Source organism: Nocardia sp. CWNU-33, from assembly GCF_046764895.1.
In the GTDB taxonomy this organism is placed as follows: Bacteria; Actinomycetota; Actinomycetes; order Mycobacteriales; family Mycobacteriaceae; genus Nocardia.
In genome coordinates, this window is sequence record NZ_JBKOQN010000001.1 from 519,044 (window position 1) to 576,714 (window position 57,671).

The following is a 57,671-nucleotide window of genomic DNA, read 5'->3' on the forward strand; positions in this document are numbered from 1 at the left end:
TGCCGATCAGCGACTCGTATTCACTGCCGAGCTTGGCGCGCAGGCGACGCACGTGCACGTCGACCGTGCGGGTGCCACCGAAGAAGTCGTATCCCCATACCTCCTGCAGCAGCTGGGCCCGGGTGAACACCCGGCCCGCATGCTGCGCAAGGTACTTGAGGAGTTCGAATTCCTTATAGGTGAGATCGAGCGGGCGCCCACGCAGCCGAGCGGTGTAGGTGCCCTCATCGATCACCAACTCACCGAGGGTGATCTTGCCGGTGTTCTCCGGGCTTGCCACACCACCGGTTCGACCGACCAGCAGCCGCAATCGGGCGTCCAGTTCGGCGGGCCCGGTGCCGGGCAGCAGAATGTCGTCGAGGCCCCAATCGGCGTTCACAGCCACCAGGCCACCCTCGGTGAGCACAGCGACGACAGGCACCGACGAACCGGTGCTCCCGAGCAGTCGGCACAGGCCGCGCGCGGCGGCCAGGTCGGTGCGCGCGTCGACAAGTGCCACATCCGCGGTGCCTGCTTCCAGCAGGGACGCCACCTCGGTCGGTGCCGGACGCACGTTGTGCGCCAGCAGCGCGAGCGAAGGCAGTACCGACTCGGGGTTGGGGTCGGAGGTCAACAGGAGCAGCTCCACAAAGCCCTCCTCCCATCTCGTCGCTCCGACGACAACAGCAGTAACCGCCGAAGCCACGTCGCTAATCACAGGTAATCGGTGCAAGATTAGCGCGTGAACCCCGATTACCACGCCATCCGGGTAAGCAACGCATAGGCAATACCCAGAACAAGCTGCCAGTTGGGCGGCCGCCTCGCCTTCGAGCTGCTCGGCGCGACTGGCGACGGACTCCGTCCGGCAGTGCTATTAGGGTTGGGTCCATGCGCAAGCTGATTATCGGGCTGCTGGTTCTCGCGGGACTGGTGGTCGTCATCGATTTCGGCGCCGCCGCTTACTCCGAGTATCGCGTATCGCGCGCTCTGCGTGAGGGCGCCGATCTCATCGCCGACCCCCAGGTGACCATCTACGGGTTCCCCTTCTTCGGCCAGGTGCTCGAGAGTCGATTCCAGAATGTCGACATCCGCGCACGTATCGTGCGCCCGGACATCCCCGGCGAAGTCTCGGCCGAGGCGACGTTGACCGGAGTGCATCTGCCGCTGGGCGATCTCGTCGACAGCAGCGTGCGCCGAGTCCCGGTGGAGCGGGTCGAGGGCAGGATGCGTCTCGAGCCCACCGAGCTGGGCAGGCTGTTCAAAATCCCGGACCTGCAAGTGCATTCGCGACCTGCGGATAAATCCGACGGAACGGGCGGATCGGGCGGATCCGGAATGACGACGGCGGGCGCACTGGTGCTCACCGGCACGCTGCCCGGCACACCGCTCGCCTCGACCGTGCCCGGCGCGCCGCTGGGTGGTGACAAGGTCAGCGTGCAGGCGGATCTGCTGCTCGACGGTGATCAGGTGCGGATCGTCGCGACCGGTTTCTACCGCGGCACCAGCACCGAACTCACCCCGACCGCGGTCGTCCCCGAAGCCGACCGACCGGCGGTGCTGGAGCTGTTCACGCGCACCATCGACACGAAGGAATTACCCTTCGGTCTGCGGCCGACGAAGGTCTCCGCACAAGGCGGCCAGATCGTTGTCGAAGGCAAAGGGGAGAATGTGACGATCGACCTGGATAGATTGCAGCGGCCATGATCGAAATCACAATATTGGTGGTGATGGTGCTTGCCGCACTGGCGGTCGGCACGGCGCTACGGCGCAGGGACGGGAAATTGCGTGCCGCCGACACGCTCACACCGACCGAGGCGGCGCGCACCGAATTGCTCGCCGCCGCCGGAGTGAGCGGTGCGGGGCCCGCAGTGCTGCATTTCTCCGCCGACTGGTGCGGCCCGTGCGTGGCGGTGCGCCGGGTGGTCGCCGGAGTAACCGAAGGTCTGTCGGATGCGCCGAACCCGCCGCTGGACATCGAGATCGATATCGATGCCGAACCCGCGCTGGCCAAAGAGCTGAATGTGCTCTCATTGCCGACCACCTTCGTCTTCGACAGGGAGGGCAGGGAGCGTTTCCGTATCTCCGGCGTCCCGAAGACTGCCGATCTACACACCGCACTCGAGCCGCTGACGGTGTAAAAACAGGGCCTGAAAAGGCTCTATAGCCGATGTGACGAACCCGGGGTCCAATTCCCCCTCGAAACCGGGTAAACTGCCTTTCGTGCAATCCGACCACGAGCTGATGCTCACCCGACGCCGCACAGTTGATCTGTGTCGCCTCGGTGGTTGTTGCTGCCTGTGCCGCTGACCGGTCGGTCCGTTCAGATTTCCTGACGCCGACCTTTGTCCGCCGTGCGAGTGATCTCTTGATCCCCCGGCGAACTGGCAATTTTTCAGCCGTCAGAGTCATTCAGCGCAGGAGTACGCACAATGTCTGCCGAAACCCGTAACACTGCCTCCGGGCAAGCCATTCCCTTCAATTCCGTCGACGTCCGTGGACCGCGCTTCGCCGCGTGGGTCACCACCACCGTCCTCGTCGTCGTGCTGATCGCCGCCGCTCTGTCCACCGCGGCCGCCGCCGTACTCATCGCGATCCAAGCGGTGGTCTTCGCGATCGGCGCCGCCACCGGCCCGCGGCGCAGCCCCTACGGTCGGATCTACGCCGCGCTGGTCGCACCGCGCGTCGGCCCGCCGACCGAAACCGAACCCGTGGCACCGCTGCGGTTCGCCCAATTGCTCGGCCTGGTCTTCAGTGCCGTCAGCCTGCTGGGCTTCCTGGCCGGCTCCACCGTCGTCGGCGCGGTGTTCGCCGGCTTCGCCCTATTCGCGGCGTTCCTGAACGCGGCGTTCGGAATCTGCCTGGGTTGCCAGATTTATCCGCTGGTCGCCCGTTTCCGCCGGACCATCCCCGCCCCGGCTTCGTCCTGACACTGCAAGTCACCACCCCGAAAGGAACAACATGGCCCGCTCCGATGTCCTGGTCTCCGTTGACTGGGCCGAAGAGAACCTCAACGCCCCCGGCGTCGTCTTCGTCGAGGTAGACGAGGACACCTCCGCCTACGACGGCGGCCACATCGAGGGTGCCGTCCGGCTCGATTGGAAGAAAGACCTGCAGGATCAGGTTCGTCGCGACTTCGTGAACCAGGAGCAGTTCTCCGATCTGCTCTCGGCGCGCGGCATCGCGAACGACGACGAGGTTGTGCTCTACGGCGGCAACAACAACTGGTTCGCCGCGTACGCGTACTGGTACTTCAAGCTCTACGGCCACAACAACGTCAAGCTGCTCGACGGTGGCCGCAAGAAGTGGGAGCTCGAAGGCCGTCCGCTCTCGCGCGACGCTGTGAGCCGCCCGGCCACCCAGTACAAGGCTGCCGCGCCCGACCTGACCATCCGTGCCTTCCGTGACGAGGTCATCGCCGCCATCGGCGCCAAGAACCTGGTCGACGTGCGTTCGCCTGACGAGTTCTCCGGCAAGATCCTGGCCCCCGCCCACCTGCCGCAGGAGCAGAGCCAGCGCCCCGGCCACATCCCCAGCGCCATCAACGTGCCGTGGAGCAAGGCCGCGAACGAGGACGGCACCTTCAAGTCCGATGCCGAGCTCACCGAGATCTACCGGGAAGCGGGCCTGGACGGCGAGAAGGACACCATCGCCTACTGCCGCATCGGCGAGCGTTCCTCGCACACCTGGTTCGTGCTGCAGGAGCTGCTCGGCCACCAGAATGTCAAGAACTACGACGGGAGCTGGACCGAATACGGCTCCCTCGTCGGTGCACCTATCGAGTTGGGAGCCTAATCACATGTGCGCAGCACCTACCCAGGGTCAGGCCATTCCGGCCGGAGTCGATGTGGAGAAGGAAACGGTCATCACCGGCCGTGTCCTGAGCACTGACGGCCAGCCCGTCGGCGGCGCGTTCGTACGCCTGCTCGACGGCAACGGTGATTTCACCGCCGAGGTCGTCGCCTCGGGCACCGGTGACTTCCGGTTCTTCGCCGCTCCCGGCGCATGGACCGTGCGGGCACTCTCCTCGGCCGGCAACGGCTCTGCGGAGATCCGCCCCGACGGCGCGGGCATCCACCCGGTCGACGTCGCCGTCGCAAAGTAATAGCTGAGGTCCCATCAGCGACCGTAAGTCGTCGACGGCCCCGGCGTTTCCCAGATTCCATCGGGAAGCTCCGGGGCCGTTGTGCTGGGCGGCGAGCAAGTCGTTAGACTCCAAACGTGGTCCTCTTCTTCGAGATTCTGCTGGTGGCCGTGGCCGTGCTTATCGGCTGGTTCGGCCTGTACGTTTTCTACCGGCTGTTCACCGAGTCATGAGCGAGCTCGCGAGCGAAGGTTCCGATCCGGCCGAGCGAGCGAGTGAACACATGAACGGCGCCGCTCCGGCCGAGCCGTCTCGCCGCAGCGGCGATCAAGCCGTGGCCGATGCGGTCGAACGCGCGAGAGCAACCGGTGCGCGCAACATTCCGGTCCTCCCGGATCTGCCATTGCCGGAAGACACCGCGAACCTGCGACTCGGCCCGGATCTGAGCTCCTCGATGCTTGCGCTGCTGCCGATGGTCGGTGTGTGGCGCGGTGAAGGCGAGGGCAACTCCCCCGAGCGCGGCGACTACCGCTTCGGCCAGCAGATCATCGTCTCCCATGACGGCGGCGACTACCTGGCCTGGGACTCACGCTCCTGGTTCATCGAGTCCGACGGTTCCTACGGCGGCCCAGACCTGCGTGAGAGCGGCTTCTGGCGCGTTGGCATCGATGGTGATGACGAGGTCATCGAACTGCTGCTCACCCACAGCACCGGCATCGTCGAACTCTTCTACGGCACCGCGCTGACCCAGTCCTCCTGGGAACTGGCCACCGACGTCGTGATCCGCAGTCAATCCGGCATCGTCGTCGGTGGCGCCAAGCGGTTGTACGGCATCGTCGAGGGTGGCGACCTGGCCTACGTCGAGGAACGCGTCGTCGCCGACGGCCCCCTCGAACCCCGCCTCTCCGCCCGACTCCAGCGGTACATCGGATAGTCGACCACCACACAGCACGCCACGCCCCGCACCTCCAATCACCATGAGGGCGGGGCGATCTGCTGCCTGGGGCAGGTACCGGGTGAACCACCGCCTGACACAGGCCCTGTGGTCATCGCACGTGCGTCGTCACCGGAGACGGCACAGGCCCCCTGCGGTCATCACATGTGTGTCGTCACCGGAGCAGGAGTCTCATCAGGGTCGGTGTGCAGATACCGATCACAGGCGAGGATCACAGGTCACCAGAAGTTCGTCGGCGACCGTTTCCACCGCCAAGGTGAAACCGCTCACCTCCAGAACCGCGCCGCGTAGTCGTTCGTCGTGCAGGCGCGACTCGGAGACCGCGGCGACCCGGCTTCCGACCAGCTGCGAGTACGGATATTCCGAACCGACATCGAAAGCCGTGTACTTCCCGGACTCCGCCACGTACTCGATGTACTCGGGCTCGGACACACCGGCGAACGGGTCGCGCCACGCCGCCGGAACAACACGCAGCTCCTCACCATCACTGCCGGCATCGAAGAGCAGCACGGTGCCTTCGTCGAACGTCAACTCGATCGGCCCCTCCGAACGGTCGACATCCTCACCGTGCACATAGAACACGCGCCTGACCGCCGTGATGCGCCGACCGATCGCCGCAGCAAGACTCTCCGATGCCAACCCGGATACCCCTTCATAGAACCGACCGATGAACTGTATCGTTCCGGCCGTCCGTCGCGAGGAGCCTGCCCGTGTCGCAGCCGCGACCCGTCCTGCGCCCGAATCTGATCCGCCATCGAGGGACAGCGGTCATGGCTGCCACCCCAGCTTCAGCACCTACGGCTGATTCTCAACCGCGGCGGTCGATTTCGGCCAGGTCGATGTCGATGTCGATGGGAAAGCCGTAGCCGTTGGTAGCCGGATCGAGTTCTCAGGCATCGACGACAGCATCCGCATCTCGACACTCGATCCGCCAGTAATACGCCAGCGGGCCGATCTTCGGCAGAAAGAGAACGGCCCCCGAGCCTTTCCTTGTGGATGCAACTCGCACAAGGCCCGGTCGGACTGGACCGGGAGCTCGGGGGCCGGGTGACTGCGTTGGATTCGCTAGCGCTCGCGCGGGAATCCTGCAGCGGTGGCGCTAGCGCGCAGCCACCTCACGTGTCCTGGAAAAATACATTTCTCGAACCACCTCCTTCCTTGTGTAAGGACGAATTTAGCGAGGTGTCCGCGAGTCGGCAACGGAATTTATCGGTGGGCGGAAACCGCGGGTTCCGATGCCGAGAATATGGTGCTGACCTGGCCTGATGCGGAGACCCGCACGATTGCGTCGGCGCGGTGGTCCGGCGGGAGTTGGTGTGTGACGACTACCACAATTCGATCGGGTTCGATCAGGCCGCTGTCGGCATCGAGCAGATCGCGCAACAGTTGGGCGCCCGCTTCGGCTTCCAGGTGTTCGGTCGGCTCGTCGAGCAACAGGACTCGAGCAGGCGCGATCAGGGCGCGAGCGAGCAGGATGCGCCGGCGTTGGCCACCGGAGACGGCGGCGGCACCGCCGACCAGATCGGTGTGCAGGCCGTCATGGAGGGCATCCAGCCAGTCGCCGAGACCGACCGCACGCAAGGCCTGTTCGGCGTCGGCCTCGGTCAGGTCGCCGCGCGCGACGCGCAGGTTCTCCAGGACCGAGGTGCCGAACAGGTGGGCGTCTTCGGCGAAGAAGGTGACACCGGGGTGCGGGGTATCGAAGAGCCCGGCCCAGAACATGAGCAGCGTCGTCTTGCCCGCACCACTCGGGCCGACAACGGCGATCCTGCGTCCGGCGGGGCGGTCGGGCATGTTGTCCGGCAACAGGTCCGGGGATGATCCGTGCCGTTTTCGGTCCGAGCCATCCGGGCCGGCGGGTCGGCCGTCCACCAAAAATTCTCGCGAAGAGCTGCGCCGCCCTCGGTCCTCGTCGCTCGTGTCAGCGGTGCGTCCTGCCGGCCAACGCGCTGGGAGCTCTTGGGTAGCAGGGTCCCCGCCCTCGGCCGGCAAGAGCCGGTGCAGAGCGGCACGAGCGGTGGTCAGCGCCTGCGCGGCGGCGGGCAGCGTGCCCACCGCCTCGAAGGCCGAGAGTGGCAGCAGCACAAGGACGGTGAGTGCCATCGGCGTCATCGCACCGGAACCGCCGCCGTTCGGCCCGTAGATCGCGATTCCGACCAGCAGCGCGCCGAGCACGCTCGCGCCGATCGAGAGCGGTGTCGCTGCGGCGGCCCACGCGCTGCGTGACGCCGCCGAATCCTCCGCTGCCACTGCACGCTGCCCCGCACTGTTCGCGGCCGCCAGCGCCGCAGCCAGACGGCCGGCAACGCGCAGCTCGGCCGCGTGGTCCAGTACGGTGACCGCCTGCGCGGTGAACTCGGCGCGATCGGCCCGCACGGCCGTCTCTGCTTCGTGTGCGGCCAATGCCGACAACAAAGGCGCGACGATCCCCGAAACGGCCAGCGCCGCAGCCAGAATCACGGCCGCTGCCACCGAAATAGTCGCAAGCAGCCCGATCGCGGCTGCCGACACGAGGATCGCCACCACGATCGGCACGAAGACGCGCACGACCACCGCGCCCAGATCGTCGATATCGCTACCGATTCGAACCAGGAGATCCCCGCGACGCAACTGCGCGGCGCTACTGGAACCCGACGCGGCCACGGCAGCGCCGCGCCCCGACCCACCGAACCTTCCCACCGCCGCAGCCCCACACCCGAGAGCGGTGTCGGGCTGACCAACAGCGCCCCCGGACGCTCCGGAAACCGCGCCATCTTGACCGGCCTCCTCGGGCAGGGCCCGTCGCATCCAGACGTCGGAGCGGGCCAGCGCCAGGTAGACGGTCGACCGCGCCGTGGTCATCGCGCGCAACGCGACATCATGTGTAGCAAGACGTTCCAGGTACCGGCAGAGCCCACGCGAAATCCCCAGCGCCCGCACCGAGACCACCGCAACGCTCAGATCGAGCACCGGCGGCATCTCCCAGGCCCGCGCGATCAACCACGCCGCCAACGCCGCCAACCCGAGTCCACTGCCCAAAGCCGCAGTGCCCCACCCGATCGCCACCGCGATCCGCCACGGCGACAACGCGAGCAACCGCCACATCCGCCGCATATCGCCGACCATGCCCGCTACCACCTTCCCGCCCACTACCTCCGTGGTTGTGCTCATCGCGGCACCACCGTGCGGGGGTCGCGTGCTTCGGCGCGGACCCGGATGATGTGGTCGGCGGCGGCAAGGACGGTGGGGCGGTGGCCGATGACGATGACGGTGGCTCCGGCACGGGCGCGTTGTTTCAGGGCTGCCAGCACGGCGGCCTCGCTGTCGGGGTCGAGGTGGGCGGTCGGTTCGTCGAGGAGCAGTATCGGACGGTCGGCGGCGAGGACTCTGGTGAGGGCCAAGCGTTGGCGTTGCCCCAGGGAGAGCCCGACACCGCCGGCGCCGACGACCGTGTCCCAGCCGCGCGACAGGTCGGCGAGAACTGCGTCGAATCCGGTTGCCAGGCAGGCGGCTTCGAGCTCGTCGACGACTCGTGCTGCGCCCTGTGCCGACTTGTCCGGCACGTGGGCGCCGAGCAGTTCGAGATTTTCGCGCAGGGTTCCCGGCACCAGGACAGGGCGCTGCGGCAACCAGGCCACCCGACCCCACCAGGCGTCCGCATCGAGGTCGCGGACGTCGGTTCCGTCGACCGTCACCGATCCCCGATCCGGCGTGATCAGCCCCAGGATCGCCTGCAGGGTGGTGGATTTCCCGCTCCCATTGGGACCGGCCAGCACGGTGACCGCATCGGGGCGTAGCACCGCCGAAAGGCCGGCCGGTGCGAAACCGTCCCTGGCGCGGACTGCGAGATCACGCACCGCGATGACGCCACCGAAGGCCGCACCCGCCCCGTGGGACGAGCGACGGTGATCGACCTCGTCGGACGCGCCGACCGGACCGGCGGCTGCTGAACCGGGCATCCCCGGCTCAGCAGCCGCCGATTCCGGCTCCAGAACGGCAAAAGCCTTGTCGGCAGCCGCCATTCCGTCCTGGGCGGCGTGGAAACGCTCGCCGACCATCCGCAGCGGCAAGTAGACCTCGGGGGCCAGGATCAGCGCCACCAATCCGGCATACAGGCTCATCTCGCCGTACACGAGCCGCAGGCCGATGGAGACCGCGATCAGCGCGACGCTCAAAGTCGCGAGCAGCTCCAGCACCATCGACGACAGAAACGCGATTCGCAGTGCGCGCATGGTGCGCTGCCGCAACGCATCTCCGAGCTCGCGCACCCGATGTTCAATCGAGCCGGCCCGCTGGACCCGATTGCTCGCGCCGAGACCCGCATCCTGGTCGGGTCGCACTCGCGTCCGACCCGAAGTGGTGCTGGATTCGACCGCACCGCCCTCCCGACCGAGCGCCCGCAACGTCGGCATACCGGCGAACAAGTCCAACAGCTGATCCGAGAGGCGGGTGGTCGCGGCGAGGGTGGCTTCGGCACGGCCCTGGGTGAGCAGGCCGATGAGGATCATGAAGACCGGGATCAGCGGGAGCGTCACCAGGGCGATAGCGCCGGAGATCGGGTCGTGCACGGCGATGACCACCAGCACGATCGGTGGCACCAGGCAGGCGAGCAGCAGGGCGGGCAGGTAGCCGGTGAGGTAGGCGCGCAGGCCGGCGAGGCCGGTGCCGACGACGACCGCGAGTTCGGTTCGGCGGGTTTCGAGTTCGCGTGGCGCCATGCGGGCGCCTGCGGCCAGAACGGCGGTCTCCAGCTCGGTCGCCACCGTGGCGCCGGCTCGGTGCGCCAGACGTGATTGCACCCAGGTGGCCACAACCCGAACGGTGATGGCGCAGGCCAGGACAACAAGTTCGGTCATCCACTTGCCGAGGGTGCGCTGGCCGGGGTCGGTGATGACCCCGGCCAGCACACGAGCCAACGCGACCGCGGTAGCCACGATGGCGATCGTGATCACCAGCGACAGCGCCACGCTCAGCGCCAGATAGCGGCGGGCCGAACGGGCGTGCCGCCACAGGCGCGGATCGACGGGCGGGCGGGCCATGGAATCAGTCCTTGCTCGAATCCTGGGGGACGGCCGTTTCCACCGGCAGTGCCGATTGCAGCGGCAGCCCGATGGGCGGTGGGATCTGTTCGACGGTGATGCGCTTGCGGAACACCCAGTACGTCCAGCCCTGGTAGGCCAGCACAACCGGAGTGACGATCACCGCGGCCCAGCTCATCACCTTCAGTGTGTACGGCGTGGACGACGCGTTGTCGATGGTGAGGTCGAACAGGTCGCTGATGGTGGAGGGCAACACATTCGGGTACAGCGACCCGAACAACAGCACGGTCGCGGCGGCAACGGTGAGCGTGGTGCCGGTGAAACCCCACCCGTCCCGATGGGCGAACGAAGCCGCGCAGGCGATCAGGAGCCCGATCACCGCGAGCACCAACGGAATCCAGGTCCAGCCGGTGCCGTAGGCGAGCTGGGTCCACACGCCGAAGGCACCGACGACGACAGCCGTCGGCACCAGCAGCAGCCGCACCGTCCGCACCGCGTCGTCGCGCACTTCGCCGCCGGTCTTCAACACCAGGAAGACCGCACCGTGCAGCGCGAACAGCAGCCCGGTCGCGAGCCCACCGAGCAGTGCGTACGGTCCGAGCAGTTCCCACACCGAGCCGGTGATCTGCTTCTTCTCGTTCAGCGGTACTCCGCGCACCACATTGGCGAACACCCAGCCCCAGGCCAAAGCCGGTATCCAGGAGCCGATACCGATGCCGATATCGCAGCGGGCCCGCCACTTCGGGTCGTCGATCTTGCTCCGGTACTCGATGGCGCAGATCCGCAGGATCAGCGCGACGAGCACCAGCAGCAGCGCGATGTAGAAGCCGGAGAACAAACTCGCGTACCACTCGGGGAAGGCCGCGAACATCGCGCCGCCCGCCGTCAGCAACCAGACCTCGTTGCCGTCCCACACCGGGCCGATGGTGTTGAGCACCACGCGCCTGCGCGCATCGCTGCCCTTGCCGAGGATCGGCATCAGCATGCCGACCCCGAAGTCGAAGCCCTCCAGCACGAAGTAGCCGGTGAACAGGACGCCGATCAGAATGAACCAGAACTCTTGCAAACTCATCGTCGGCTCCTCAGTAAGCGAAGGAAAGCTGCTCGACGGCAGGCTCTGCGGCGCGATGGCGGCCGACAGGACCATCCGTATCGTCCGGTCCGCCGCCGGGCGGGCCGGCGGTCGGCTGCTCGGGTCCGGCGATCACATAGCGGCGCATGAGGTAGAACCACACCACCGCGAGCGCACCGTAGAGCAGCGTGAAGACCACCAGCGAGGTGATCACCGTGCCTGCGACATGGTCGGAGACGCCCTGCTGCACCATCAGCCGCAGCTGTGGATCGCCGGTCGGGTTCGGCGCGACAACCCAGGGCTGGCGGCCCATTTCGGTGAACACCCAGCCCGCGGCGTTGGCCAGGAACGGTGTCGGGATGGCGAGCAGGCACAGCCACGAGTACCAGCGTTGATCCGCGACGCGACCGCGGCGGGTCAGCCACATGCCGACCAGCCAGAGCCCGATCGCACCGGCGGACAGGCCGATCATGGCGCGGAAGGACCAGTAGGTGACGAACAGGTTGGGCCGGTAGTCGCCGGGCCCGAACTTCTCGTTATAGGCCTTTTGCAGGTCGACGACGCCGTCCAGGGTGACGTCTTCGAACTTGCCCTCGGCCAGGTACGGCAGCACATAGGGCACGTCGAGCACGTGCGTGACGCTGTCGCAGTTGTTGTGCGTGCCGACCGTGAGGATCGAGAAGTCCGGATCGGTTGCGGTGTGGCACAACGACTCCGCCGACGCCATTTTCATCGGCTGCTGTTCGAACATCAGCTTGCCCTGGATGTCACCGGTGAAGAAGATCGCGATGCCGGACACCACGATCACCCACATGCCCGCACGCCCTGCCGAACGCCACATGCCCCGCGCCTCGGCGACTTTCGTCTCGTCGCCGCTGCGCGCATTCCGAACCATCCACCAGCCGGAGATGCCTGCGACGAAGGTGCCCGCGGTGAGGAAGGCGCCCGCGACGACGTGCGGGAAGGCCGCGAGGGTTGTGTTGTTGGTCAGCACCTCCCAGATGCTGGTGAGCTCGGCGCGGCCGCGTTCGGCGTTGTACCTCGCGCCGACCGGGTGCTGCATGAACGAGTTGGCCGCGACGATGAAGTACGCGGAGGCATTCACACCGATGGCGACCAGCCAGATGGTGGCCAGGTGCAGCTTTTTGGGCAGCCTGGTCCAGCCGAAAATCCACAGGCCGAGAAATGTCGACTCCAGGAAGAACGCGACAAGCGCCTCCAGCGCCAGCGGGGCACCGAACACATCGCCGACGAAGCGGGAGTACTCGCTCCAGTTCATGCCGAACTGGAATTCCTGCACGATGCCAGTGGCGACGCCCAGCGCGAAGTTGATCAGGAACAGCTTCCCGAAGAACTTCGTCAGCCGGTACCAGTGCTCCTTGCCGGTTACCACCCATGCGGTCTGCATACCCGCGACGAGCGGGGCGAGGCCGATCGTCAACGGGACGAAAATGAAGTGATAAACGGTCGTGATGCCGAACTGCCAGCGCGAGATGTCCAAGACGCTCATTCGACCTCCAGCTGATCTACGACATGTCGTAGTAAAGGCTACGCCGGAGGCTTGCCCGATCAAGAAGACTTAACGCGCGACACACCGTGCTGTCGGGCTCAGGACGGCCATTTCCCGAGCTCGCCAACAACTCCTACATGTCGTCGTAGGACGAAGATCACGGGAAAGGACCGCGGCGCTCACCAATCCCCGATCGCACCGGCCCTGCCGACACCTCGATCGACCAGCTCGACGATCTCCCCGGCATTGTCCGGCGCCATCATGCGCAGACCGTCCAACGAGTTGACCCGCGCGGCCAGCGTGATGCTCGACAGCATCCAGATGCTGTCGCAGGTGAGCAGATCGGCGGTGAACAGCGACTTGTATTCACATTTCCAGCCCGCCTTCTCCGCCTCGGCGAACAGCGCCCGCTGGGTGACGCCGGGCAGGATGCCGTTCTTGGCAGGCGGCGTGATCAGCTGCTTGTCGCGGGCGATCACCACGGTCGAACGCGGACCCTCCAGCACCCGGTTCTCGGTGCTCGTGAAGATCACGTCGTCGGAGCCCATCCGGTGTGCGAACCGCAGCGCCGCCATGTTGGAGGCGTACGACAGCGTCTTCGCGCCGAGCAGCTGCCACGGCGCGGCCTGCGCCAGATCCACCGAGATACCGCGTGACAGCGTCACCACCGACACACCATCGGTCCTGGCCTGCTGCACCCGCTCCGGCACCGGGAGCACCAGCACGTAGCAAGTCGGCACCGGCACCGCGGCGGCGAGATCACCGGAGGTGACCGAGGACTTGGCGCCGGAAAGTTCGGTATCGCGACCCCGCGTGAACACCAGCCGCATCAGGCCCTCGCGTTCAGTGCCCCATTCCTTCGCCGCCTGCTCGACCGCCTCGCGCCACCGCCCCAATTCGGGCTCCGGCAAGTCCAGCGCCTGCGCCGAACGACGCAGTCTGCCTATATGAAACTCGATCGCACAAGGATTGCCGGCACGCACCAGCACCGTCTCGAAAACACCGTCACCACGAAGCACGCCGATATCGTCGGCAAATAACAACGGCGCGTCCGGATCCCGGACCGCGCCATCGAGTGTTACCAGAACTCGATCTACCATGCGAGGAAGCGTAGGCCCTGTTCGCCGGCCGCGCCTACGTCACGGCAAATGTTTCGCGGCCATTCCGATTGGTATCGGACCGAGCGCGACTTGTGCGGCGAAGTTTCCTGTGCCGCTCCCCGATCGGACACCCGCCGGTAGCCCGACTACGGCATGACGCTCGGCACCCGCCTAGAGTGGTTGTCGTGTCCGTGGTCGTTGTACCGAGCCCCATCCTTGTTGTCCCGGGCGCCGTCGCGGGAGCACCCGGTTCGCCGGATGCCGCCGTCGCATGGCATTACGGTGATCCCCTCGGGGAGCAACGCGCAGCCGTGGAACGGGTGGCGATCGTCGATCGGTCGCACCGATTCGTGCTGAGCATCACCGGCGCCGAACGGCTGACCTGGCTGCACACCATCAGCAGCCAGCACATCGCGAACCTGGGCGACCGGAAGTCGGCGGAGAATCTGGATCTCGATCTCAACGGCCGAGTGCTGCACCACTTCGTGCTCACCGATCTGGACGGCACGCTGTGGATCGACACCGAGGCCGACCGCGGAACCGCGCTCCTCGATTTCCTGAAGAAGATGGTCTTCTGGGCCGACGCCAAGCCGGAAGAGGCCGCCGATTACGCGGTGCTGAGCCTGCTCGGTCCGCAGGCCGGCCGGCTGACCGAGGCGCTCGGCCTGACCGAGCCGCTGCCCGACACTTACGATGCGGTGCCGCTGCCCGGCGGCGGCTTCCTGCGCCGGATGCCGTGGCCGACCGGCGATTCCTTCGATCTGGTGATTCCGCGTGCGCAGCTCGACGATCTGTGGACCCGATTGAGCACCGCGGGCGCTGAACCCGCCGGCATGTGGACCTTCGAGGCGCTGCGTGTTGCGGCACTGCGCCCGCGCGTCGGGCTGGACACCGATGAGCGGACTATCCCGCACGAGGCGCACTGGATCGGCGGGATCGACGAGCACGGCGCGGTCCACCTGAACAAGGGCTGCTACCGCGGTCAGGAAACCGTCGCCCGAGTGCACAACCTCGGCAAACCGCCGCGCCATCTGGTGCTGCTGCACCTCGACGGCTCCGCCGACGACCGTCCTGCCGTCGGCGACGACGTCACCGCAGGCGGTCGCGCGGTCGGCCGCATCGGCACCATCATCGACCACTACGAACTCGGCCCGATCGCTCTTGCCCTGATCAAGCGCACCATCCCCGCCGATACCGCACTGACGGCCGGACCGTGTGCCGCCGCGATCGATCCGGATTCGGTGCCCGCCGATGATGCACCACAGGCGGGCAGACTCGCGGTCGACCGGCTACGCGGGCGCTGAGCTGGTTCGGCTGTGGTGGCGAAAGGTCCATGCGCCGCGGGCGTGACACACAAAACACAGAGGGGTAGGCCCGATGCAACCCGATGACTCTGCCCGCGTGCTCGCGGTCTGTGTCGTGCATGCCGAACTCGAGGTGCCGGGCCGGGTCGGCAAGACCGCGATCGACAAGCGGCCCCAGCCCGGTCGGGTGACGGTGCGGTCGCTCGGCCTCGACGGCGATCACGTATGCGACATCAAGAATCACGGCGGTACCCATCAGGCCGTCTACGCATATGCCCAGGCCGACGCCGAACGCTGGGCCGCGGAGCTCGGCCACGACCTGCCGGCAGGCTGGTTCGGTGAGAATCTGCGGATCTCCGGACTCGCGGTCAGCGACGCGGTGATCGGTGCCCGCTGGTCGATCGGCGACACACTGCTCGAGGTGAGCGCACCGCGCGTGCCATGCGCCACCTTCCAGCACTGGAGCAACGAGGCACAGTGGGTCCGGCGCTTCACCCTGCAGAGCGATACCGGCGCCTACCTGCGGGTACTGTCCGAGGGCAGCATCGGCGCCTGCGACGAAGTGCGGGTGGTGCACGTCCCCGAGCACGGCGTGACCGTCCGTGATCTGTTCACCGGCAAAGACATGGACCGGCTCGCGATGCTGCTCGAGGCCGAACCGTCGATCTCCGACGACGTGCGAATGCAGATCGAGCGACACGCACGCCGCCATGCGAACGAACAACGCGCCCAACAACAGCGCGCCGACGAACTCGCGACGGGAGCCCAACTGTGATCGAGCGCAGTGAAACCGAGGACACCACGCAACCGATCTTCGGCGAGGTGCTGTCATGAGCGTCGAGCTGGTCGAAGTCGTCCGTTCCGGTTTCCGCGAATGCGTGCATCGCGGCTCGGCGGTCATCGTCGGCTCCGACGGTGAGCCGACCCTCGCGCTCGGCGAGGTGCACCTGCCGATCTTCCCGCGCTCGACCAACAAACCGATGCAGGCGATCACTCTGCTGCGCAACGGCTTCGAACCGCTCGACGACGCGGAGCTGGCCATCGCGACGGCCTCGCATTACGGCGAGCCCGATCATGTCGCGCTGGTGCGCAGGCTGCTCGACCGGTTCGGGTTCGACGAGAAGGCCCTCGCTTGCCCGCCCGACCTGCCGTCGGGCGAGCAAGCGCGGGCCGCGGCGCTCGCCGGATCCGTCGAGCCGAGCCCCGTTTTCATGAACTGCTCCGGCAAGCACGCGGCGATGCTCGCCACCTGCGCCGTCAACGGCTGGCCGACCACGGACTACCTCGACGAGGCGCACCCGCTGCAGCAGTCGGTGATCGCCACCATCACCGACCTCACCGGGGAACCGGAGACCGATCTCGGTATCGATGGCTGTGGGCTGCCCATCATTCCGGTCTCGTTGGTCAACCTCGCGCGCGCCTTCGCGACCATGGCGACGGCCGATCCCGAGGCGCCGGAACGGCGCGTCGCCGACGCGATTCGCGCCCATCCGCGAGTGATTTCCGGCACGAACGCACCCGATTTATTGACTATGCAGGCGACCCCCGGCCTGGTCTGCAAGATCGGCGCCGACGGGGTGCATGCCGGTGCGCTACCGGACGGAACGGCCTTCGCGTACAAGATCGATGACGGCCACGATCGGGCTCGCATCCCCCTGACGCTGGCCATTCTGCACCGAATGGGCGTCGAGTGGACCGACGCGCATGCCGAGCTCGCGGCGCCCGCGGTGCTCGGCGGCGGCGCTCGGGTCGGCGTCATCCGCGCCATCCCCGGGGTGGTGTAGGCCCGAGCGCCGAGGGCGACAACCGGGCAAACGGCACCACTCGACGAGTTCTTCACCCACTCATGGAAGCGAGACTGCCTGACACACGCTAAAGTGTCTGTCAGGAAGATATCAATTCGAACGGGGCCGCCAAACCACCCCAGGCCGCCCCGCAGTGACGCGAGGGGGTCAGCCATGGGCCGTGGCCGGGCTAAGGCAAAGCAGACCAAGGTCGCACGCGAGCTGAAGTACAGCTCTCCGTCGACCGACTTCACGAGCCTTCAGCGCGAGTTGGCGGGTAGCAGTGCTCCCCACACCGCGCAGCGCAGTGATGTGATCTCCGACGAGCACGATGTCGACGAATCGCGGTCCCGCTGGGACAGCGACGATAACTACGACGACTGGCGCCGCTGACACACGTCTACGTATGAGGGGGAGGCCAGGGCCTCCCCCGCTTTCATGCGTCGATTGACCCTGTGTTGGCGGACGCGAACATCTAGGCCTGCAACACAATCACCTGCATACGACAACAGAGTCCCGCATCATCCGATGTGGGACTCTGTTGTGCGTTCGATGGTGTCCGACCGTGGCGTCAGAACCTCGGGTGCTCACCGACCAGGACCGCGCGCAACGCGTCCGCATCCTTGGCCTTCTTCACGGTGCCGAGGGTCCAGCATTCGATGTGCCGCGCGGTCAGCACCGCAAGCGCCCGGTCGACATCCTCCGGCGCAACGACGGCAACCATGCCGACGCCCATGTTGAAGGTCTTCTCCATCTCGACCCGCTCGACCCGCCCGCGCTGGGCGATCATCTTGAAGACCGGCGCGGGATTCCAGGTGCCGCGATCGAGCTCGGCGACCAGACCCGCGGGCAGCACCCGGCCCAGATTGGCGGCCAGACCGCCACCGGTGACGTGCGCGAAGGTGCGCACATCGGTTTCGGCGATGAGCGCGAGGCAGTCCTTGGCGTAGATCCTGGTCGGCTCGAGCAGCTCCTCGCCCAGCGTGCGACCGAACTCCTCGACGTGCCCGGTCAGCGACATCCTGCTGATGTCGAGCAGCACCTTGCGGGCCAGGCTGTAACCGTTGGAGTGCAGGCCCGACGCGCCCATCGCGATCACCACGTCGCCGGGACGCACTCGGTCCGGGCCGAGCACCGCGTCGGCCTCGACCACGCCGACACCGGTAGCCGACAGGTCATAATCGTCGGGATCCATCAGGCCGGGGTGCTCGGCGGTCTCGCCGCCGAGCAACGCGCAGCCTGCCTGCACGCAGCCCTCGGCGATGCCGGAGACCAGTTCGGCGACCCGCTCCGGCACCACCTTGCCGACGGCGATGTAGTCCTGCAGGAACAGCGGCTCGGCGCCGCACACCACCAGATCGTCGACGACCATGGCAACCAGGTCGAGCCCGACGGTGTCGTGCTTGTCCATGGCCTGCGCGACGGCGATCTTGGTACCGACGCCGTCGGTCGAGGCGGCGAGCAGTGGCTCGCGGTAGCCACCCTTCAGTGCGAACAGTCCGGCGAATCCGCCGAGGCCACCCTGGACTTCGGGACGGCTGGCCTTCTTCGCCAATGGTCCGAACAACTCGACGGCGCGGTCACCGGCCTCGATGTCCACGCCCGCTGCGGCGTAGGAGGCACCGGCGCCACTAGGTGTCTGTTCAGTCATTTTCGGGGAAAGCTCCAAACCGAATCGGCGGATAGATGCCTGATCACGCTACCGGAGCCAGATAACGAGCACACAGCGCTCCCCCGCCTCTCCGCGACTTTCGCCGGTGGTAACTGCCACGACAGTTTCCGCGCGGACCGGCGGTCACGTGTCGAGTCGAGTTCTGGATGTACCCGGTGAGTTACCCCTACGCGAGCGAAATCGGTTGTCACGTCGGATCCCCATCCGTCACCTGGGTGCGAGTCATGCTCGATTCGCCGGGCTCGGTCGCGAACAGGCCCGCGGTCCGGGACCGGCGGCGGCGCTGTTCCACCGGATCGGGGACCGGCACGGCGGCAACCAGGCGCTGCGTGTACTCCTGTTGCGGCGCACGCAGGATCCGATCCCGATCGCCCTGTTCGACCACCGCGCCATCGCGTAGCACCACGATCCGATCCGCCAGCTGATCGACCACGGCGAGATCGTGGCTGATGAACAGGCAGGCCCACCCGCATTCGCGTTGCAGCTGGCCGAACAGCTCCAGCACGGCGGCCTGCACCGAGACGTCCAGTGCGCTGGTCGGCTCGTCGGCGACCAGCAGATCGGGGTCCAGCGCAAGGGCCCTTGCCAGACTGGCACGCTGGCGCTGGCCGCCGGACAGTTCGTGCGGGTAGCGGCGATCGGTGCCGGCCGGCAGTTGCACGTCTTCGAGCAGATGCCGCACCCGGTCGCGAATCTGGGTCGCGGTGCCCATCTTGTGCACGATCAACGGCTCGGCGACACAGTCACCGACGGTGAGCCGCGGGTTGAGCGAGCTGGCCGGGTCTTGGAAGACGAAACCGAAGCGCCGCCGGATCGGCCGCAGCTGTCGCTGCGACAGCCCGGCGATGTCCTGCCCGCGGACCCGGACAACGCCCGACGTCGGGCGCTGCAACGCGGCGACGCAGCGGCCGATGGTCGATTTGCCCGAGCCCGATTCACCGACGAGTCCGAGCGTCTCGCCCGGCCCGATGGACAGGGTCACGTTGTCCACCGCACGGAACGCCGGCCTGCCGAACGGCCCCGGGAATTGCACGACCAGATCGGACACCTCGAGCACCGGGTCGCCCGCGATCGTCACATCCTTCGGCGGGCCGTGCTGGAGCTGTTCGGTGCCGAGATGGGGCACGGCCGCAAGTAGCGCGCGGGTGTAGTCCGCGCGCGGATTCGCGAAGAGCTCGTCCACCGGCGCCTCCTCGACCACCCGGCCGTCGCGCATCACCACGACCCGGTCGGCGAGGTCGGCGACCACCCCCATGTTGTGGGTGATGAGCACGATGGCGCTGCCGATGCGATCGCGCAGATCGCGCAGCAGCTCCAGGATTTCGGCCTGCACGGTGACGTCGAGCGCGGTGGTCGGCTCGTCGGCGATGATCACCTTCGGCTCGCAGGCGATGGCGATGGCGATCACCACGCGCTGCTTCTGCCCGCCGGAGAGTTGATGCGGGTAGTAATCGACCCGATGCTCGGGGTCGGGCAGACCGACCAGCCGAAGCAATTCCACCGCACGCGCTTTGGCTGCCTTGCGCCCCATGTCGCTGTGCGCCCGCAGCGCCTCGCTGATCTGGAAGCCGACGGTGAACAGTGGGTCGAGCGCGAGGCCGGGCTCCTGGAACACCATCGAGATCGCGCCACCCCGCAGCGCGGTGAGCTGCTTCTCGCTCATCGAGGTGATGGCCTCGGTGCCGAGGGTGACAAGGCCGCGCACCCGCGCGGTCGCGGGCAGCAAGCCCATCGCCGTGCGGGAGCTCACCGATTTCCCGGAGCCCGACTCCCCCACAATCGCGAGGACCTCCCCGGGAAACACCTCATAGGACACATCGCTGACGGCGTAGACGGGCCCGGCATCGGTGGCGAAGGTGACCGACAGCGATTGGATCGACAACGCCGGTCGGCGATCGGCCACCACAGCTGGCTCACTCATTGGTCTTGTCCTTCCGCACCGTCTCGCCCGGCTCGGTGCTGCCGTCGGCAGCAGCATCGGTTTCGGTTCCGGCACTCGGTGATTCGCTGGCATCGGCCTTGCCCGGTGCGGTCCCGCCACCATCCGCAGGGGCAGCCTTGTCGTCGGCAGCACTCGTGGTTTCGTCCGGATCGGCCTGATCCAGCGCAGTGTCTTCGGCAGCCGCGACAGCCTTTTCGCCGGTGCCGCCCGAGATTTCGTCGGGATCGGCTTTCTTCAGCGCAGCACGGCCACCGCCATCCGCGGAGCCATCGCCTGCTCCGGCATCGGCTTCCACTGCGGCAGTGGAATTCTCGCCGCCATCGGGTTCAGCGACTTCGTCGACCTCCGCAGCTTCGGCAACCTCGCCGACCTCGGCAACCTCACCGACCTCCGCAGCTTCGGCGACCTCGGTGGCTTCAGCGGGGTCAGCGGGGAGACTGTCGTCCGCTGACACCGCAACAGCGCGGCGGGTCCGCAGCAGTGGGTTGAGGGCCTCGTTGAGACTCTCACCGACCAGTGTCATGCCGAGCACCACGAGGACGATGGCGGTACCGGGGAAGATGCTGGTCCACCAAATGCCGTTGGAGACATCATTGAGCGCCTTGTTCAGGTCGTAACCCCATTCCGCGGCTTGGGTCGGCTCGATGCCGAAGCCGAGGAAGCCGAGCGCGGCCAGTGTCAGGATGGCGTCGGCGCCGTTGAGGGTGATGATCACCGGCAACGACTGGGTGACATTGGCGAGGATGTGCCGGAACAGGATTCGTGTGGTGGAGGCACCGGTGACACGGGCCGCATCCACATACGGTTCGTTCTTCACCGCCACCGTGGCGTTGCGGACCACCCGAAAGTACTGCGGCACATAGATCGCCGTGATCGCCACCGCGGCGGAGAGCACGCCCCCGAAGCTGCTCGACTGGCCGCCCGCCACCACGATCGACACCACGATCGCGAGCAGCAGTGTCGGGAACGCGTAGATCGCATCCATGAAGAGCACGAGAATCCGGTCGACCCAGCGACCGACGTATCCGGACACCAGACCCAGCGGCACACCGATGAGCAACGACAGTGTCAGCGAGATGGCGATCACATAGAGCGCGGTGCGCGCGCCATAGATCACCCGGGAGAACACGTCCTCACTGCGGACCGATGTCCCGAACCAGTGCTGCCCCGACGGCGGCTGCTGTGCAACGAAAGCAACTCCGTCGGAAGAGTTCTGGGCAAGCCCGTAGGGGGCGATCAACGGCGCGAAGATCGCCGTGAGCACGAACAGCGCGACCAGGCCGAGACCGATGATCAGCGTCACCCGTTGCAACCCTGCTGTCATCGTCAACAGTCGCAGCCCTGGCAATCGCCTGCGCCCGCCGGGCGACACCGGCGGCACGATCACCGGCTCGTTGGCCAATTCCGGTGCGGTCATCAGAACCTCACCCTCGGGTCGATCAGTGCGACGATGACATCCACCAGGAAGCTCATGGCTGCGACGGCGAGTGCGACGAACGCGACAATGCCCTGCACCGCGATGAAGTCACGTTGGTGCAGATACTCCGCGAGCTGATAGCCGAGCCCCTTCCATTCGAAGGTCGTCTCGGTGAGCACCGCCCCGCCCAGCATCATCGCGATGTACATGCCCATCACCGTGACAATGGGAATCATCGCGTTACGCACGGCATGTCGGCCGGTCACCACACGCGCGGAGAGCCCGCGGGCCCGCGCGGCGTCCACATAGTCGCTGCGTAGCGTCTGGATCAGATTGATGCGCACCAGCCGCAGGAAGATCCCCGCGGTCAGCAGGCCGAGCGCAATCGCGGGCAGCACAGCATGTTTCAGCACGTCGACGAGATAGCCGCCGTCTCCGTAGAGAATCGCGTCGATCACCATGATGTTGGTCTTCGGCGAAACATGTTGCAGCTCCAGCTCCACCGGCGTACTGGCCCGGCCCGCGACCGGCAACCAGTCCAGTTTCACTGCGAAGATCAACTTGAGCAGCATGCCGACGAAGAAGACCGGCGCCGCGTAGGCCAGGATGGCGAACATCCGCAGCCCGGCGTCGGCGGTCGAATCACGATGCGTCGCCGCGTATCTGCCCAGTGGCACGCCGACCGCGAAGGCCACGAGCAGCGCCCAGAACACCAGCTCCAGGGTCGCCGCACCGTAGGTCGTCACGACCTCGCTGATCTGCCGATTGTCTTGGGAGTGACCGAAATCCCCGTGCATGAGCCCGGAGATGTACTCCCAATACTGGGTCAGGATCGGCCGATTCAACCCGGCCGCCTCCTTGCGCACTTCGATCTGCTCCTGGGTCATGCGGCCGCCCATCGCCGCACTGATCGGATCGCCGATCACCCGCATCAGGAAGAACACGACCGTCACCAGAATCCACGCGGTCGGCAGAATCAGCAGCAGCCGAATCCCCAAGTACCGCAGCAGCGCGAGCTGACGGGAATCCCCGCCACCCCCCTTGACGCGGCGCAGCAGCCCGAACCGCCGGGCCCGAGGCGATGCCTCGAGCCCGGCTTCACCAGATGTCACTTGCTCAGTACCGTGTAGCGGAACTTGAACGAGGCGTCGAGTGTCTGCGGCACCCCCTGGACCTTGGGATTCGCTACCGCAATCTGCTTACCCGACAACAAAGGAAGCGTCGGCAGGTAGTTCTGCGCGAGGTCACGCTGCACGGCCTCGATCAGCTTGACCCGCTTGTCCTTGTCCGGCTCGGTCACCTCCGCGGTGAGCTGCGCGGTGACTTTCGGATCCTCGAAGTGCGACTGCAGGAAGTTGTTCGGCGCGAAGAACGGGGTCAGGTAGTTGTCCGCGTCCGGGAAGTCCGGGAACCAGCCGAAGTGGTAGAGCGGGTAGCCGTCACGCGCACGTTCACGCTGGTAGGTAACCCATTCGGTGGATTGCAGGTTCACCTTGAACAGCCCGGATGCCTCGAGCTGGGACTTGATCGCTGCGTACTCCTCGGAGCTGCTGGAGCCGTAGTGATCCGGGTTGTATTGCAGGTTCAGCTCGACCGGCGTCGCCACACCTGCATCGGCGAGGAACTTGGCGGCCGCGTCCTTGTTCGGCTTCGCGCCGTAGAGCTCCTGGAGCGGCTCGGCGGCGCCCGGCATACCCTGCGGCACATAGCCGTAGGCGGGCTTGTAGGTGCTCTTGTAGACGCCCTCGGCCAGCGCCGGACGGTCGATGGAGGACGCCATGGCCTTACGCACCGCGAGCTTCTGCTCCGGCGTGCCGCCCGGCATGGTGTTCATGTTGAACACGATGTAGCGCAACTCACCGCCGGGACCGTCGTACACCTTGACCTTGTCGTTGCCGCGCAGCGATTCGATGTCGGTCGGCGTGAAGGACCGGTAGCCGACATCGAGCGCACCGTTCTGCAGGTCGAGCTTCATGTTGTCGGAAGTCGCGTAGTACTTGGTGGAGACCGTCGAGGTCTTCGGGGTCCCGAGAATGCCCTTGTAGTCCGGGTACGCCTTGTACTCGACCAGCTTGTTCTTGTCGTAGCTCGCAATGGTGTACGGCCCGGAATAGCCCTTGGCCTTCACCACGTCCTCATCGGCCATGACCTTGTCGGCCGGGTAGACCTTCTCGTCCACGATGGGACCGGCCTGGGTGGGCAGGATCGCCGGGAAGGTCTGATCGTTGCCGACCTTCAGGGTGAACGCGACGGTCAGGTCATCGACGACGTCGGTCTTGTCCAGATTGCCCAGCAGTGAGGCGGGTCCGTTGGGGTCGTTGATCTTGACCATCCGGTCGAAGGAGAACTTGACGCTGGTGGCGGTCAAGGGATTCCCGTTGGCGAACTTCAGCCCGGACTTCAGCTTGCAGGTGTACGTGGTCGGGGTGGAGAACTCACATTTCTCCGCGGCGTCCGGCTTCGGCGTCGCATCACCGGGGGTGAAGTTCAGCAGATACGAATAGATCTGGGTCTCGACCAGCAGCGATCCGTTGTCGTATGCGGCGGCGGGATCCAACGAGAAGATCTTGTCCGTGGTGCCGGCAACCAGCCCGGCGCCGCCACCTCCCTCCCCGGTCCGTCCGGAACCACAGCCCGCGAGAACGGCCGCCAGTAGCGCTGCCGCGCCGATGGCCGCGAAGGCTCGCATCCGCTTTCGTTCTCCAGGCGTCCTTGAAACCAACATCTCCGGCCCCACTTCTCGAGCGCCGCACCGCGTTCTCCTGGATCACAGGCCCCGGTACGGACACGGTGAACTTCCGATATAACCGGGCACCGTACCCACGAACCATTTCCGACAGGTTGCGTTTTCAAAGAAAAAATTGCCGGGGCGGTACCAGCCGTTGCCTATGGCGCAGCGGCCACCCCCGCTCACCGGTCGAATGACCAGGTTCACGCCGAAACGGCGGCTGGGGTGTCTCGAGGATGCCATGTCACGTGACTGGACAGCGGTGCGGCGGTACCCAAGGCGCGCAGCGCCGAAACACTGCAAATGATTTTGCTCGTTCACCGCACCCCAGGAAGGTTGGACACGGCTTCGCCGACGCGCAATCGGGTCGGATTTCAGCGGGTCATCACAACGCGCGTAGACCACGGTAATTCGCGGCCTTCGCCGATACGAATACGCGAGTTCTCAGGACAGAGAGGACTCGAACAGAGCAAGGCTCGACAACAGCGTGAGTTCCCGGGGCGCCTCCGGCGCACCCGGGATATCGACCCTCAGGGACGGCTCAGTGCGCTCGCATTCGCGTTGTCGCCCAGCAGCATGGCCTCGGACTGCCCGCTGAGCATGCCCTCGAGCACGTTCTTGCCGATCGCCGCCTCCGTGGGCAGCGCGATCGGGTAGTCGCCGTCGAAGCACGCGCAGCACAGCCGCGAGCGCGGCTGTTCGGTCGCGGCGATCATGCCTTCGGTGGAGATGTAGCCGAGGGTGTCGGCGCCGATCGAGCGGCGCACGCCCTCGACCATATCGGCGTAGCTGTCTTCCGCGCCCGCACCGTTGGCGATCAGCTCGGCGCGCGAAGCGAAGTCGATGCCGTAGAAGCACGGCCACTTCACCGGCGGCGAGGCGATCCGCACGTGGATCTCCAATGCGCCTGCCTCACGCAGCATTCGAATCAACGCGCGCTGGGTGTTGCCGCGCACGATGGAGTCGTCGACCACGATGAGCCGCTTGCCGCGGATCACCTCGCGCAGTGGATTCAACTTGAGTCGAATGCCCAGCTGGCGAATGGTCTGGCTCGGTTGGATGAAGGTGCGCCCCACGTAGGCGTTCTTCATCAGGCCCTGCCCGTAGGGCACGCCGGAACCCTGGGCGTAACCGACCGCGGCCGGGGTGCCGGATTCCGGAACCGGGATCACCAGGTCGGCCTCGACGGGATGCTCCTTGGCGAGCAGCCGTCCGATCTCCACCCGGGTGGCGTGCACCGAACGACCGGAGATGGTGCTGTCCGGCCTGGCCAGGTAAACGAATTCGAAGACACAGCCCTTGGGCTCCGGGTTGGCGAAGCGCATCGACCGGACACCCTCGGCGTCGATCGCCAGCAGTTCGCCCGGCTCGATCTCACGGACGAAGGCCGCGCCGACGATGTCGAGTGCGGCGGTTTCGCTGGCAACAACCCAGCCACGATCGAGCCTGCCGAGACACAGCGGACGCACACCGTGCGGGTCGCGCGCGGCGTACAGGGTGTGCTCGTCCATGAAGGTCAGACAGAACGCGCCCTTCAGCGTCGGCAGCAGCTCCATTGCCGCCTGCTCGATGCTCGAGTCCGCCGCGGCGTGCGCGAGCAGCGCGGTCACCACATCGGAGTCCGAGGTCGCCGCGATCGGCGCCGGGCGGCCGCCGGACACGGTTGCGCCACCGATCAGCCCGAGTTCCCTTGCCCGGCCTGCCAATTCGGAGGTATTGACCAGATTGCCGTTGTGGCCCAAGGCAAGTCCGGAACCGACGGCGGTGGTACGGAAGATCGGCTGGGCATTCTCCCAGGTGACGCCGCCGGTAGTGGAGTAGCGGCAGTGGCCGATGGCGATGTGACCCGGCATAGCGGCCAGGGTCTGCTCGTCGAACACCTGACTGACCAGCCCGAGATCCTTGAAGACCAGGATCTGCGAACCATCGGAAACGGCGATGCCCGCCGCCTCCTGGCCACGGTGCTGCAACGCATACAAGCCGTAGTAAGTGAGCTTGGCCACGTCTTCACTCGGCGCCCAGACTCCGAACACACCACACTCTTCGCGTGGCTCGTTCTCATCCTGATCCGGTGTGACGGCAGAGTTGATTTCAACAGGCATGCTGCTGTCGACCGGCAGTTCGGCGTTGGTCACCGTTTGCTCCCTGTTCGGGCGGGCTGGGGGCAATGGTCATTCTACGGGTGATTTTCTGTGCGCGATCACCGACGCCGCATCCGGGCAGCAATCGCCGCGGTAAGCTGCCCGATTCCGACCGAGTCAGCTGTTACCGTGCGACCCGTGACGACTACCGACAGTGCGGACACCGGCGGCGGGACAGCAGGGGGCGCAACGGGAGGGTCACCGCGGAGCCGCCGGCTTCGCATGGTGTTGCTGCCCGTCGCGGTCCTGACCCTGCTGACCACGCTGCTGGGCATCATGTACCTCGACTATGTCGTCGATCCGGAGCAGAACCTGCACGACTTCCCCATCGCGCTCGTCAACCAGGATGTCGGCGACACGATCGGTGCGCCGGGTCAGGAGAAGCGGGTCACTTTCGGCGACCAGGTGGCCGCCGGTCTGGAGCAGGCCGTGCCCGCCGACCGAATCGACCTGCGCGTGCTCGGCATCAACGAGGCGCAACTCCAGATGCAGAACGGCAAGGTCTACGGCGCCATCATCATTCCGAGCGATTTCAGCAAGCGGCTCGGCATTTTCGGCGTCGGCAGCGTGATTCCCGGCGATATCGAGCGCCCGATCATCACGCTGCAGACCAATCCGCGCACCGGCGCCTTCGCCACCGAGATCGTCAACCGCATCGGCGCCCAGGCGCTGCCACAAGTGAACGCGCAGGTCGGCAAGCAGCTGACCGATCAGGTGCGGGCCCAGCTGGCCGCGCCGCCCGGTGGGCCACCGGCACCGGAACTGACCGGGGCCACCCGAATCGCGCTGGCGAATCCGCTACAGATCGTCGTCGAGCCGTTCCGGCCGTTGCCCAGCGGAACCGGCCAGGGTCTCACCGCCTTCTTCTTCGCCCTGCTGCTGCTGCTGGCCGGGCTGGTCGGCTCTATGACAATTCACACCATGGTCGATGCCGCGCTCGGCTTCGTGCCGACCGAGTACGGACCGTGGTTTGTGCACTTCCCGCCGACGCCGATCTCGCGCTTCCACACGCTGCTGATCAAGTGGGGGGTGATGGTGCTGACGGCGACTATCGTCGCGGCGATCTACCTCGTCGTTGCGCACGCACTCGGCATGCCGATCGACCATCCGCTCGGCCTGTTCCTCTACAGCGCGTTCGCGATCATCGCCGTCGGTATCACCGGCCTCTCGGTGCTCGCCGCGATCGGCTCCGCGGGCCTGCTGGTGAACCTGATCCTGTTCATCGTCCTCGGCCTGCCCTCCTCGGGCGGCACGGTGCCGATCGAGGCCACCCCGAAGTACTTCGGCTGGCTGGCCGAATTCGAGCCGATGCATCAGGTCTTCCTCGGCGTCCGCGCCATCCTCTACTTCGACGGAAACTATGACGCGGGTCTGGCCCGTGGTTTCTGGATGGTCGTGCTCGGGCTCGCGGTCGGCTTGGTCTTCGGCGCGATCATCACCCGTTATTACGACCGCAAGGGCCTGCACCGCGGCGCGGCCGCCCCCGCCGCCGGCTGATCGGCCGGACACCGCGTCCGGCCCGATGGGACCGCACACGGGAATGCGCTGCTCGACCGGTCGGCAGGCGCGGGAGCCGACGACCGATGCTCGTCAGTCCGTGACCAGCCGAGTGACCGGCAGCCAGTGCGCGACCTCCGCGGCCCGGCTCCCGGACGCGGTCACCGCACCGACGTCCACCGCGCCGGCGAATTCGAGCAGGCCGGTGGCTAGCAGCAGCCAGGTGCGTGGATCGGTCTCGACGACATTCGGCGGCGTGCCCCTGGTATGCCGAGGCCCTTCGATGCACTGCACCGCGACGAACGGCGGCACCCGCACCTCCACCGAATGCCCGGGCGCAGACGCGGCCAGTGCACGCACAGTCGTGCGAACCGCCGCCGCGAGCTCGGGCCGGGCCGGTGTCGGGGCGGATTCGTCCCGCAACCACTCGCTCACCGCCGCTACCGCCACCCGCAACGCCATCGGATCCACTGTCGACTTTCCCGCCACAGTGCCGAGAATACTGACGCGCACCGTCATCGAATGCCGAGCCGGGGCCAGACCGCACGGAACAAGCCCTGCCGCCGCCGACTCGGCACACACCGACGTCGAACAAAGGCGTGCCGGCCCGCGCAGTGACCGCCATCGCACGGCGCGAGTCCACCGGCACCGACCAGTCAGGGGTCGCACGGCGAGTCGCCGCTCGGTCAGCGCGTCGATCGGTGAGCCCACCGAGCGGCAAGCCGTGGGGCGAGCGCTCCGCCCGCGTTGACGGCCAGGTGCAGCAGGGCAGCAGCGGCGGCGCTGTCGGAGCGACGACGGAGCAGGCCGAAGACGAGGCCACCGAGCGCGGTCGCGGCAACGGTCACCGGGACACTGTCGCCCGCGGCGCGGGCCGGGTGGATATGCCACAGGCCGAAGGTGCTCGCGCCGATGAGAATTCCCGCTCGCGTGCCGAAGGTAGTGTCCAGCAACGGATCCAGGGTGCCACGGAAGACCAGTTCCTCGCTGTAGACCGTGCCGATCGGGATATGCACGGCGATCCACTCCGCGGGCGTGACATCCGGGCCGCGATCGGCGAACTCGCACAGCCGGCTCCGCACTCCCGGAACAGCCACGGCCGCACCGTAGCCCGCGACAACAACGGCCGCCGACGCCAGCCCATAGCGCAGTCCACGAACCGACCACCAGTTCGCCCTGCTACCGAACACCAGCGCATACCCGGTGGCGAATCCCGCATTGGCAGCGGTCCTGCCGCGCACATCGAGACCGAGACGCGGCAGCAGCCCATTGCTCCACAGCAGCGCAGTGGCAATAGCAGCAGCACTCTTCGCGACCCTGCCGCCGTCACTCACTTGGTCTCCCGCTCGTAGTCCTCGGCGGCCTCGAGTTGCCCGCGGATCTTGTCGGAGAGCTCCGCGGTCCAATCCGGCGGCTGCGCCACGGCTACCCAGCCATCGAGTACCAGACTGCCGTAGCGATGACCGTGCCCATCGGTGACGCCCTGAGCATTGGTGAGGTCGGCGGCAACCTGCCAGAAGGTGACGAAGGGCCACCAGCGCATCTGCGAGGAGACATCGGAGCCGCGCGGCTCCGAGAGCCAATCCGGTTGGGACAGGATCAGATCGGGCGACCACCAGACGATCGGGTCGGAAGCGTGTTGCAGATACGCGATGCGTGGTGACCGCCATTCGGGACCCGGTCTGACGAGATCGGCACTGTCGCTGGCGAATCGGACGACGAGGCCGTCGGCGTACACCGGCTGCACCTCCCGGGACCCGGGGTCGCGCCGCGAAACGAACTGCTGCCACAGCCGATTGGAGTTCGGCGGACCCACCCACAGCGCGCCGTCCACCTTTGCCCGCAGGTCCGCGAGCCCATCGAAGGCCGCCTCCGAACCCTGCGAACCCAGGCTCTCCCCGTACACGAGCAGCTTCGGCCGAGACTCCGGCGGCCGTGCCTTCCAATGCTGGTACACCGCATCGAAGAGCCCCTTGCCCGCGTCCATGGCCTTGCTGCGGTCGGCGAGGAACGACAGCACACTGGGCAGGTACGAGTACTGCGAGGCAACGATCGCGGTGTCGCCGCCGTACATGTACTCGATGGCACCGGTCGCCATCGAATTCACCCAGCCGGTGCCGGTGGTGGTGACCACCACGATCACCTTCCTGTCGAAGGCACCGGTGCGCTCCAGCTCGGATACCGCGAGTTGCGCCTGCGCCTCGCCGTCGGCCGCCGACTCCAAGCCCACATAGGCCCTGATCGGCTCGCGGGCCTGCCGACCGGTGACCGCCGTGATCCGATGGGCAGAGGGACCGTGCGAAACGAACCACCGCCCCTCGAAACCCAGCGAGTCCCATTTCGCCAATGACGCCGGGCTGCCGGACCGCTCGGGTTGAGACGGCGGCACCGCGTTGGGGGAGGTGTAATCGTTGCGCACGCTGAAGGCCGAGTTGGCCACGGCGAAGAAAGCGCGCGAGGCCACGCCGTTGAAGATTGTGACGACCAGCAGTACCAGCACCAGGAACCCGGCGGTCGGCGCGAGCTCGCGCGGCACCCGCACCCAGCGATTGAGCTGGCGGGCCAGGAAGAGGATGATCTCGCGCAGCGTCCGGTACACGGCGACAACCGCCGCGCCGACGGCCACGCTGAGCAGTCCGGTGCGCAGGTAGGCAGGGGTGGTGGTGCCCTCCATGTCCATCAGCGTGGTGATCTCCCGCTGCCAGCGCGCCGACTGCACGAGCATCAGGCCCGCGCTCAGTGCGGCGGTCAGCAGGATGGCGGATTTCACCGCGTAGCGCACCCAGGTCGGCGGTGCGGGCAGGGTGACTCGCGGTCGAATCCACACCCGGAACACCCACTCCAGCAGGCAGCCGAGGCCGTAGCCGAGCGCGGCATTGACACCGCTGATCAGGCCCTGGAACAGCCAGTCGCGCGGGACGAGCGAAGGCGTCACCGACAGCGCGAAGAACACCGTCGCAATGATCAGCCCCACATAGTTCAGGTCGATGATGTCCTCGGCGCGCCGCACGACAACGACGCCACGCGTACGCAGCTTCGTCAGGGTCGTAGCGGTCTCGAGCACGATCGGCTCAGCGTGACGGCACGCTGCGACGGTCTGGCACGGGTGGCATCGGCGGGTCCGAAACGATCATCACCCGACCAGTATGCTGTGTTGGTTTTTGCAGCGCCTGCGGCGCTGCGTGTTCGCGGCTGGGTTTGTTTTGCAGCGCCTGCGGCGCTGCGTGTTCGCGGCCCCGAAGGCTCGCGTCCGAGCGGCCGAGACTCGCGACTTCGTCGCATGCGCTTCGGCCGCTCGGACGCGAGCCGGCCGCGAACGGTCGCTCGTAAAACTCGCTCCGCGGTTGCTCGGTATGTCGGGAGAAGTCGGCCCGATCAACTAATTGCCCTGGTGGGCAAGAGATTAAGGACCGCGTGGCAATTACCCATTTCGCTCGAGTAGTTGTACCCGGTCGCCCAGGCGGCCGGGCCAGCAGACTCAGTACCCATGAGCACCCCCAACGCACAGCCGAAGACCACCTCGGCATTCCTCGCGCAAGCCGCGATCGCGTTCGGCGTCAGCTTCTTCGGGACCGGCGTCGGCATCTGCTATCTCCCACTGGACATCTCACAGCGCGGCTTTCTCGCCATGTCGGTCCTGTTCCTGGTGTCGAGCACCTTCACCCTGGCGAAGGTGGTTCGCGACCAACAGGAAACCGCGAGCGTGCGCAGGCGCATCGACGAGGCGCGGATGGAAAAACTGATCGCGGAGCACGATCCGTTCAAGTCCGTCGCCTGACGGCGCTCACCTGGGCGGGCCCGGCACACGAGGGGTCCAGGTCCGCCCAGGTGGTGTGTTTACTTGAGCTGACGCTCGCGGATGGCAGCATCCCTTCAGCCTTCGCACGGATATCTGCCAGGCCGGTGAAAGCCCCCTCCGAATCTTGGGAACCGAGACTCTCGCCGTAGACGAGCAGCTTCGGGCCACTGAAGGCCGAATTCGCCGCACTGAAAAAGTGCTTTTGGACAGCACATCGTTGAAGAGCAGGATCTCGGCAACGCGACGAGCACCAAGCCGCCGGGCAGCCGCCCGACATGGGATGCGCACCCACGTGGTCAGCTCGGTCGCGACCCACTGAACCGGCCACCGGGCGTCTCGGCACGGTCGGGATGGAAGAACCGCTCGACGGCGCCGACAATCGTGCCGACGCCGTCGCGTAGACGTCTGAGACTGCTCGAGCCCCGGCCCCGGTCAAATGGCGCTGGCTCCGAACAGCTTCGGCAGCGTGCCCTCGTGCGCGGCGCGCAATTCGTCCATGGGGATGCTGAACTGGCCCTGGACCTCGACGGAATCAGCGCCTTGGTCGACAACGCCGATGCGCACCCACGGCAGCTCCCGCGCGGTGCACATCTTGGTGAAGCGGGTCTCCTCCGAACGCGGCACCGCGACGAGCACCCGGCCCGCCGACTCGGAGAACAGCGTCACGAACGGGTCCGCGCCCTCGGGAAGCAGGATGCGGCAACCGGTTTCGCCGGCCAGCGCAGCCTCGACGACAGCCTGGATCAGACCGCCCTCGGACAGGTCGTGCGCGGCGCTGATCATGCCGTCGCGCGAACCCGAGGTCAGCACCTCGGCGAGCAGCTGCTCGCGGGCGAAGTCGACCTTGGGCGGCACGCCACCGAGGTGGTCGTGGGCGACCTGGGACCAGATGGACCCGCCGAACTCGTCGTGGGTCTCGCCGAGCAGGATCAGCGTTTCGCCCGGCTCCAGGCCGAGGCCGGTCGGGATGCGACGGTGCACATCATCGATGACACCGAGCACGCCGACAACCGGGGTCGGCAGGATGGCGTCCTGGCCGGTTTGGTTGTAGAAGCTGACGTTGCCGCCGGTCACCGGAATGCCGAGCGCGACACAACCGTCCGCGAGACCGCGCACGGCCTGCTGGAACTGCCACATCACACCGGGATCCTCGGGAGAACCGAAGTTGAGGCAGTTGGTGACGGCCTTCGGTGTCGCGCCGGTGGTCGCCACATTGCGGAAGGCCTCGGCCAGCGCCAGCTGCGCGCCGGTGTAAGGGTCGAGCTTGGTGTAGCGCCCCGACGCGTCGGTGGCCAGCGCGATACCGCGGCCGGTCTGCTCGTCGATGCGGATAACGCCCGCGTCGGCGTGCTCGGCGAGCACGGTGTTGCCACGCACGTAACGGTCGTATTGCTCGGTGATCCACTTGCGGCTGCACAACTGCGGGCTGGAAATCATCTGCAGCAGCGTGTCGCGCAGCTCGTCCGGGGTCTTCGGGCGGGTCAGCTTGTCGGTGCTGTCGGCGATGAGCGCGTCCTGCTCGTCGGGGCGCTGGACCGGGCGCTCGTAGACCGGGCCCTGGTGGGCGACAGTGCGCGGCGGCACGTCGACAACGGTCTCGCCGTGCCAGCTGATGACCAGCCGGTCGCCGTCGGTGACCTCACCGATCACCGTGGCGAGCACGTCCCACTTGTGGCAGACGGCCATGAAGGCGTCGACATTCTCCGGCGTCACGACCGCGCACATGCGCTCCTGTGATTCGCTGGAGAGCACCTCGGCCGGGGTCATGCCCTTGGCGCGCAGCGGCACCTTGGTCAGGTCGATGTGCATACCGCCGTCGCCCGCCGCGGCCAGTTCCGAAGTGGCGCAGGACAACCCGGCGCCGCCGAGGTCCTGGATACCGACGACCAACTTGGCGGCGTACAGCTCGAGACAGCACTCGATGAGCACCTTCTCGGTGAACGGGTCGCCGACCTGCACGCTCGGCAGCTTCTTGCGGCCGGCGCCGGATTCGTCGCCGGAGAAGGTGTCCGAGGCCAGCACCGAAACGCCGCCGATGCCGTCGAGCCCGGTGCGCGCACCGAACAGGATGATCTTGTTGCCGGTGCCGGACGCGAACGCCAGATGCAGGTCCTCGACCCGCATTACGCCCGCGCACAGCGCGTTGACCAGCGGATTGCCCTGATAGGAGGCATCGAAGACGGTCTCGCCGCCGATATTCGGCAGGCCGAGGGAATTACCGTAACCACCGACACCGCGCACCACACCGTCGACAACACGGCGGGTGTCGGCCGCGTCTGCCGCGCCGAAGCGCAGCTGGTCCATCACTGCGATGGGCCGGGCACCCATGGCCATGATGTCGCGCACGATGCCGCCGACGCCGGTGGCCGCGCCCTGGTAGGGCTCGACATAGGAGGGATGGTTGTGGCTTTCCACCTTGAAGGTGACCGCCCAGCCGTCGCCGACGTCGACGACGCCTGCGTTCTCACCGATGCCCGCGAGCATGGAGGCCCGCATTTCGTCGGTGGTGGTCTCACCGAAGTAGCGCAGATGCACCTTCGAGGACTTGTAGGAGCAGTGCTCGCTCCACATCACCGAGTACATCGCCAGTTCGGCGTCGGTCGGCCGGCGGCCGAGGATCTCCTTGATCCGCGCGTACTCGTCATCTTTCAGACCTAGTTCTTTATAGGGCTGCGAGATATCCGGAGTTGCTGCGGCTGCGCTGACGGTGTCGACCTGCGGAGTCACGGAGTACCAGGGTCCTTTCGGGCCGGAGCGCGAAGCTGGGGATTCGCCTCGAAGTTTAGCTGTGGCTCCCGACGGGCAGCGGGCCGCATCGCACCCGCCGTCCGGTTAGCCGGTTTTGCGCACCGATGCCGGAGGGTTACGGCGCCGAATCCCGTTGGCGGAATGTGACGCAAGACATGGTGTAGACCGCGGCCAATGGCTCGGTCGGCACACATCGCCCGACATCGCAACCGCTACGCTTTGGCGGTGAGCGATAGATCGGGGATTGCGGAACCGGCTGAGCAGCCCGTCACCTCGGAGCACGTGCGCCCGGAATCCGCAGCGACCGACCCGGTGTTGTCGCGACCCCCGATGTCGAACCGGCAGCTGCGCCGGCTGATCGGCGCCGTCGCCCTTTTCGTCGTTTCCGCCGCCGTCTCGCTGCTCGTGCACTGGTGGAGCGGCTATATCGATCTACAGGTGTATCGCACCGGTGCTCGGGTCTGGCTGGACGACGGCGAGCTGTACGGGCCGATGCCGCCGGTGATGGGGATCGGGCTGCCGTTCACCTATCCCCCGCTCGCCGCGCTGTTCTTCGCGCCATTGGCACTGATGCCGCTGCTGCTGGCCGAGGTGCTGGTCCTCGCCACATCCGTGCTCAGCCTCGGCATCACGCTGTGGCTGGTGCTCGCGCGCTTGCGCCCGGAACTGGACCGGGTGGTCGTCCTCCCGCTGGTCATCACCGCGGTCGCACTGCTGCAATTGCTGGAACCACTGCGCCAGACCTTCGGGTTCGGGCAGATCAACCTGGTGCTGATGGCGGCGATCACGATGGATTGCCTGGTGCGCAAACCGTTCTGGCCGCGCGGCATGCTGATCGGCATCGCGGTGTCGGTGAAGCTGATCCCGGCCGGCTACCTCCTGTATTTCCTGCTGCGCAAGGACTGGAAGGCGGCGGGCACCCTGGTGGTGTCGGCGATCGCGGCGGTCGGGCTCGGATTCCTGCTGTTTCCCGGCGATTCGGTCGAGTACTGGTTCAACACACTGGCCGACACCGGACGGATCGGGCCGCCGTACTACGCGGGCAACCAGTCGCTCAAGGGCATGGCCTTCCGGCTCGGCGTCTCCGATTCGCTGGCGACCCTGATCTGGATCACGCTGTCGCTGGTGGCGATCGGGCTCGCCGCGATCTGGATGCGCAGGCTCATCGAGGCGGGCTCGAACGTGGCCGCGCTGATGGTCAACGCGGCCGCGGTCCTGCTCGTCTCCCCCGTCTCCTGGTCGCATCACTGGGTCTGGATCGCACCGGCACTTGTTGTCGCCGCCGACGCCATCGAGCGCGGCAGGCGCAATCGGTGGTTCATCGGCACCGTCGCCGCAGGCACGGTGATGTTCGCGATCGGCCCGCAGTGGCTGCTGCCACACCAGCACGATCGTGAGCTCGGCTGGGCCTGGTGGCAACAGCTCATCGGCAGCGCCTATGTGCTCGCCACCCTCGCGATATTCGTTGTCGCCGTTGTCAATTACCGCCCGGCCGGGGCGGGTGTCAGGAAGGCCGCAAGCGCCGCGGCGTAGGCCACAACATCGGCAGCGCCCATCAGCTCGCGAGCCGAATGCATAGCAAGCTGCGGTGCGCCGACATCGACGGTCGACATGCCGGTGCGCGCGGCCGTCATGGGGCCGATGGTCGAACCGCACGGCAGATCGGCGCGATGCACGTAGCGCTGCAACGGCACCTGCGCCTGGGCACAGGCCAGCGCGAACGCACCCGCACCCGCCGGATCGGTGGCGTAGCGCAGGTTCTGGTTGACCTTGAGCACCGGGCCGCCGTTCACCTCAATCCGGTGCGCCGGCTCGTGCCGGTCCGGATAGTTGGGGTGTGTCGCGTGCGCCATATCGCCGGAGGCACACACAGATCCGGCCAGCGCGGCCAAATATTCGGCGCGGCCGCCACCGCGGGCCAGCACGATGCGCTCCAGCACGGTCGGCAGCAGATCCGATTGCGCACCCCGATCGGACTGGCTGCCGACTTCCTCGTGATCGAACATCGCCAGCACCGGAATGGCGGCCCCCGGTTCGGCAACCGCGGCCAGGAACGCATGCAGCCCCGCGTAGCAGGTGCCCTGGTTGTCCAACCTGGGCGCGCTGACCAGATCGAAGTCGCGCCCGACCAACCTGCTCGGCGTCAGGTCGTGGGTCATCAGTTCCCAGCCGAGGATCTCGTACGGGTCGACCTCGGCGTGCTCGGCGACGAAAGCGAGGAACGAGCGCGGTGCGGACCCGACACCCCAGATCGCGTTGACGTGGCGCTGCGGATCCAGCGTGACGCCGCGCCGATCCTCGGACAGATGGATCGCCAGCTGCGGCACCCGCAGGATCGGCTCATCGATGCGAATCAGTTGGTCGCGCACCATATTTCCGTCGCGCACGCTGAGCCGACCCGAGATGCCGAGCTCGCGATCGAGCCACGAATTCAGCAGCGCACCGCCGTAGGGCTCGAGCCCGACCAGCTGCCAGCCCGCAACGGCGAGGTCCGGATGTTGCTTCACCCGCAGATTCGGACTGTCGGTATGCGCACCGACGACACGGAAGGGCATGTCGCCGGAGGAGTCCGCGGTCGCCCAGGCGATCAGCGAACCACCGCGAATCACGTAGTGCCTGCTCGGCCCGTCCGACGGCCACGACGCCGACTCCTCGAGCGGGGTGAAGCCGTTGGCCTCCAGCGCACGGGCGGCCGTACGGCACACATGGAACGACGAGGGCGACTCGTCGATGAACGCACACAATCCGGCGGCGGTGGCATCGGTACTGGAAACGGGCATGCCTGCGATCCTAGGCAGCCCTCACCGCACCGCCGGTTCGCCGGCCCGGTCGACGATCTCCTGAACCTGTTCCTGCGCCTTGAGCGGATCGTTGATCCAGGTCCGGTAGAAGTCGAGCGGGCAATCCGCGAGTCCGTGCGCGTGCGCGTCTCTTGTCGTGCCGCGATGCAGCAGGCTGTGCGGGCCGAACTGGTTGCGGTCGAAGTACCGCGTCTCGCGCACCGTCCGGACCGAAAGTCGCGCGGTGCGTACCTCGTTCGGCTCCGACCCGCACTGCGCAAGCGCCCGGCCCTCGGCGTCGATGATCGCGGAATGGCCGCAGTAGGAATGCACTCCGTCGAAGCCGGCGGCGCCGCCGACCACGACGTAGGCACGGTTGGCCCATGCCATCGCCTTGGCCATGGCGAGCTGCTGTTCGGCGGCGCACCCGCGCAGGCTCTGGCAGTGCACTACGAGCTCGGCGCCTTTCATCACGCAGTCGCGCCACACCTCGGGATAGTTGCCGTCCTCGCCGATGATCAGGGAAATCTGTATGCCCTTCGGGCCCTCGCAGACGTAGGTCGTATCACCCGGGTAGCAGGCTTCGCCTTCGGCCGCGGGTGCGATCTTGCGGTAGCGCTGCACGATCTCGCCGCGGTCGTTGATCAGCACGGCGGTGTTGTACGGGGCGCGCAGCGGGTGTTCCTCATGCCGCTCACCCGCGATCGAGACCACGCCCCACACCCCGTTGCGGCGGCACGCCTCGGCAAGGACCTCCGTCTCGTCGCCGGGGATCACCGCGGCGGTGGAGTACAGCTCGGTCTCGTCGTACATCACGCCCATGGCCGAATACTCCGGCAGCACAATCAGATCCAGATCGCGATGACCGCGCCTCAGACCGTCGATCAGATGACCGATCCGGTAGCAGTTCGCCAGCACTTCGGCACGTGTGTGCAAGCGCGGCATCATGTGGTTGATGACGGCCACATACACCGCATCGGGGTTCGACACAACCGCTTCGTAGCCCATCTTCGCTCCTGACGATCGACCAAACTAATTCTGTTTGGAAACATAACCGAAGGAACGGCATTCTGTGCACTTACTGCCGATGAACCGGACTTTCGAGACATTCATCGGATGATTTGCCCGAGCGACATGCACGCCGGAGATTTCATCGGATGATTTACATTCGCAGCAATTCGTCGAACACCGTGTTACCGAAATCCGGACCGTCGAAAGTCAGGTCGCGGAAACGAGTTCGAGCAGCCGCATCAGTTCGGCGTAACGGCGCGCACCCATCCTGGTCCGCAGCTGCTGCTCCGCACGCGCCTCCTCGGCCTGCACCGACTCGACCAGCTCGACGCCGAGCCTGCTCAGCCCGATCAGAATCCGCCGCCGATCACCCTCCGCGGCCAGCCGGAAGATCAGCCCGCGTTCCGCGAGAAAGTCCGCATGCCTGGTCGCCGACGACGGCGCCAGCTGCGATCTGATCGCCAATTCGCTCATCGTGATGCCCGCCTCATTGGACAGATTCGACAGCATCGACCACTGATCGGCCGATAGTTGCCTGGCACACAGTGCATCGTCGAGGTGACTCAGCCAACGGCGTTCCGCAGCACGCAGCGCACCATGCAGCGTGGAATATCCGCCTACAATGGTCGTCATTATTTCCTGCCTGCCCCGAATTTCGCCCGAACGAGAAGAAGAGTACCGAATGTCAGCGTTCGGCGAGAGCCAAGACGGGACGATCGAGATCCTCAACATCGTTCCGATGCAAGGTCCCGGTGGTATCGTCGCCGCCTCGTGTGACGCGGCAATTTCGCTTGCGGTCGATGAAATCAACGGCAGCACCGGAATTCTGGGACGCGAAATTCGTACCACGAATATCGTTGGACAAACGCACACCCGACGGCCGCGCCCGCATGGCCCGCTACCGCAACCTGCACGGCAGCTTCGCCCCGGCACTGACCAGCTTCAGCAACGCCGGCTACGAGGCCATCCACACCTCGAGCGCGCTCGCATCGACGGTGGGCTCACTCGCTGTGCCCGATATCCACGCCGCACTCGACAACGGCGTACTACTCGAAACCCCCAGCGGCACCCGAGGTTTCCTCGGCAATCAGGCAATTCAGCACGGCTACATCGCCCGCGCCGACGGCATCGACTTCGACGTAGTCGACCGCATCACTTAAGTGAGCGATCGTGACATTCCCGCCCGACCCGCGTACATCCACCGAAGTCGCAAGCATCCCACCAACGCGCCCTGCGGCACGATGACGCCTTCCCCGCAAAGCGAGACCCAGCACTAGAGTTCGCGGCGCATCCCACCCCCACAGCCGCCGAAGCGCCTCAACCAAAGTCGCAAGCTCAACTACCGACGCCCCCACTCGGCACGATGACACCTTCCGAGCGCAGCGAGACCGAGCACTAGAGTTCGCGGCCCGTCTCGCTTCCGAGCCGTCGAAGCGCATGCGACGAAGTCGCGAGTCTCGACGGCTCGGAAGCGAGACCAAGGGGGCCGCGAACACGCAGCGCCGAAGGCGCTGCAAAGACTACACAGCGATGAGGGTGTCCAGAACCGAAAGGAAGAGCCCAAGGCCGTCGTCGCTCGGGCCTGTCAAGGGCTCGGTGGCGTGCTCGGGGTGGGGCATCAGGCCGACAACGCGGCCGTTGGCCGAGGCGATGCCCGCGATACCGCGCTGCGAGCCGTTCGGGTTGGCGCCCGCGTAGCGGAATACCACCCGACCTTCGCCCTCGAGCTCGTCGAGCACGGCGGTGGACGCCTGGAAGCGACCCTCACCGGACTTCAGCGGGACGAGGATCTGCGCGCCTGCCTCATACCGTGAGGTCCACGCGGTATCGGCCGATTCCACCCGCAGCCATTCGTCGCGGCAGATGAAATGCAGGCCCTCGTTGCGGGTCAGCGCGCCGGGCAGCAGGCCGGCCTCGCACAGCACCTGGAAGCCGTTGCAGATGCCGAGCACCGGCAGGCCGCGGCCCGCGGCGCGGATGACCTCGCCCATCACCGGCGCGAACCGGGCGATGGCGCCCGCACGCAGGTAATCGCCGTAGGAGAAGCCGCCCGGCACGACGACCGCGTCGACCTGCTTCAGATCGGCGTCGGCGTGCCACAGGCTGACCGCTTCCGCGCCTGCCAGCCGCACCGCACGCGCCGCGTCGACGTCGTCGAGCGTGCCGGGAAACGTGATGACCCCGATGCGCGCAGTCATGAGACGCGGACGACCTTCCATTCCTCGATCACGGTGTTGGCGAGCAGCGCCTCAGCGATCTGTTCGAGCTCCGCATCGCTGACGCTGTCGTCGATGTCGAGTTCGAATCGCTTGCCCTGCCGGACATCCGAGACTCCGGCGAATCCCAGACGCGGGAGCGCGCCGACGATTGCCTGCCCCTGCGGATCCAGGATCTCGGCCTTCGGCATCACCTCGACCACGACTCGTGCCACGCGTTGCTCCTCAGGTGGTATTGGGGTGTTACCTGTGCAGCGTAGTTGTCCGAGCCGTCCGAGCCGCCTTCGGGGTCGGCTCGGAATCGACAGGGTGCCAATAGCCAACCGGCTGGGTGCCAAATAGCCTTGCCACATGCGTATAGCCCACTTCGGCCATTCCTGCATTCTCGTCGAACTGCACGGCAAGAAGGTGCTGTTCGATCCCGGTACCTTCGCGCACGGCTTCGAAGGCATCACCGGACTCGACGCGATCGCCGTCACCCATCAGCACCCCGATCACATCGATCCACTGCGGATCGACGCCCTGGTCGAGGCCAATCCCGGCGCCCGGCTGCTTGCCGATCCGCAGACTGCGAAGCAACGCGGCGCACCGTGGGAAGCGGTGCACGCAGGCAACGTGCTGACGCTCGGTGGCCTGCAGATCACCGGTGGCGGTGGCAGGCACGCGGTGATCCACCCGGAAATCCCGGTGATCGACAACACCGTGTTCCAGCTCGGCACGGCCGAGGACCCCGCACAGCTCGTTCATCCTGGCGACTCGCTGTGGGTGCCGCCGGTGCCGGTCGGTGTGCTCGCCCTGCCTGCCGTCGCGCCGTGGATGCGGATCAGCGAGGCCGTCGACTACCTGCGCGCGGTCGGTCCGCGCACCGCCTTCCCCATCCACTACGGCATTGTCGTGCCCGAAGCGCAGGGCGTCTTCTTCGGCAGGTTTGCCGAAATGCGACCCGCAGATACCGAATTCAGGGTGATCCAGCCCGAGGACACCGCCGAGCTGTAGGTCTCTACGCCAGCTCGGCGTAGCTGGTCAGGAACAGGGCTTCGGCCAAAGCCAGGTGCTCGATCTCGCTGGGGTCCACGCTCTCGTTGGGGGCGTGGATCAGGCATTTCGGTTCCTCGACGCCGAGCAGCATGATCTCGGCGTCCGGGTAGGTGTCGGCGAAGACATTGCACAGCGGGATGGAGCCGCCCTGGCCCTGCGTGGTCGCTGGCCGGCCATAGGAGGCAGCGAGCGCGGCCTCCATCGCGACGCGGGCCGGTCCACCGCTGCCGGATTTGAAGGGTGCGCCGGTGGCCTCGGCTTCCAGGGTCAGCTTCGCCTGCCACGGCGTGTTCGCGTGCAGGTGCGCGGTGAGCGCTTTCCATGCCTGCTCCGGGTCGGTGCCCGGTGGGATACGCAGGTTGAGCCTGGCCCGCGCCGAAGGCTGGATGGATGCCGACGAGCCGACCACGGGTGGCGCATCGATGCCGAGCACCGTCAAAGCTGGTCGCGCCCAGAGCATATCGGCGACGGTGCCGTCCCCGGTCAGTTCGACCCCGCCGAGCACGCCTGCGTCCGCGCAGAACTGCTCCTGCGGATACTGCACGCCGGTCCAGTGCTGGTCGTTCGACAGACCGAACACGGTGGTGTTGCCGTGCGCGTCACGCAACGAGGCCAGCAGCTGGATCAACGCGGCGAGCGCATCGGGAGCCGGTCCGCCGAACATGCCGGAATGCACAGGGCCCGCGAGGGTTTCGATCGTGACAACCACATTCACGTTGCCGCGCAGCGTTTCGGTGAGGGTCGGCACGCCGACGGCGAAGTTACCGCAGTCGCCGACCAGGATCGCGTCGGCGCGCAACAGCTCCGGGTTGGCCTCGACGAACCGCTCCAGCCCGCCGGTGCCCTGTTCCTCGGAACCCTCGGCCACCAGTGTGATGCCGAGCGGCACCTCCGAGCCGAGCGCCCGCAGCGCGGTGAGGTGCATGACGATATTGCCCTTGCAGTCGGCGCTGCCGCGGCCGTACCAGCGCCCGTCTTTCTCGGTCAGCTCCCAGACCGGCGTGCGCCATGCGGCGTCGTCCAACGGCGGCTGGACATCGTAGTGGCAGTACAGCAATACCGTCGGCGCGCCAGCGGGCGCGGGGCGCGAGGCGATGACAGCTTTGCTGCCGTCGGGTGTTTCGTGCAGACCGACCTTGGTCAGCCCGGTCGCGGCGAACGCATCCGCCACCCACTGCGCGGTCCGGTGACATTCCGCCGGCGGGAATTGCCGGGCGTCGGCCACCGACTTGAACGAAACCAGCTGGGTGAGATCGATTTTCGCCTGCGGCATCAGAGCCGCGACCCGCTTGCGCAGTTCGGCTGTACGAGGTTCGTCGGAAGTCATGCCAGCGCCTCACTTGGTTGTGTTGTCGACCTTCATATCCTGTACGTGCGCCAGGTACGCACCGAGATGATCGGTCGGCGCGACAGCGAATTCACCCGACCGATCGGTCTGTGTCGCACCGGTCAGAACATCGAATAGCCCGTCGTCCTGGCGAAGGACGCCAGGGCGACCGCGCCCGCCACCGAATTGCCCTTCGCGTCCAGACCGGGCCCCCAGGCGACGACCGAACATTTGCCGGCCACAATGGACAGGATGCCGCCGCCGACACCGCTCTGGCACGGCAGACCGATCCGGTACGCGAATTCCCCTGCGGCATCGGAGCTCCCACACGTGGTCATGAGCGCGACGAGTTGCCTGGCATCGGCGCGGTGCAGCAGTCGGGAGCCGTCCTCGCGCAGCCCGTCCCGCGCGACGAGCAGACCGGCCTTGGCGAGCTGCTCGCAGGTGATGGCGATCGAGCATTGCCGGAAATAGTGGTCGAGCGCCTGGTGCACCGGATTGATCATGTTGCCGAAACTGGCCATCAGATAGGCCATCGCCCGGTTGCGGTCTCCGGCGCCTTCCTCGGATTCGACCGTCACGCTGTCGACTTGCAGATCCGCAGCGCCGGTTTCCGCGCGCAGCAGGGTGTGCAGCGCCTCGAGGCCGTTGCCGGTGTCGTGCAGTAATTGGTCGGCGACCACGATGGCACCGGGGTTGATGTACGGGTTGCGCGGGATGCCGTTTTCCGCCTCCAGTTCGATGAGCAAGTTGAACGGCGTGCCGGACGGCTCGCGACCCACCCGCTGCCAAATCGGCGTTTCCTTCCTGCTGAGCACCAGAGCCAGCGCGAAGACCTTGGAAATACTCTCGATAGCAAAGGGCGTGTGCGCCTCCCCCACGCTGTAGACGTGCCCGTCGACGGTGGCAATGGTGAAGCCGAATTGCTTCGGATCGGCCTTCACAAGATCGGGAATGTAGTCGGCGACCTGGCCGGAACCGATGCTCGATTCTGTATCAGACATCACTTGCGTTATGACATGCCGATAGTCCATGGTGCGCATAGTAAACGATTGGCATCCATTATTGTTTCGATGAATATGCAGGTACAGCAATCAATTTCAAATCATCGACACTACTATCCGCAGCATGGCAAACATCAAGCGAGCCGCTACTCGGGAGGCTATTTCGATGTCCGACACCCCTGATCCCGACGACCTTTTCGCGATGCCCGGCCTCAGCAGGACCGCGCCGAAATCCGGGTTCCCGGCGCTGGAACTCTTCCCCCAGGTCGCCTACGAAATCGTGCACGACGAACTCATGCTCGACGGTGTCTCCCGGATGAACCTGGCGACCTTCTGCACCACCTGGGTGGACGACCAGGCACGCAGGTTGATGGCCGAATCCCTGGACAAGAACATTGTCGACAAGGACGAGTACCCACAGACGGCCGAACTGGAGCGCCGCTGTGTGCGGATGGTCGCCGACCTGTGGCACTCCCCCGATCCGGCGGGCACGCACGGCACCTCGACCACCGGCTCCAGCGAGGCCGCGATGCTCGGCGGCCTGGCCGCCAAGGTTCGCTGGCGGAAGCGGGGCGGCACCGGGACACCCAACTTCGTCTGCGGTCCGGTACAGGTGTGCTGGGAGAAGTTCGCCCGCTACTTCGACGTCGAAATTCGGCAGATCCCGCTGCGCGGTGATCGCCTGACCATGCATCCCGACGATGTGGCGGCCTACTGCGACGAGAACACCATCATGGTGGTGCCGACCTTCGGGCAGACCTTCACCGGGCTGTACGAGGATGTCGAGGGGATCGCCAAGGCTCTCGACCAGCTGCAGCGGGTCAGCGGCCTGAACATTCCCATTCATGTGGACGCCGCGAGCGGCGGGTTCCTCGCGCCGTTCACCGCACCGGATCTGATCTGGGACTTCCGGCTGCCCAGGGTGAAGTCGATCAACGCCTCCGGCCACAAGACCGGCCTGGCCCCGCTCGGCTCCGGTTGGGCGATCTGGCGCGAGGCCGCCGACCTGCCGCCGGAGCTGATCTTCAACGTCGACTACCTGGGCGGCAGTATGGCCACCTTCAACCTCAATTTCTCCCGCCCCGGCGGGCAGGTGATCACCCAGTACTACGAGTTCATCCGGCTCGGCCGCATCGGCTACACCCGGGTGCAGTCCCAGATCTACCACGTGGCAAAGCACTTGGCGGCAGGCCTGCGCGAACTCGGTCCCTTCGAAATGATCCATGCGGGAAATCCGCAACAGGGCATCGCTGCGGTGTCGTGGCGGCTGAAAGACGAAGCGGACCAAGGCTTCAATCTCTACGACCTGTCGGATCGGCTGCGCACCCGCGGCTGGTTGATCGCCGCTTACCCGCTGCCCGCCGACCGCGAGAACGAAACCATCATGCGCGCCCTCATTCGGCACGGGTTCACCATCGATATGGCAGAAATACTGCTGTCGGATGTCATCCGCGGCATGAACCAGCTGGTGCGGCATCCGCTGACGACGCCGCTCACCAAGGCGGAGGCGGGCGGCTTCACGCACACTGCGACGGCGGCGGTACCGGACAACAAGGCGACCCCGAAAAAAGCGAAGTAGTAACGAGGACCGACGACGACATAAGACCCGCCGCGCGCCGCCGCCCGATTACGCCATACGAGCGGCGGCGCTTCGCGGGGCGGTGCCGATCACACCATTCACCCGACCTTGTCGCGGGCGACCGCGGCCACCGCCGTCGCCCGCGCCTATCCGGTTCACGCCGCCCGTGCGGCCGTGAACGATTCCCAGCGATAGACATCACCGACCGCGCCGTGCAGCAGGGCGAGATCGACCGCGTCGAGAATGGCCTGGCGCGGACCCGAGCGGTCGAGCTGAGCGGCCGAGATGGCCAGACGCAGCACGCCACCGCGGCGTGCGGTGCGGGCCGCACCCATCACCAGCGCGCGACACCACCACGGCTCGGCACGGAAGCCCTCGCCGATGCCGTACACGCGCGCTTTCTGCGCCACGTTACGTTCCAGGTCGAGCATCGAGGTCAGCCCGAGCGCGAGCCGGAACCCGACCTCCGGCAGCGCCTCGATGGCCCCTGCCGAAGCGTCCCACCGCGGCGCGGCGAACAGCCTGGTGCGCAGCTCCACCTGCTCCATCACCCGATCCGCCGCGGTGAGCCGCAACCGCGCCTCGTGGTGCGGCAGGGTGGCGAACTCGGCCCTGCGCGGCTTGGTCGCCGCCTGGTCGTAACCGTGCAGCACAATGGCGTCGCCCCGCGCGCGACGACCGCGCAGCCATGCCTGCGTCGCCGGATCGTCGACCAGCCGATACCGCCCCCTGAGCCGCGGCGCGACCAGCAGCGACATCGGCACACCACGCCGATCCATCTCCGCGCCGAACTCGATCGCGGCATTTCGGGTGGTGTCCCTGATCCCCGACACGGACACGATCAGCTGAGCGGTCATGAACCCACGATGCCCTGGCCAGATGTACTGAGCGTGCAGCACGGATGACCTCGCGACGAACACACCGTCACGCTCTTGTCGACTACCAGCGGTCCCAGTGCAGCACTTCGGCCCGAGGCACCCGCACGGCAGGCTTGAAGTCGGTGCCGAGGGTGTAGGCCAGCGGTATGAAGGCTGCGAGCATCACCTTGTCGTAGGGAATGCCGAGTGCCGCGGCGAGTTCCCGTTCCAGTGGGCCCTGCGCAGTGGTCCACGCGGTGCCGAGACCGCGAGCGCGGGCCGCGAGCATGAAGCTCCACACGGCGGGCAGGATCGAGCCCCAGGTGCCCGCCTGGGTATCGACCGGTGCGCGGTCGGTGCGGCCCTCGATGGCCGGGATCACGATCGCGGGCACCCGATGGATGTTGTCGGCGAGATAGCGCAGGCCGTCGAAGATGGCCGCGGTCGAGCCGGGGGCGAAGTTCATGCGGCGCATGTCGTCGGCGGTCAACGGCTGTCCGGCTCCGCGGGTCAGCGCGCGGCGGAAGAGGTCGCCCACCACCCGGCGCTTCGCCTTGTCGGTGACGACCACGAAATGCCAGCGCTGCCGATTGCGCCCGGTCGGGGCCTGGGTCGCGAGGTCGACGCACTCCTCGATCAGCTTGCGCGGCACCGGGCGGTCGAAGTCGAGCCGTTTGCGCACCGCGCGGGTCGTGGACAGCAGCTCATCCGGGGTCAGATCCAGGGTCATCACACACTCCTCGGGCCGAATTCGTCTGTGAGCAGACGATCAGACCGTATTCCTGAAGATAATCTGCTGTCAAACGATTGGAGTGCAGATGAATAATGCTAGGCTCAGGGCAGCCACAGTGAGGGGACCATGCCGACAACCGACCAGAACGCCAAGCCGACCTACTTCCCGCGCCTGGCCGCCGAGCGGCTCGATATCGCGCTGTGCCGCGCCTCGACCACCGTCGCCCGAGCGGGCGAAATGCACGCTAGCGCCCAAGGTCTCGGAGTAGGTCAGCACTTGGTGTTGAAGATGCTCGCCGCGGTCGGAGCCTGCTCACAGCAGACACTCAGCGAGGAACTGCGGATAGATCGCAGCGTGATGGTCAGCGTGTGCGACGACCTGGAGAAGTCGGGTTACGTACGCCGCGAGCGCAACCCGCACGACCGCCGCTCCTATGCCGTCACCGTCACCGACGCGGGCCTCGACCGGCTGCGCGCGGCGGAAGCAGCCATCCCAGCCCACCTGGACGCAACCTTCGCGGCGCTGACCCCCGCCGAGCGTGTTCAGCTCACCGCGCTACTCGGCAAGCTCCTGGTGCCCAAGCCTGCCGAGTAACCCGGACTCGGCTACACGTCGGCCAGTCCGACGATGTCGAGCATCCAGGCGTATTCGAACGCGACTTCCTTCCACTTCTCGTAGCGGCCGCTGACCCCGCCGTGGCCTGCGCTCATCTCGGTCTTCAACAGCAGCGGGGCCTCGCCGGTCTTGGTGGCACGCAGCTTGGCGACCCACTTGGCCGGTTCCACGTACAGCACGCGAGTGTCGTTGAGGCTGGTGACGGCCAGGATGGCCGGGTAGTCGGCGGCCACGACATTCTCATACGGCGCGTAGGACTTCATGTAGTCGTAGACGTCCTTGTCCGCCAAGGGATTACCCCACTCGTCCCACTCGATCACAGTGAGCGGAAGGGACGGGTCCAGGATGGAGGTGAGCGGATCGACGAACGGAACGTTCGCGAGGATGCCGGCGAACAGCTCCGGCGCCAGGTTCGCCACCGCGCCCATCAGCAGGCCGCCCGCGCTGCCGCCGTCGGCGACCATGACGTCAGCCGAGGTGACACCGGTATCGATGAGATGCCGTGCGCAAGAGACGAAATCGGTGAAGGTGTTCTTCTTGGTGAGCGTCTTGCCGTTCTCGTACCAGAGCCTGCCCATCTCACCGCCGCCGCGCACGTGGGCCACCGCGAACATCATGCCGCGATCGAGCATGGACAGCCGCGAGACCGAGAACGACGGGTCGATGCTGGCCTCGTAGGAGCCGTAACCATAGAGCAGCAACGGTTTCGGCGTGGAGGTGTCGATGCCCTTCTTCCACACCAACGAGATCGGAATACGGGTGCCGTCGGCGGCGACCGCCCAATCACGATGCTGCTCATAGTCGTTCGGGTCGTATCCGCCGAGCACCGGCTGCTCCTTGCGCAGCAACAGCTCACCGGTGGCAGGCACGTAGTCGAACACCTGCAGTGGCGTGATGAACGAGGTGAGGCCGATCCGCAGCGTCGGCTGCTCCCACTCGGGATTGGCGCCCGAGCCGACCGCGAAGAGCTCCAGATCGAACTCGAGCTCACGGCGCTCGCCGTACCCGGCTTCGGTCAGCGGCCAGACGGCCACCCTGGTCAGCGCCTCACGACGGTAGCTGAGGACCAGGTGATCGGCGAAGCAGTCGATGTCCTCGATCCGCACGTCGTCACGATGCCCGATCAGCAGGGTCATGTTCGACGGGTCGGCGACCGGTGCGTCGGCGAGCACGAAGTTCTCCGCCTTCACTCCGTCGACGACATCGTTGTGCAGGATCAGGAAGCGGTCCTCGCCGCCGACCACCGCATGCTCGGCGGAGTACTCGACGCCCTCGCGGCGCGGCAGGATGACGCGGAATTCGCCCTCGGGGTTGTCGGATTCCAGTACCCAGCCCTCGGTGGTGATCTTGGAGCCGACCCAGATCATCAGGTACTTCTCCGAGCGGGTGGCGCCGATGCTCACCCAGTAGCGTTCGTCGGGTTCGTGGAACACCTGCACGTCGGTGTCGGTGGCGGCGCCGAGGTGGTGGCGCCACACGGTGTCGGGCCGCCACGATTCGTCGACCGTTTGATAGAAGATATGCGAGCCGTCCAACGACCAGGTCGCACCGGGCGCGGTCCCCACGATCTCGTCGGCGAGCAACTCGCCGGTGCGGAGGTCCTTGAAACGCAGCACGTACCGCTCGTCACCGGCGGTGTCGACCGAGTAGGCGAGCAGATTGCCGTCATGGCTCAGCGAGAACGCGCCGAGCGCGAAGAAATCGTGGCCCTCGGCCTGCTCATTGCTATCGAGCAGAATCTGCTCGCCGGGGATCTCGGTGCCCACCTCCAGCTGCGGCGGCGTCCACGCGTCGATCCCCTCGGCGTCGGCATCGATGGGACAGCGGCAGTGCACGCCGTACTGCTTGCCCTCGAAGCTGCGCGAGTAATACCAGTACTCGCCCATACGCGTCGGCACCGAAAGATCGGTCTCCTGGGTGCGCGCCTTGATCTCGTCGAAAATCTTCTCCCGCAGCGGCTGCAGATGCGCGGTCTGCGCCTCGGTGTGGGCGTTCTCCGCCTCCAAGTACGCGATGACCTCGGGGTTCTCCTTGTCCCGAAGCCACTCGTACTCGTCGACGAAGGTATCGCCGTGGTGCACCCGCTCGGTCGGGACCGTCTTGGCGGTCGGCGCCGTCACCACCGCCGACCCGCCGTCGGGGTTAGGGATCGTTCCGGTACCTGTGTCGAGAGCCATGGGATCCACCGTAGCGGCGCACCCCGGTGTCGGCGTGTTGGCGGGGCAACTCCGCCATGAGCGGTCTGTTTTATCGGGCGGCGACACCCGCACTCCCCATAGGCTCGCGACCCGGTAGACCGCAACAGCACACCTCTCGAACGGGACAGCGCTGCACGAAAGCACCGAAGCCCTCGGCAGTCTCATCGGAGCGTTGCCGAGCCGTGGGGATGGGCGTGCTGTCAGGGGCGAGCAGAGGGGGTTCCGGAGGGGATGGCTTCGTCGCTTCGGGCGCCGGTCAGGATCGCGTCGAGCAGGCCCGGGTAGCAGGCGTCGAGGTCATCGCGGCGCAGTGAGACGAGGTTTTCGCGGCCGGAGGGGATCTGGTGGATCACGCCGCCCTCGCGCAGCACGCGCCAGTGGTGGGTCATCGTCGATTTCGCGTTGACCTCGATGAGCTCGAGCACGCTTGTGCAGTTGTGCTGGCCACCTTCGGCGAGCACGCGCACGGCGGCGAGCCGGATCGGGTTGCCCAGTGCCGAGAGCACGTTCTCGATGCGGATCTGATCGCGGTTCGGGTGCTGAAGAACCATAGTCCGATAGTACCGCGATATACGAACAATCCCTTGACAGATCGTACGTATTAACTAGTACAGTCCAAATGTACGCCATTATACGTACGGTCGAACGGTGTGGGCCCCACCGTTCGACACCTCCGTCTCACGCAGCCAGAAAGGCGTGCACTCAGATGCCCACCTCACTCACCGGCCAACGGCTGGGCTGGACGCTGGCACTGCTGGCGTTCGCGCAGCTGATCTTCGCGCTCGACCTCAATATTGTCTTCGTCGCACTCCCCGAAATCGGATCCGACCTCGGCTTTCCCGGCCAGACCCAGCAGCTGGTCGTCAGTGCATACGTCGTGTTCGCCGGCGGCTTCCTGCTGTTCGGCGGGCGCGCGGCCGACCTGCTCGGCCGCCGCAGGATATTCGTGCTCGCACTGACGATCTATGCCGTCTCGTCGCTGATCGGCGGACTTGCGGGCAGCCCGATCACCATCATCATCGCCCGCGCCGTGCAGGGCATCGGCGGTGCACTGCTACTGCCCTCGACGCTCGCACTGCTCAACACCCTGTTCGACGAGGGCCCGAAACGCAATCGGGCACTGGCGATCTGGGGCGGCGCCGGGGCGAGCGGTCTGACGGTCGGCGCATTGCTCGGCGGCGTGCTGACCGACGGCTTCGGTTGGCCGGCAGTCTTTTTCGTGAATGTTCCGCTCGCCGGCATCGTCGCGCTCGCCGCACTGGTGGTGATTCCGCGCGATCCAGCGGGCGGCCCGCGTCGCTCCTTCGATCTGCCCGGCGCGCTCAGCGTCACCGTCGGGGCGACGGTGCTGGTGTTCGCGCTCGTCGAGGGTCCCGAATTGGGTTGGAGCAGCCCGTTTGTCGTCGTCGCTTTCGTCGCTGCGGTGCTGTTGCTCGCGCTGTTCACGGCCATCGAGGCGCGCAGCGCCGATCCGCTGGTGCCGTTGCGGCTGTTGCACAACCGCAGTCTCACCGTCGGCATGGCGGTCACTTTTCTGTACATGGCGACATTCGGCGTGCTCCCGTACTTCCTTTCGCTGCTCATGCAGGGCGTCCACGGGTACAGCGCACTACAGGCCGGCCTGGCCTTCCTGGTGCCGTCGCTGGCCATCGCCACCGGCACGCAACTCGGTGAGCGACTCACCACTCGCATCGGCGGTCGCACCACCCTGCTCATCGGCTTCGCTGTCGGCGCGGCGGGCACGGTCGTCCTCGCGATCGGCTTCGACCCGGATTCGAGCTTCGCCGCACTGGTCCCCGGCCTGGTGATCTCCGGTGTCGGCCAGGGCATCGTCTGGACCGCCATGTGGATCACCGCGGCAACGGGCACCGCCGCGCACGAGCAGGGGGTGGCGAACGGCATCGCGTCGACGGCAATGAATATCGGAAATGCCATCGGCCTTGCGATCTTCACCGTCCTCGCCGAACTCGGCACCGCGGGCAAGTCCGGTGCTGCCCTGCGGGAGGCCACCGCGCACGGCGAGTCGTTTGTGGTCGTTCTGACGGCAGCCGGGATGGCGCTCGGGCTGATTGTCGTCCTCGTGCTGCCCCGACACCGGGCCACCGATTCGGATGCGGTGTCCGCCGGTCGGCCGCCGGTCGTCGCGGGATAGCCCACGACGAATGACGAGCCCGGCCCTATGTCGGGCCGGACTCGTCGTTCCTGCACAGCAGAGTCAGGCCCCGATTGCCTGCCCGATGGTCGGCCACGAGGCGTGCAGGGTGTCCTGCCAGTAGGACCAGGAATGGGTGCCGGTGGGGCGGTAATCGACGTGCGCGGGGATGCCCATGCGGCGCAGACGCTGTTCGAACGAGACGGTGCAAACGTTGACGCCGACCTCCACCGGGCCACCGAGGAAGATGTTCTCGGCCAACTGCGGCTTGATGTCGGTCTCGTACGGGCCGGGGATTCCGGTGCCGGTGGACAGGTAGATCGTCTTGCCGCGCAGTCGCTCGGCCAGCAGCGCCGGATCGTGCTCGGACCAGGCGGGGCTGCCCGGCACGCCCCACATCCGCATCGGGTTGCCACCGCGATTGGCGATCGAGAACATCACCGCAGCCTGGGCAAGACCTCCGGGCAGGCGCTGTAGCCCGCGACCGCGCGATATAGCTGGGGATTGCGGACCGCAAGAATAAAGGCCGCGTTGCCGCCCATGGACAGGCCGCCGATCGCGTTCACGCCGTTGCCACCGAAGCGGTCGTCGATGATCGGCGGCAGCTCCTCGGTCAGGAAGGTCTCCCACCGGTAGCGGCCGAACCGCGGGTCGTCCTGCTGCCAGTCGGTGTAGTAGCTGGCCTGGCCGCCCACCGGGAGCACCACGTTGACGTTCTGGCTCGCGAAGAAGCTCTCGGCATCGGTCGCGTTGGTCCAGGTGCTCTGTCCGACGCCGGGATCCAGGCCGTCGAGCAGGTAGTACGAGGGGCGGGCGCCGCCGCCTCTCGGGTGCAGTACCTGTACTTGGATGATCTTGCCCATCGCCGGTGACTCGATGAACACCGCGGACTTGGTCGGGCCGAGGTCATCAATCCTGACCATCTGGGCGGCCGCGGCCTGCGCAGGCAGCGATACGAGGGGTCCGAGCACACCGAGCGAAAAAGAGAGCACCACTGCAGCAACAATTCTTCGTCGCATGTCCCGCTCCATCAGCCCACCACAGTTGGCAGTCAACGTAACTCACCACTAGCCGTCGCGGGCGGAAAATGACATTCGGGCATTTCTTCAGCAAACCACGGGTCGACGCTACCCGCCGCCCACACAGCGCTTTACGAAGCTTGCGCACTCCGCCCGAGCGCGCCGCGAATAGACCCGGCCAGATAATCGAGGTCGGCCCGTTTCGGGCTGGTCGGTCGGCCACGCAGACCGAAGCCGTCACCCGGCCTGCGCGGGATCACATGCAGGTGCACATGGAACACCTCCTGGCCCGCGGTCACCCCATCGGCCAGAAAAAAGTTCACTCCGTCGCAGCCCACTTCCGACACCCGCAGCGCCGCCGCCAACTGCTGCCCCACCTGGAACAACTTCCCGCCGACCGACGGATCCAGCTCCGCGAGACTGCGGGCGGCCACCTTCGGGACCACGAGCAGATGCCCCGGCGTCATCGGCCGAATATCCATAAACGCCAGCACATCGTCGTCTTCGTACACCGTGCTCGCGGGCGCCCGCCCGGCGATGATGTCGGCAAAAATCGTGTAAGGGTCCACACGGCACCCTAACGAGCGCACGCGGGCACCCTGCCCGGCTCCCGCCGACCGGCGCGTGATCGGCGGGAGCGGCGGCGGTCAGAGGATCGGCGACGGCGTGTAGCGTGCCGCTTCCGGGTGGGAGTCGACGAGCTTCTGCACCTGGGCGATCACCTCGGAGACCTGGGCTTCGGCGGCGCCGATGAAGGCCGACTTGTCGGCAAGGGCGACGTCGAGAGCCGGGCGGTCGAGCGGGAAGCGGTCGTCGGCCGCGAGGCGGTCGAGGAGGTCGGGTTCGCGCCCCTGTTCACGCATCGCAAGGGCGACGGCGACCGCGTGTTCCTTGATCACCTCGTGCGCGGTTTCGCGGCCGACACCGGCCCGGACCGCCGCCATCAGCATCCGGGTGGTGGCGAGGAAGGGCAGGTAGCGGTCGAGTTCACGAGAGACAACGGCCGGGTAGGCGCCGAATTCGGCCAGCACGGTGAGGAAGGTTTCCATCATGCCGTCGATCGCGAAGAAGGCATCCGGCAGCGCGACGCGCCGAACCACCGAACAGAAGACGTCGCCCTCGTTCCACTGCGCGCCCGCCAGCTCCGCGGCCATCGACGCGTAACCACGCAGCACCACCTGCAGGCCGTTGACGCGTTCGCAGGAGCGCGTGTTCATCTTGTGCGGCATCGCCGAGCTGCCCACCTGGCCGGGCTGGAAGCCCTCGGTGACCAGCTCGTGGCCCGCCATCAGCCGGATGGTGTGCGCGAACGACGACGGGCCCGCACCAACCTGCACCAGCGCCGAAAGCACGTCGTGGTCCAGCGAACGCGGGTACACCTGGCCAACGCTGGTCAGCACGGTGGCGAAGCCGAGATGCCCGGCGACCTGCTGCTCCAGCCTCGTCAGCTTGGCCGAATCGCCACCGAGCAGGTCGAGCATGTCCTGCGCGGTGCCCATCGGGCCCTTGATGCCGCGCAGCGGATACCGCTCGACGAGTTCGCGCAACCGGGTCAGCGCGATCAGCACCTCGTCGGCCGCGGAAGCGAAACGCTTACCGAGCGTGGTGGCCTGCGCCGCGACATTGTGCGACCGGCCCGCCATCACCAGCGCCTGGTATTCGGCGGCGCGCTCGGCCAGCCGAGCCACGATGGCGACGCCGTGCGCGTGCACGTGCTCGAGCGAGAGCCGGATCTGCAGCTGCTCCACGTTCTCGGTGAGATCGCGGCTCGTCATGCCCTTGTGCACGTGCTCGTGCCCGGCCAGCGCGTTGAATTCCTCGATGCGGGCCTTCACGTCGTGGCGGGTGACCCGCTCACGCTCGGCGATGGAGGCGAGGTCGACCTGGTCGATCACCCGCTCGTAGTCGGCGATCACGCCGGCCGGCAGCTCGATGCCGAGTTCCGACTGGGCCCGCAACACCTCCAGCCACAGCCGCCGCTCGAGCACGATCTTGTTCTCGGGCGACCAGAGATGCACCAGTTGCGGACTGGCGTATCGAGTGGCGAGGACATTAGGGACAAGGCTCACGACCGCGCCTCGCTGACGCTCGGCTCCGTCGTTAGCCAGGGCGCTGTGTCTATGGCTCGTTCGCTGCGCTCTCTCACGTCTCGTCAGTCTAGTGCCCGGAACCTATCGATCTGCTGCGGCGTAGCGGGCGCGACGATATCGATCACCTCGAGCAGCGCGCCACGCGCCATTCGCCTTGGCTCCGGGTCGAATTCGCTCAAGGCGGCCACCACGGCGCCGTCGACGACGGCTACCAGCCTGCGCAATTGCTCCGGCCGCACCATTCGATCGGACCGGCGCAGCACATCGGCGAGCAGCTCGTCCAGTTGCGCTCTTAGTCGTAGCTGCACATCCCGCAGTTCCGGGTGCCGCGCCGAGGCCACCGAACGCTCGTAACGCGCGATCAGCTGCCCGCGGGCGTCTTCGTCGTTGCCATCGGTCCCCACCAGGAGATCGAGTACCAGATCGACCGTCGCCTCGGCACCGCGCCGCCGGTGGCTGACGTCGCCGACCCGGTGCCGCATCGCGTCCAGCTCCGCGTTGCCACTGAATTCGACCGCCCGCGCGATCAGATCATCGAGCGACTCGAAGTAGTACGTGGTCGACGCCAACGGAAGATCGGCGCGCGTCGCAACAGAGCGATGCCGTACCGCATCGAATCCGCCTTCGAGTAACAACTCGGCGGCGGCGGCTACCAGAGCCTGGCGACGCCGTTCGCCTTTCGGGGTCGTCGCGGTTATCACCGTGCCATCGTGCCAGTCGTCATCAGTTCATCCGTGCGAAATCAGAGAGGAAACCCAGCCATCGTTGTTTTACCGCATCTGGACCTTCGGGGTGACGAACTGTGCAAACTCGTTGCCGGACACGAGGATCAGCCACGCAGATAGTGACCCAGCCGAACCAGCGCCGCCTCGATGTCCGCGGTGGCTCCGGCAAACGAGAAGCGCACGGTCCGATGTCCTGCGACGGTGTCGAAGTCGAGGCCGGGCGCGAGCGCGACCCCGGTGTGGTCGAGCACGTCCGCGCACCACTTCCTGGCATCGTCGGTGAGGTGGCCGATATCGGCATAGGCGTAGAACGCGCCGTCGGCAGGCGCCAGGTCGGTGATGCCGAGTTCGGCCAGACCGTCCAGCAGCAGCCGCCGATTCACCGCATAACGCCGGACATGCCCGTCGAGCTCGGCCTTCGCCTCCGCGCCGAATGCGTGCAGCGCCGCGTACTGCGAAATCGCGGGCGGGCACACCGTCATATTCGAGGCGAGCCGCTGCAACGCGGGTCGTAAACCGCTGGGCGCCAGCATCCAGCCCAAGCGCCAGCCGGTCATCGAGAAGTATTTCGACACCGAGCCGATGACCACCGATTCGCGGGAGGTCTCCCACGCCGAGGAGGTGCCCGCGCTATCGCCCGCGTAGGTGATGCCGTGGTAGATCTCGTCGGAGATCAACAGCGTTCCGTGCGCGTCGCACCAGCGCGTCAGGGCGGCGAGTTCCGCGGGATCGATCATCGTGCCGGTCGGATTGGCCGGGCTCGCGACCACCAGACCCGCAGGCGGCTCCGGCAGCGCCTCCAGCATCGCCACGGTCGGCTGGAACCTGGTCCCGGCGCGGCAATCGAGCTCGACGACGCGACAACCGAGCGCCGCCAAGGTGTTTCGGTAGGCCGGATAGCCGGGACGGGCCACCACGACGGTGTCGCCGGGGTCGAAGGCGGCGAGGAAGATGAGCGTGAACGCGCCGGAGGAACCGGTCGTCACCACCACGTCGTCGGCCTCGACCTGGTAACCGTAGGTGTCGCGGTGGTGCTCAGCGATCGCCTCCCGCAACGGCAGAATCCCGAAAGTCTCTGTGTAGCCGAGCAATTCGGAATCGATCGCTGCCTTCGTCGCGCGTAGCACCGGCGCCGGCGCCGGCGTCGACGGCTGCCCCGCCGCGAGCACCAGCACATCACCGTGCGATCTGGCGCGCTCCGCGGCGGCTTTCCAGACATCCATCACGTAGAAAGGTGGAATGGTCGACCGGCGAGATTCTCTTGGCACCCGACAGACGGTAGATGGTCGAGCCCGGCACCGCTTCGCTGACGCCCGGCTTTTGTCGGGCGCTATCGACACCGGAGGTCGATCAGGAGTGCTCCGCGTCCCCGAACGAGGTGTGTCGGCACGCGGTCGGGCTTCTCCGGGTCCGCGATCAGGCTATGGTCGGCTCAATGCTTGACAAAGCTCGCCGCGCGGGACTGGAACGCGTACGCGGAGTGGGTGGCATCGGGGTCATTCCGCGGGATTGGCGTGCCAAGCCGCAGGAACGCCCCCACCGCGACGTCAGCGCCCTGATTGCGCGCGCCGAGCGCGAAC

51 protein-coding genes and 2 pseudogenes (2 of these 53 running past the window's edge) are annotated in these 57,671 nt (G+C 66.7%); 19 read left to right on the forward strand and 34 right to left on the reverse strand.

Features of this window, described 5'->3' with window-relative positions; genetic code table 11:
- A protein-coding gene (locus tag ACLMAL_RS01770; RefSeq protein ID WP_328408822.1) for a response regulator transcription factor crosses the window boundary here: on the reverse strand, nt 1-628 show its 5' portion. It extends 140 nt beyond the left edge of the window; the window shows 628 of its 768 coding nt (coding positions 1-628); it begins with the start codon at nt 626-628; the stop codon falls past the left edge of the window.
- A 239-nt stretch (nt 629-867) separates the two neighbouring features.
- On the opposite strand from ACLMAL_RS01770, the gene ACLMAL_RS01775 reads away from it, so the two are divergent.
- The 6 genes from ACLMAL_RS01775 (at nt 868) to ACLMAL_RS01800 (ending at nt 4,994) form a co-directional block, all read left to right on the forward strand.
- Nucleotides 868-1,683: an LmeA family phospholipid-binding protein gene (locus tag ACLMAL_RS01775; RefSeq protein ID WP_411997457.1), complete on the forward strand. Its 816-nt coding sequence runs from the start codon at nt 868-870 to the stop codon at nt 1,681-1,683.
- Nucleotides 1,680-2,117, forward strand: a complete 438-nt coding sequence (locus tag ACLMAL_RS01780) for a thioredoxin family protein (RefSeq protein WP_411997458.1) — start codon at nt 1,680-1,682, stop codon at nt 2,115-2,117. Before ACLMAL_RS01775 ends, ACLMAL_RS01780 begins: the two co-directional genes overlap by 4 nt.
- Before the next feature lie 291 nt (nt 2,118-2,408).
- Nucleotides 2,409-2,906 (forward strand): DUF4395 domain-containing protein, encoded by a 498-nt coding sequence (locus ACLMAL_RS01785; protein ID WP_411997459.1) that lies wholly within the window; start codon nt 2,409-2,411, stop codon nt 2,904-2,906.
- A gap of 31 nt (nt 2,907-2,937) precedes the next feature.
- Entirely contained in the window at nt 2,938-3,771 is an 834-nt protein-coding gene (locus ACLMAL_RS01790) for a sulfurtransferase (RefSeq protein ID WP_328408814.1), read from the forward strand.
- Between the two features lie 4 nt (nt 3,772-3,775).
- Complete coding sequence (locus ACLMAL_RS01795) at nt 3,776-4,081, forward strand: DUF1416 domain-containing protein (protein WP_014981486.1); 306 nt, start codon at nt 3,776-3,778, stop codon at nt 4,079-4,081.
- A 208-nt stretch (nt 4,082-4,289) separates the two neighbouring features.
- Nucleotides 4,290-4,994, forward strand: coding sequence for an FABP family protein (locus ACLMAL_RS01800; RefSeq protein ID WP_328408811.1), 705 nt, complete (start codon nt 4,290-4,292; stop codon nt 4,992-4,994).
- A 219-nt stretch (nt 4,995-5,213) separates the two neighbouring features.
- Here the strand turns inward: ACLMAL_RS01800 and ACLMAL_RS01805 are convergent, their stop codons facing one another.
- From ACLMAL_RS01805 to ACLMAL_RS01830, 6 genes are all read right to left on the reverse strand, one after another.
- Nucleotides 5,214-5,654, reverse strand: coding sequence for a hypothetical protein (locus ACLMAL_RS01805; RefSeq protein ID WP_411997460.1), 441 nt, complete (start codon nt 5,652-5,654; stop codon nt 5,214-5,216).
- A 567-nt stretch (nt 5,655-6,221) separates the two neighbouring features.
- The gene (gene cydC, locus ACLMAL_RS01810; protein WP_411997532.1) at nt 6,222-8,120 is read right to left on the reverse strand and encodes a thiol reductant ABC exporter subunit CydC; all 1,899 of its coding nucleotides are present in this window, start codon (nt 8,118-8,120) and stop codon (nt 6,222-6,224) included.
- Nucleotides 8,121-8,161: 41 nt separating this feature from the next.
- Complete coding sequence (locus ACLMAL_RS01815; RefSeq protein WP_411997461.1) at nt 8,162-10,033, reverse strand: ABC transporter ATP-binding protein/permease; 1,872 nt, start codon at nt 10,031-10,033, stop codon at nt 8,162-8,164.
- 4 nt (nt 10,034-10,037) lie between these two features.
- Nucleotides 10,038-11,105, reverse strand: a complete 1,068-nt coding sequence (cydB, locus tag ACLMAL_RS01820; RefSeq protein ID WP_411997462.1) for a cytochrome d ubiquinol oxidase subunit II — start codon at nt 11,103-11,105, stop codon at nt 10,038-10,040.
- A 10-nt stretch (nt 11,106-11,115) separates the two neighbouring features.
- Complete coding sequence (locus ACLMAL_RS01825; RefSeq protein ID WP_411997463.1) at nt 11,116-12,615, reverse strand: cytochrome ubiquinol oxidase subunit I; 1,500 nt, start codon at nt 12,613-12,615, stop codon at nt 11,116-11,118.
- 179 nt (nt 12,616-12,794) lie between these two features.
- Nucleotides 12,795-13,715: an aminodeoxychorismate lyase gene (locus ACLMAL_RS01830; RefSeq protein WP_411997464.1), complete on the reverse strand. Its 921-nt coding sequence runs from the start codon at nt 13,713-13,715 to the stop codon at nt 12,795-12,797.
- A 185-nt stretch (nt 13,716-13,900) separates the two neighbouring features.
- On the opposite strand from ACLMAL_RS01830, the gene ACLMAL_RS01835 reads away from it, so the two are divergent.
- The 4 genes from ACLMAL_RS01835 (at nt 13,901) to ACLMAL_RS01850 (ending at nt 17,196) form a co-directional block, all read left to right on the forward strand.
- Nucleotides 13,901-15,019: a folate-binding protein gene (locus tag ACLMAL_RS01835; protein WP_328408798.1), complete on the forward strand. Its 1,119-nt coding sequence runs from the start codon at nt 13,901-13,903 to the stop codon at nt 15,017-15,019.
- A gap of 73 nt (nt 15,020-15,092) precedes the next feature.
- A complete protein-coding gene (locus ACLMAL_RS01840) occupies nt 15,093-15,794 on the forward strand; it encodes an MOSC domain-containing protein (RefSeq protein WP_411997465.1) in 702 nt (233 codons plus the stop codon).
- Between the two features lie 55 nt (nt 15,795-15,849).
- Nucleotides 15,850-16,803, forward strand: a complete 954-nt coding sequence (locus ACLMAL_RS01845) for an asparaginase (protein WP_411997466.1) — start codon at nt 15,850-15,852, stop codon at nt 16,801-16,803.
- Between the two features lie 174 nt (nt 16,804-16,977).
- Nucleotides 16,978-17,196 (forward strand): DUF3073 domain-containing protein, encoded by a 219-nt coding sequence (locus tag ACLMAL_RS01850; protein WP_328408793.1) that lies wholly within the window; start codon nt 16,978-16,980, stop codon nt 17,194-17,196.
- 178 nt (nt 17,197-17,374) lie between these two features.
- Here the strand turns inward: ACLMAL_RS01850 and purM are convergent, their stop codons facing one another.
- From purM to purF, 6 genes and pseudogenes are all read right to left on the reverse strand, one after another.
- Complete coding sequence (purM, locus tag ACLMAL_RS01855; RefSeq protein ID WP_328408791.1) at nt 17,375-18,454, reverse strand: phosphoribosylformylglycinamidine cyclo-ligase; 1,080 nt, start codon at nt 18,452-18,454, stop codon at nt 17,375-17,377.
- A 208-nt stretch (nt 18,455-18,662) separates the two neighbouring features.
- Complete coding sequence (locus ACLMAL_RS01860; protein WP_411997467.1) at nt 18,663-20,396, reverse strand: ABC transporter ATP-binding protein; 1,734 nt, start codon at nt 20,394-20,396, stop codon at nt 18,663-18,665.
- Nucleotides 20,397-20,880: 484 nt separating this feature from the next.
- Nucleotides 20,881-21,741, reverse strand: a pseudogene (locus tag ACLMAL_RS01865) (ABC transporter permease); the annotation flags it as partial.
- Between the two features lie 92 nt (nt 21,742-21,833).
- The gene (locus ACLMAL_RS01870; protein ID WP_411997533.1) at nt 21,834-22,844 is read right to left on the reverse strand and encodes an ABC transporter permease; all 1,011 of its coding nucleotides are present in this window, start codon (nt 22,842-22,844) and stop codon (nt 21,834-21,836) included.
- 98 nt (nt 22,845-22,942) lie between these two features.
- Nucleotides 22,943-24,523, reverse strand: coding sequence for an ABC transporter substrate-binding protein (locus tag ACLMAL_RS01875; protein ID WP_411997468.1), 1,581 nt, complete (start codon nt 24,521-24,523; stop codon nt 22,943-22,945).
- 569 nt (nt 24,524-25,092) lie between these two features.
- On the reverse strand, nt 25,093-26,697 hold the full coding sequence (gene purF / locus ACLMAL_RS01880) for an amidophosphoribosyltransferase (RefSeq protein WP_411997469.1): 1,605 nt from the start codon (nt 26,695-26,697) through the stop codon (nt 25,093-25,095).
- A 228-nt stretch (nt 26,698-26,925) separates the two neighbouring features.
- Between purF and ACLMAL_RS01885 the strand changes: the two genes are divergently transcribed.
- A complete protein-coding gene (locus ACLMAL_RS01885; RefSeq protein WP_411997470.1) occupies nt 26,926-28,200 on the forward strand; it encodes a YhgE/Pip domain-containing protein in 1,275 nt (424 codons plus the stop codon).
- Between the two features lie 93 nt (nt 28,201-28,293).
- Here ACLMAL_RS01885 and ACLMAL_RS01890 read toward each other — a convergent pair whose 3' ends face one another.
- The 3 genes from ACLMAL_RS01890 to ACLMAL_RS01900 all read right to left on the reverse strand — a co-directional run bounded on the left by ACLMAL_RS01890 (nt 28,294) and on the right by ACLMAL_RS01900 (nt 31,264).
- Nucleotides 28,294-28,689 carry a sterol carrier family protein gene (locus ACLMAL_RS01890; protein WP_411997471.1) on the reverse strand — a complete coding sequence of 132 codons (396 nt, stop codon included), beginning with the start codon at nt 28,687-28,689 and terminating at the stop codon, nt 28,294-28,296.
- Between the two features lie 197 nt (nt 28,690-28,886).
- Complete coding sequence (locus tag ACLMAL_RS01895) at nt 28,887-29,534, reverse strand: CPBP family intramembrane glutamic endopeptidase (protein ID WP_411997472.1); 648 nt, start codon at nt 29,532-29,534, stop codon at nt 28,887-28,889.
- Nucleotides 29,531-31,264 carry an alpha/beta hydrolase gene (locus ACLMAL_RS01900; protein ID WP_411997473.1) on the reverse strand — a complete coding sequence of 578 codons (1,734 nt, stop codon included), beginning with the start codon at nt 31,262-31,264 and terminating at the stop codon, nt 29,531-29,533. The genes ACLMAL_RS01895 and ACLMAL_RS01900 overlap by 4 nt, the downstream gene beginning before the upstream one ends.
- A 423-nt stretch (nt 31,265-31,687) precedes the next feature.
- On the opposite strand from ACLMAL_RS01900, the gene ACLMAL_RS01905 reads away from it, so the two are divergent.
- Entirely contained in the window at nt 31,688-31,978 is a 291-nt protein-coding gene (locus ACLMAL_RS01905; RefSeq protein WP_406235907.1) for a YiaA/YiaB family inner membrane protein, read from the forward strand.
- On the opposite strand, the gene ACLMAL_RS01910 is transcribed toward ACLMAL_RS01905, so the two are convergent.
- Together ACLMAL_RS01910 and purL are read right to left on the reverse strand one after the other, a co-directional pair.
- Nucleotides 31,962-32,276 carry an alpha/beta-hydrolase family protein gene (locus ACLMAL_RS01910; protein ID WP_411997534.1) on the reverse strand — a complete coding sequence of 105 codons (315 nt, stop codon included), beginning with the start codon at nt 32,274-32,276 and terminating at the stop codon, nt 31,962-31,964. The genes ACLMAL_RS01905 and ACLMAL_RS01910 overlap by 17 nt on opposite strands.
- Before the next feature lie 155 nt (nt 32,277-32,431).
- Nucleotides 32,432-34,726, reverse strand: coding sequence for a phosphoribosylformylglycinamidine synthase subunit PurL (gene purL / locus ACLMAL_RS01915; RefSeq protein ID WP_411997474.1), 2,295 nt, complete (start codon nt 34,724-34,726; stop codon nt 32,432-32,434).
- Nucleotides 34,727-34,972: 246 nt separating this feature from the next.
- On the opposite strand from purL, the gene ACLMAL_RS01920 reads away from it, so the two are divergent.
- Complete coding sequence (locus ACLMAL_RS01920) at nt 34,973-36,280, forward strand: glycosyltransferase 87 family protein (protein ID WP_411997475.1); 1,308 nt, start codon at nt 34,973-34,975, stop codon at nt 36,278-36,280.
- Here the strand turns inward: ACLMAL_RS01920 and ACLMAL_RS01925 are convergent.
- The 3 genes from ACLMAL_RS01925 to ACLMAL_RS01935 form a co-directional block, all read right to left on the reverse strand.
- Nucleotides 36,229-37,527, reverse strand: a complete 1,299-nt coding sequence (locus tag ACLMAL_RS01925; RefSeq protein ID WP_411997476.1) for a M18 family aminopeptidase — start codon at nt 37,525-37,527, stop codon at nt 36,229-36,231. The genes ACLMAL_RS01920 and ACLMAL_RS01925 overlap by 52 nt on opposite strands.
- A gap of 21 nt (nt 37,528-37,548) precedes the next feature.
- Entirely contained in the window at nt 37,549-38,535 is a 987-nt protein-coding gene (locus ACLMAL_RS01930) for an aliphatic amidase (protein ID WP_411997477.1), read from the reverse strand.
- Between the two features lie 210 nt (nt 38,536-38,745).
- Entirely contained in the window at nt 38,746-39,171 is a 426-nt protein-coding gene (locus ACLMAL_RS01935) for a MarR family transcriptional regulator (protein ID WP_328408772.1), read from the reverse strand.
- A 167-nt stretch (nt 39,172-39,338) separates the two neighbouring features.
- Here ACLMAL_RS01935 and ACLMAL_RS01940 point away from each other — a divergent pair, with 167 nt between their 5' ends.
- Nucleotides 39,339-39,698: a hypothetical protein gene (locus ACLMAL_RS01940; RefSeq protein ID WP_411997478.1), complete on the forward strand. Its 360-nt coding sequence runs from the start codon at nt 39,339-39,341 to the stop codon at nt 39,696-39,698.
- Nucleotides 39,699-40,058: 360 nt separating this feature from the next.
- On the opposite strand, the gene purQ is transcribed toward ACLMAL_RS01940, so the two are convergent.
- Both purQ and purS read right to left on the reverse strand, forming a co-directional pair.
- Entirely contained in the window at nt 40,059-40,736 is a 678-nt protein-coding gene (gene purQ, locus ACLMAL_RS01945; protein WP_406235892.1) for a phosphoribosylformylglycinamidine synthase subunit PurQ, read from the reverse strand.
- The gene (gene purS / locus ACLMAL_RS01950) at nt 40,733-40,969 is read right to left on the reverse strand and encodes a phosphoribosylformylglycinamidine synthase subunit PurS (protein WP_328408768.1); all 237 of its coding nucleotides are present in this window, start codon (nt 40,967-40,969) and stop codon (nt 40,733-40,735) included. The genes purQ and purS overlap by 4 nt, the downstream gene beginning before the upstream one ends.
- A 136-nt stretch (nt 40,970-41,105) precedes the next feature.
- Here purS and ACLMAL_RS01955 point away from each other — a divergent pair, with 136 nt between their 5' ends.
- Nucleotides 41,106-41,750: an MBL fold metallo-hydrolase gene (locus ACLMAL_RS01955; RefSeq protein ID WP_411997479.1), complete on the forward strand. Its 645-nt coding sequence runs from the start codon at nt 41,106-41,108 to the stop codon at nt 41,748-41,750.
- Nucleotides 41,751-41,754: 4 nt separating this feature from the next.
- Here ACLMAL_RS01955 and ACLMAL_RS01960 read toward each other — a convergent pair whose 3' ends face one another.
- On the reverse strand, nt 41,755-43,119 hold the full coding sequence (locus ACLMAL_RS01960; RefSeq protein ID WP_411997480.1) for a dipeptidase: 1,365 nt from the start codon (nt 43,117-43,119) through the stop codon (nt 41,755-41,757).
- A gap of 122 nt (nt 43,120-43,241) precedes the next feature.
- Entirely contained in the window at nt 43,242-44,162 is a 921-nt protein-coding gene (locus ACLMAL_RS01965; protein ID WP_411997481.1) for a glutaminase, read from the reverse strand.
- 85 nt (nt 44,163-44,247) lie between these two features.
- Between ACLMAL_RS01965 and ACLMAL_RS01970 the strand changes: the two genes are divergently transcribed.
- Nucleotides 44,248-45,702 (forward strand): glutamate decarboxylase, encoded by a 1,455-nt coding sequence (locus ACLMAL_RS01970; protein WP_411997482.1) that lies wholly within the window; start codon nt 44,248-44,250, stop codon nt 45,700-45,702.
- 155 nt (nt 45,703-45,857) lie between these two features.
- Here the strand turns inward: ACLMAL_RS01970 and ACLMAL_RS01975 are convergent, their stop codons facing one another.
- Both ACLMAL_RS01975 and ACLMAL_RS01980 read right to left on the reverse strand, forming a co-directional pair.
- On the reverse strand, nt 45,858-46,559 hold the full coding sequence (locus ACLMAL_RS01975; protein WP_328408760.1) for a DUF2334 domain-containing protein: 702 nt from the start codon (nt 46,557-46,559) through the stop codon (nt 45,858-45,860).
- An 82-nt stretch (nt 46,560-46,641) separates the two neighbouring features.
- A complete protein-coding gene (locus tag ACLMAL_RS01980) occupies nt 46,642-47,292 on the reverse strand; it encodes a nitroreductase family protein (protein WP_411997483.1) in 651 nt (216 codons plus the stop codon).
- Between the two features lie 126 nt (nt 47,293-47,418).
- Here ACLMAL_RS01980 and ACLMAL_RS01985 point away from each other — a divergent pair, with 126 nt between their 5' ends.
- Nucleotides 47,419-47,886 (forward strand): MarR family winged helix-turn-helix transcriptional regulator, encoded by a 468-nt coding sequence (locus ACLMAL_RS01985; protein ID WP_411997484.1) that lies wholly within the window; start codon nt 47,419-47,421, stop codon nt 47,884-47,886.
- Nucleotides 47,887-47,897: 11 nt separating this feature from the next.
- On the opposite strand, the gene ACLMAL_RS01990 is transcribed toward ACLMAL_RS01985, so the two are convergent.
- Both ACLMAL_RS01990 and ACLMAL_RS01995 read right to left on the reverse strand, forming a co-directional pair.
- Nucleotides 47,898-50,084 (reverse strand): S9 family peptidase, encoded by a 2,187-nt coding sequence (locus tag ACLMAL_RS01990; protein ID WP_411997485.1) that lies wholly within the window; start codon nt 50,082-50,084, stop codon nt 47,898-47,900.
- A 221-nt stretch (nt 50,085-50,305) separates the two neighbouring features.
- Complete coding sequence (locus ACLMAL_RS01995; protein ID WP_411997486.1) at nt 50,306-50,656, reverse strand: ArsR/SmtB family transcription factor; 351 nt, start codon at nt 50,654-50,656, stop codon at nt 50,306-50,308.
- Nucleotides 50,657-50,811: 155 nt separating this feature from the next.
- On the opposite strand from ACLMAL_RS01995, the gene ACLMAL_RS02000 reads away from it, so the two are divergent.
- Entirely contained in the window at nt 50,812-52,257 is a 1,446-nt protein-coding gene (locus ACLMAL_RS02000; protein WP_411997487.1) for an MFS transporter, read from the forward strand.
- A 63-nt stretch (nt 52,258-52,320) separates the two neighbouring features.
- Here the strand turns inward: ACLMAL_RS02000 and ACLMAL_RS02005 are convergent.
- The 5 genes and pseudogenes from ACLMAL_RS02005 to ACLMAL_RS02025 all read right to left on the reverse strand — a co-directional run bounded on the left by ACLMAL_RS02005 (nt 52,321) and on the right by ACLMAL_RS02025 (nt 57,359).
- A pseudogene (locus ACLMAL_RS02005) lies at nt 52,321-53,276 on the reverse strand (alpha/beta hydrolase).
- 131 nt (nt 53,277-53,407) lie between these two features.
- The gene (locus ACLMAL_RS02010) at nt 53,408-53,845 is read right to left on the reverse strand and encodes an HIT family protein (protein ID WP_328408747.1); all 438 of its coding nucleotides are present in this window, start codon (nt 53,843-53,845) and stop codon (nt 53,408-53,410) included.
- A 78-nt stretch (nt 53,846-53,923) separates the two neighbouring features.
- A complete protein-coding gene (gene purB / locus ACLMAL_RS02015; protein WP_411997488.1) occupies nt 53,924-55,345 on the reverse strand; it encodes an adenylosuccinate lyase in 1,422 nt (473 codons plus the stop codon).
- Nucleotides 55,346-55,428: 83 nt separating this feature from the next.
- Entirely contained in the window at nt 55,429-56,067 is a 639-nt protein-coding gene (locus tag ACLMAL_RS02020) for a TetR/AcrR family transcriptional regulator (RefSeq protein WP_406235868.1), read from the reverse strand.
- A gap of 128 nt (nt 56,068-56,195) precedes the next feature.
- Nucleotides 56,196-57,359, reverse strand: coding sequence for a pyridoxal phosphate-dependent aminotransferase (locus ACLMAL_RS02025; RefSeq protein WP_411997489.1), 1,164 nt, complete (start codon nt 57,357-57,359; stop codon nt 56,196-56,198).
- A 167-nt stretch (nt 57,360-57,526) separates the two neighbouring features.
- Between ACLMAL_RS02025 and ACLMAL_RS02030 the strand changes: the two genes are divergently transcribed.
- Nucleotides 57,527-57,671: the 5' end (the start) of a M23 family metallopeptidase gene (locus ACLMAL_RS02030; RefSeq protein WP_411997490.1), read on the forward strand. The gene runs 818 nt beyond the window's last position; 145 of the gene's 963 nt are visible here — the first part of the coding sequence; it begins with the start codon at nt 57,527-57,529; the stop codon falls past the right edge of the window.

Coding starts and splice junctions, on each gene's coding strand:
- ACLMAL_RS01825 (WP_411997463.1), bottom strand. CDS start 12,615: ATGAGCGTCTTGGACATCTCGCGCTGGCAGTTCGGCATCACGACCGTT.
- ACLMAL_RS01995 (WP_411997486.1), bottom strand. CDS start 50,656: ATGGTTCTTCAGCACCCGAACCGCGATCAGATCCGCATCGAGAACGTG.
- ACLMAL_RS01925 (WP_411997476.1), bottom strand. CDS start 37,527: ATGCCCGTTTCCAGTACCGATGCCACCGCCGCCGGATTGTGTGCGTTC.
- ACLMAL_RS01885 (WP_411997470.1), top strand. CDS start 26,926: ATGGTGTTGCTGCCCGTCGCGGTCCTGACCCTGCTGACCACGCTGCTG.
- ACLMAL_RS01775 (WP_411997457.1), top strand. CDS start 868: ATGCGCAAGCTGATTATCGGGCTGCTGGTTCTCGCGGGACTGGTGGTC.
- ACLMAL_RS01830 (WP_411997464.1), bottom strand. CDS start 13,715: ATGGTAGATCGAGTTCTGGTAACACTCGATGGCGCGGTCCGGGATCCG.
- purM (WP_328408791.1), bottom strand. CDS start 18,454: ATGACTGAACAGACACCTAGTGGCGCCGGTGCCTCCTACGCCGCAGCG.
- ACLMAL_RS01795 (WP_014981486.1), top strand. CDS start 3,776: ATGTGCGCAGCACCTACCCAGGGTCAGGCCATTCCGGCCGGAGTCGAT.
- ACLMAL_RS01935 (WP_328408772.1), bottom strand. CDS start 39,171: ATGACGACCATTGTAGGCGGATATTCCACGCTGCATGGTGCGCTGCGT.
- ACLMAL_RS01850 (WP_328408793.1), top strand. CDS start 16,978: ATGGGCCGTGGCCGGGCTAAGGCAAAGCAGACCAAGGTCGCACGCGAG.
- ACLMAL_RS01905 (WP_406235907.1), top strand. CDS start 31,688: ATGAGCACCCCCAACGCACAGCCGAAGACCACCTCGGCATTCCTCGCG.
- ACLMAL_RS01960 (WP_411997480.1), bottom strand. CDS start 43,119: ATGACTTCCGACGAACCTCGTACAGCCGAACTGCGCAAGCGGGTCGCG.
- ACLMAL_RS01860 (WP_411997467.1), bottom strand. CDS start 20,396: ATGAGTGAGCCAGCTGTGGTGGCCGATCGCCGACCGGCGTTGTCGATC.
- ACLMAL_RS01840 (WP_411997465.1), top strand. CDS start 15,093: ATGCAACCCGATGACTCTGCCCGCGTGCTCGCGGTCTGTGTCGTGCAT.
- ACLMAL_RS01930 (WP_411997477.1), bottom strand. CDS start 38,535: ATGGGCTACGAAGCGGTTGTGTCGAACCCCGATGCGGTGTATGTGGCC.
- ACLMAL_RS01955 (WP_411997479.1), top strand. CDS start 41,106: ATGCGTATAGCCCACTTCGGCCATTCCTGCATTCTCGTCGAACTGCAC.
- ACLMAL_RS01800 (WP_328408811.1), top strand. CDS start 4,290: ATGAGCGAGCTCGCGAGCGAAGGTTCCGATCCGGCCGAGCGAGCGAGT.
- ACLMAL_RS01780 (WP_411997458.1), top strand. CDS start 1,680: ATGATCGAAATCACAATATTGGTGGTGATGGTGCTTGCCGCACTGGCG.
- ACLMAL_RS01815 (WP_411997461.1), bottom strand. CDS start 10,033: ATGGCCCGCCCGCCCGTCGATCCGCGCCTGTGGCGGCACGCCCGTTCG.
- ACLMAL_RS01965 (WP_411997481.1), bottom strand. CDS start 44,162: ATGCGCACCATGGACTATCGGCATGTCATAACGCAAGTGATGTCTGAT.
- ACLMAL_RS01940 (WP_411997478.1), top strand. CDS start 39,339: ATGAAATCAACGGCAGCACCGGAATTCTGGGACGCGAAATTCGTACCA.
- ACLMAL_RS01975 (WP_328408760.1), bottom strand. CDS start 46,559: ATGACCGCTCAGCTGATCGTGTCCGTGTCGGGGATCAGGGACACCACC.
- ACLMAL_RS01990 (WP_411997485.1), bottom strand. CDS start 50,084: ATGGCTCTCGACACAGGTACCGGAACGATCCCTAACCCCGACGGCGGG.
- purQ (WP_406235892.1), bottom strand. CDS start 40,736: ATGACTGCGCGCATCGGGGTCATCACGTTTCCCGGCACGCTCGACGAC.
- ACLMAL_RS01910 (WP_411997534.1), bottom strand. CDS start 32,276: ATGTCGGGCGGCTGCCCGGCGGCTTGGTGCTCGTCGCGTTGCCGAGAT.
- cydB (WP_411997462.1), bottom strand. CDS start 11,105: ATGAGTTTGCAAGAGTTCTGGTTCATTCTGATCGGCGTCCTGTTCACC.
- ACLMAL_RS02000 (WP_411997487.1), top strand. CDS start 50,812: ATGCCCACCTCACTCACCGGCCAACGGCTGGGCTGGACGCTGGCACTG.
- ACLMAL_RS01875 (WP_411997468.1), bottom strand. CDS start 24,523: ATGCGAGCCTTCGCGGCCATCGGCGCGGCAGCGCTACTGGCGGCCGTT.
- ACLMAL_RS01985 (WP_411997484.1), top strand. CDS start 47,419: ATGCCGACAACCGACCAGAACGCCAAGCCGACCTACTTCCCGCGCCTG.
- ACLMAL_RS01970 (WP_411997482.1), top strand. CDS start 44,248: ATGGCAAACATCAAGCGAGCCGCTACTCGGGAGGCTATTTCGATGTCC.
- cydC (WP_411997532.1), bottom strand. CDS start 8,120: ATGGTCGGCGATATGCGGCGGATGTGGCGGTTGCTCGCGTTGTCGCCG.
- ACLMAL_RS01845 (WP_411997466.1), top strand. CDS start 15,850: ATGAGCGTCGAGCTGGTCGAAGTCGTCCGTTCCGGTTTCCGCGAATGC.
- ACLMAL_RS01790 (WP_328408814.1), top strand. CDS start 2,938: ATGGCCCGCTCCGATGTCCTGGTCTCCGTTGACTGGGCCGAAGAGAAC.
- ACLMAL_RS01785 (WP_411997459.1), top strand. CDS start 2,409: ATGTCTGCCGAAACCCGTAACACTGCCTCCGGGCAAGCCATTCCCTTC.